This window comes from Pseudoalteromonas gelatinilytica (genome assembly GCF_001641615.1).
Taxonomy (GTDB): Bacteria; Pseudomonadota; Gammaproteobacteria; order Enterobacterales; family Alteromonadaceae; genus Pseudoalteromonas; species Pseudoalteromonas gelatinilytica.
Genome location: NZ_LRRU01000009.1, coordinates 1 through 57671 on the forward strand (window position 1 = coordinate 1; position 57671 = coordinate 57671).

General features: G+C 41.6%; 55 protein-coding genes (1 of these 55 running past the window's edge). 24 read left to right on the forward strand and 31 right to left on the reverse strand.

Annotated features, from left to right (window positions below; genetic code table 11):
• Positions 1-562: 562 nt before the first annotated feature.
• The 18 genes from NH153_RS04285 to mnmE form a co-directional block, all read right to left on the reverse strand.
• On the reverse strand, positions 563-2383 hold the full coding sequence (locus NH153_RS04285; RefSeq protein WP_063701370.1) for a choice-of-anchor I family protein: 1821 nt from the start codon (positions 2381-2383) through the stop codon (positions 563-565).
• 143 nt (positions 2384-2526) lie between these two features.
• Positions 2527-3885: a bifunctional UDP-N-acetylglucosamine diphosphorylase/glucosamine-1-phosphate N-acetyltransferase GlmU gene (gene glmU, locus NH153_RS04290; protein ID WP_063701373.1), complete on the reverse strand. Its 1359-nt coding sequence runs from the start codon at positions 3883-3885 to the stop codon at positions 2527-2529.
• Positions 3886-4154: 269 nt separating this feature from the next.
• Positions 4155-4577, reverse strand: coding sequence for a F0F1 ATP synthase subunit epsilon (locus NH153_RS04295; RefSeq protein ID WP_063701376.1), 423 nt, complete (start codon positions 4575-4577; stop codon positions 4155-4157).
• Positions 4578-4590: 13 nt separating this feature from the next.
• Positions 4591-5976 carry a F0F1 ATP synthase subunit beta gene (atpD, locus tag NH153_RS04300; RefSeq protein WP_063701380.1) on the reverse strand — a complete coding sequence of 462 codons (1386 nt, stop codon included), beginning with the start codon at positions 5974-5976 and terminating at the stop codon, positions 4591-4593.
• Between the two features lie 32 nt (positions 5977-6008).
• On the reverse strand, positions 6009-6869 hold the full coding sequence (gene atpG / locus NH153_RS04305) for a F0F1 ATP synthase subunit gamma (protein WP_063701383.1): 861 nt from the start codon (positions 6867-6869) through the stop codon (positions 6009-6011).
• Between the two features lie 59 nt (positions 6870-6928).
• Positions 6929-8470, reverse strand: a complete 1542-nt coding sequence (gene atpA, locus NH153_RS04310) for a F0F1 ATP synthase subunit alpha (protein WP_063701386.1) — start codon at positions 8468-8470, stop codon at positions 6929-6931.
• A gap of 14 nt (positions 8471-8484) precedes the next feature.
• Positions 8485-9018: a F0F1 ATP synthase subunit delta gene (gene atpH / locus NH153_RS04315; RefSeq protein ID WP_063701389.1), complete on the reverse strand. Its 534-nt coding sequence runs from the start codon at positions 9016-9018 to the stop codon at positions 8485-8487.
• Between the two features lie 15 nt (positions 9019-9033).
• A complete protein-coding gene (gene atpF, locus NH153_RS04320; RefSeq protein WP_063701392.1) occupies positions 9034-9504 on the reverse strand; it encodes a F0F1 ATP synthase subunit B in 471 nt (156 codons plus the stop codon).
• A 49-nt stretch (positions 9505-9553) separates the two neighbouring features.
• On the reverse strand, positions 9554-9787 hold the full coding sequence (atpE, locus tag NH153_RS04325) for a F0F1 ATP synthase subunit C (protein WP_063701395.1): 234 nt from the start codon (positions 9785-9787) through the stop codon (positions 9554-9556).
• Positions 9788-9857: 70 nt separating this feature from the next.
• Positions 9858-10700, reverse strand: a complete 843-nt coding sequence (gene atpB / locus NH153_RS04330; RefSeq protein ID WP_063701397.1) for a F0F1 ATP synthase subunit A — start codon at positions 10698-10700, stop codon at positions 9858-9860.
• A 15-nt stretch (positions 10701-10715) separates the two neighbouring features.
• Positions 10716-11096 (reverse strand): ATP synthase subunit I, encoded by a 381-nt coding sequence (locus NH153_RS04335; protein WP_063701399.1) that lies wholly within the window; start codon positions 11094-11096, stop codon positions 10716-10718.
• A gap of 158 nt (positions 11097-11254) precedes the next feature.
• The gene (locus NH153_RS04340) at positions 11255-12166 is read right to left on the reverse strand and encodes a ParB/RepB/Spo0J family partition protein (RefSeq protein ID WP_063701401.1); all 912 of its coding nucleotides are present in this window, start codon (positions 12164-12166) and stop codon (positions 11255-11257) included.
• A gap of 20 nt (positions 12167-12186) precedes the next feature.
• Complete coding sequence (locus NH153_RS04345; protein ID WP_063701404.1) at positions 12187-12972, reverse strand: ParA family protein; 786 nt, start codon at positions 12970-12972, stop codon at positions 12187-12189.
• A 13-nt stretch (positions 12973-12985) separates the two neighbouring features.
• Positions 12986-13606: a 16S rRNA (guanine(527)-N(7))-methyltransferase RsmG gene (rsmG, locus tag NH153_RS04350; RefSeq protein ID WP_063701407.1), complete on the reverse strand. Its 621-nt coding sequence runs from the start codon at positions 13604-13606 to the stop codon at positions 12986-12988.
• A gap of 15 nt (positions 13607-13621) precedes the next feature.
• The gene (gene mnmG, locus NH153_RS04355; protein WP_063701411.1) at positions 13622-15511 is read right to left on the reverse strand and encodes a tRNA uridine-5-carboxymethylaminomethyl(34) synthesis enzyme MnmG; all 1890 of its coding nucleotides are present in this window, start codon (positions 15509-15511) and stop codon (positions 13622-13624) included.
• 429 nt (positions 15512-15940) lie between these two features.
• On the reverse strand, positions 15941-16390 hold the full coding sequence (gene mioC / locus NH153_RS04360; RefSeq protein ID WP_063701415.1) for an FMN-binding protein MioC: 450 nt from the start codon (positions 16388-16390) through the stop codon (positions 15941-15943).
• A 586-nt stretch (positions 16391-16976) separates the two neighbouring features.
• Positions 16977-17717 (reverse strand): isocitrate lyase/PEP mutase family protein, encoded by a 741-nt coding sequence (locus NH153_RS04365; RefSeq protein WP_063701418.1) that lies wholly within the window; start codon positions 17715-17717, stop codon positions 16977-16979.
• Positions 17718-17864: 147 nt separating this feature from the next.
• Positions 17865-19229: a tRNA uridine-5-carboxymethylaminomethyl(34) synthesis GTPase MnmE gene (gene mnmE / locus NH153_RS04370; protein ID WP_063701421.1), complete on the reverse strand. Its 1365-nt coding sequence runs from the start codon at positions 19227-19229 to the stop codon at positions 17865-17867.
• A gap of 209 nt (positions 19230-19438) precedes the next feature.
• Between mnmE and NH153_RS04375 the strand changes: the two genes are divergently transcribed.
• Together NH153_RS04375 and NH153_RS04380 are read left to right on the forward strand one after the other, a co-directional pair.
• On the forward strand, positions 19439-21583 hold the full coding sequence (locus NH153_RS04375; RefSeq protein WP_063701424.1) for a TonB-dependent siderophore receptor: 2145 nt from the start codon (positions 19439-19441) through the stop codon (positions 21581-21583).
• A 9-nt stretch (positions 21584-21592) separates the two neighbouring features.
• Positions 21593-22798, forward strand: coding sequence for a PepSY-associated TM helix domain-containing protein (locus NH153_RS04380; RefSeq protein WP_063701427.1), 1206 nt, complete (start codon positions 21593-21595; stop codon positions 22796-22798).
• A gap of 56 nt (positions 22799-22854) precedes the next feature.
• On the opposite strand, the gene yidC is transcribed toward NH153_RS04380, so the two are convergent.
• The 4 genes from yidC to rpmH all read right to left on the reverse strand — a co-directional run bounded on the left by yidC (position 22855) and on the right by rpmH (position 25460).
• The gene (gene yidC, locus NH153_RS04385) at positions 22855-24486 is read right to left on the reverse strand and encodes a membrane protein insertase YidC (RefSeq protein WP_063701430.1); all 1632 of its coding nucleotides are present in this window, start codon (positions 24484-24486) and stop codon (positions 22855-22857) included.
• A gap of 8 nt (positions 24487-24494) precedes the next feature.
• Positions 24495-24767 carry a membrane protein insertion efficiency factor YidD gene (gene yidD / locus NH153_RS04390; RefSeq protein ID WP_054563758.1) on the reverse strand — a complete coding sequence of 91 codons (273 nt, stop codon included), beginning with the start codon at positions 24765-24767 and terminating at the stop codon, positions 24495-24497.
• 128 nt (positions 24768-24895) lie between these two features.
• Positions 24896-25318 (reverse strand): ribonuclease P protein component, encoded by a 423-nt coding sequence (gene rnpA / locus NH153_RS04395; protein ID WP_063701433.1) that lies wholly within the window; start codon positions 25316-25318, stop codon positions 24896-24898.
• Between the two features lie 7 nt (positions 25319-25325).
• On the reverse strand, positions 25326-25460 hold the full coding sequence (rpmH, locus tag NH153_RS04400) for a 50S ribosomal protein L34 (protein ID WP_008488847.1): 135 nt from the start codon (positions 25458-25460) through the stop codon (positions 25326-25328).
• A 506-nt stretch (positions 25461-25966) separates the two neighbouring features.
• On the opposite strand from rpmH, the gene dnaA reads away from it, so the two are divergent.
• The 7 genes from dnaA (at position 25967) to NH153_RS04435 (ending at position 35656) form a co-directional block, all read left to right on the forward strand.
• Entirely contained in the window at positions 25967-27367 is a 1401-nt protein-coding gene (gene dnaA, locus NH153_RS04405; RefSeq protein ID WP_063701435.1) for a chromosomal replication initiator protein DnaA, read from the forward strand.
• 13 nt (positions 27368-27380) lie between these two features.
• Entirely contained in the window at positions 27381-28484 is a 1104-nt protein-coding gene (dnaN, locus tag NH153_RS04410) for a DNA polymerase III subunit beta (RefSeq protein ID WP_063701437.1), read from the forward strand.
• A 6-nt stretch (positions 28485-28490) separates the two neighbouring features.
• On the forward strand, positions 28491-29585 hold the full coding sequence (gene recF / locus NH153_RS04415; RefSeq protein ID WP_063701439.1) for a DNA replication/repair protein RecF: 1095 nt from the start codon (positions 28491-28493) through the stop codon (positions 29583-29585).
• A 12-nt stretch (positions 29586-29597) separates the two neighbouring features.
• Positions 29598-32024 carry a DNA topoisomerase (ATP-hydrolyzing) subunit B gene (gene gyrB / locus NH153_RS04420; RefSeq protein WP_063701442.1) on the forward strand — a complete coding sequence of 809 codons (2427 nt, stop codon included), beginning with the start codon at positions 29598-29600 and terminating at the stop codon, positions 32022-32024.
• Between the two features lie 143 nt (positions 32025-32167).
• Positions 32168-33067 carry a glycine--tRNA ligase subunit alpha gene (gene glyQ / locus NH153_RS04425; protein WP_054554789.1) on the forward strand — a complete coding sequence of 300 codons (900 nt, stop codon included), beginning with the start codon at positions 32168-32170 and terminating at the stop codon, positions 33065-33067.
• Between the two features lie 8 nt (positions 33068-33075).
• Positions 33076-35145 carry a glycine--tRNA ligase subunit beta gene (gene glyS, locus NH153_RS04430; RefSeq protein ID WP_063701444.1) on the forward strand — a complete coding sequence of 690 codons (2070 nt, stop codon included), beginning with the start codon at positions 33076-33078 and terminating at the stop codon, positions 35143-35145.
• Between the two features lie 61 nt (positions 35146-35206).
• Positions 35207-35656, forward strand: coding sequence for an early set domain-containing protein (locus tag NH153_RS04435; RefSeq protein WP_063701446.1), 450 nt, complete (start codon positions 35207-35209; stop codon positions 35654-35656).
• Positions 35657-35839: 183 nt separating this feature from the next.
• Here NH153_RS04435 and tusA read toward each other — a convergent pair whose 3' ends face one another.
• From tusA to fadB, 3 genes are all read right to left on the reverse strand, one after another.
• Positions 35840-36079 carry a sulfurtransferase TusA gene (gene tusA, locus NH153_RS04440; protein ID WP_054554785.1) on the reverse strand — a complete coding sequence of 80 codons (240 nt, stop codon included), beginning with the start codon at positions 36077-36079 and terminating at the stop codon, positions 35840-35842.
• A gap of 153 nt (positions 36080-36232) precedes the next feature.
• Entirely contained in the window at positions 36233-37399 is a 1167-nt protein-coding gene (gene fadA / locus NH153_RS04445; protein ID WP_063701448.1) for an acetyl-CoA C-acyltransferase FadA, read from the reverse strand.
• 5 nt (positions 37400-37404) lie between these two features.
• The gene (gene fadB / locus NH153_RS04450) at positions 37405-39564 is read right to left on the reverse strand and encodes a fatty acid oxidation complex subunit alpha FadB (RefSeq protein WP_063701450.1); all 2160 of its coding nucleotides are present in this window, start codon (positions 39562-39564) and stop codon (positions 37405-37407) included.
• A gap of 195 nt (positions 39565-39759) precedes the next feature.
• On the opposite strand from fadB, the gene NH153_RS04455 reads away from it, so the two are divergent.
• The 9 genes from NH153_RS04455 to NH153_RS04495 all read left to right on the forward strand — a co-directional run bounded on the left by NH153_RS04455 (position 39760) and on the right by NH153_RS04495 (position 47598).
• Entirely contained in the window at positions 39760-41646 is a 1887-nt protein-coding gene (locus tag NH153_RS04455; protein ID WP_063701452.1) for a transglycosylase SLT domain-containing protein, read from the forward strand.
• A 92-nt stretch (positions 41647-41738) separates the two neighbouring features.
• The gene (gene pepQ, locus NH153_RS04460) at positions 41739-43061 is read left to right on the forward strand and encodes a Xaa-Pro dipeptidase (protein ID WP_063701454.1); all 1323 of its coding nucleotides are present in this window, start codon (positions 41739-41741) and stop codon (positions 43059-43061) included.
• 57 nt (positions 43062-43118) lie between these two features.
• Positions 43119-43736 carry a YigZ family protein gene (locus NH153_RS04465; RefSeq protein WP_063701456.1) on the forward strand — a complete coding sequence of 206 codons (618 nt, stop codon included), beginning with the start codon at positions 43119-43121 and terminating at the stop codon, positions 43734-43736.
• Between the two features lie 95 nt (positions 43737-43831).
• The gene (locus tag NH153_RS04470; protein ID WP_063701458.1) at positions 43832-45283 is read left to right on the forward strand and encodes a TrkH family potassium uptake protein; all 1452 of its coding nucleotides are present in this window, start codon (positions 43832-43834) and stop codon (positions 45281-45283) included.
• A 38-nt stretch (positions 45284-45321) separates the two neighbouring features.
• Positions 45322-45978 (forward strand): flagellar brake domain-containing protein, encoded by a 657-nt coding sequence (locus tag NH153_RS04475; RefSeq protein ID WP_063701460.1) that lies wholly within the window; start codon positions 45322-45324, stop codon positions 45976-45978.
• A gap of 468 nt (positions 45979-46446) precedes the next feature.
• On the forward strand, positions 46447-46656 hold the full coding sequence (locus NH153_RS04480; RefSeq protein WP_054563772.1) for an EF-hand domain-containing protein: 210 nt from the start codon (positions 46447-46449) through the stop codon (positions 46654-46656).
• A 67-nt stretch (positions 46657-46723) separates the two neighbouring features.
• Positions 46724-46936, forward strand: coding sequence for an EF-hand domain-containing protein (locus NH153_RS04485; protein ID WP_054554776.1), 213 nt, complete (start codon positions 46724-46726; stop codon positions 46934-46936).
• Positions 46937-47076: 140 nt separating this feature from the next.
• Entirely contained in the window at positions 47077-47292 is a 216-nt protein-coding gene (locus NH153_RS04490) for an EF-hand domain-containing protein (protein WP_055022185.1), read from the forward strand.
• Between the two features lie 87 nt (positions 47293-47379).
• Positions 47380-47598, forward strand: a complete 219-nt coding sequence (locus NH153_RS04495; RefSeq protein WP_063701462.1) for an EF-hand domain-containing protein — start codon at positions 47380-47382, stop codon at positions 47596-47598.
• A gap of 70 nt (positions 47599-47668) precedes the next feature.
• Here the strand turns inward: NH153_RS04495 and trkA are convergent, their stop codons facing one another.
• From trkA to def, 4 genes are read right to left on the reverse strand one after another with little or no spacing between them, the layout of a single operon-like run.
• Entirely contained in the window at positions 47669-49045 is a 1377-nt protein-coding gene (gene trkA / locus NH153_RS04500; protein ID WP_063701464.1) for a Trk system potassium transporter TrkA, read from the reverse strand.
• Positions 49046-49057: 12 nt separating this feature from the next.
• Entirely contained in the window at positions 49058-50344 is a 1287-nt protein-coding gene (gene rsmB / locus NH153_RS04505; RefSeq protein ID WP_063701466.1) for a 16S rRNA (cytosine(967)-C(5))-methyltransferase RsmB, read from the reverse strand.
• Positions 50337-51290, reverse strand: a complete 954-nt coding sequence (gene fmt / locus NH153_RS04510) for a methionyl-tRNA formyltransferase (RefSeq protein ID WP_063701468.1) — start codon at positions 51288-51290, stop codon at positions 50337-50339. Before fmt ends, rsmB begins: the two co-directional genes overlap by 8 nt.
• Before the next feature lie 23 nt (positions 51291-51313).
• A complete protein-coding gene (gene def, locus NH153_RS04515) occupies positions 51314-51820 on the reverse strand; it encodes a peptide deformylase (RefSeq protein WP_063701470.1) in 507 nt (168 codons plus the stop codon).
• Positions 51821-51938: 118 nt separating this feature from the next.
• Between def and NH153_RS04520 the strand changes: the two genes are divergently transcribed.
• The 6 genes from NH153_RS04520 (at position 51939) to hemF (ending at position 56846) form a co-directional block, all read left to right on the forward strand.
• Entirely contained in the window at positions 51939-53057 is a 1119-nt protein-coding gene (locus NH153_RS04520) for a LysM peptidoglycan-binding domain-containing protein (RefSeq protein ID WP_063701472.1), read from the forward strand.
• Between the two features lie 30 nt (positions 53058-53087).
• Positions 53088-54185 carry a DNA-processing protein DprA gene (gene dprA, locus NH153_RS04525; protein WP_063701473.1) on the forward strand — a complete coding sequence of 366 codons (1098 nt, stop codon included), beginning with the start codon at positions 53088-53090 and terminating at the stop codon, positions 54183-54185.
• Positions 54178-54651 (forward strand): DUF494 family protein, encoded by a 474-nt coding sequence (locus tag NH153_RS04530; protein WP_054563780.1) that lies wholly within the window; start codon positions 54178-54180, stop codon positions 54649-54651. Before dprA ends, NH153_RS04530 begins: the two co-directional genes overlap by 8 nt.
• A 71-nt stretch (positions 54652-54722) precedes the next feature.
• Entirely contained in the window at positions 54723-55292 is a 570-nt protein-coding gene (locus NH153_RS04535; RefSeq protein WP_063701474.1) for a DNA topoisomerase family protein, read from the forward strand.
• Between the two features lie 34 nt (positions 55293-55326).
• A complete protein-coding gene (gene tsaC, locus NH153_RS04540) occupies positions 55327-55893 on the forward strand; it encodes an L-threonylcarbamoyladenylate synthase type 1 TsaC (RefSeq protein ID WP_062564610.1) in 567 nt (188 codons plus the stop codon).
• 2 nt (positions 55894-55895) lie between these two features.
• Positions 55896-56846: an oxygen-dependent coproporphyrinogen oxidase gene (gene hemF, locus NH153_RS04545; protein WP_063701475.1), complete on the forward strand. Its 951-nt coding sequence runs from the start codon at positions 55896-55898 to the stop codon at positions 56844-56846.
• Here hemF and NH153_RS04550 read toward each other — a convergent pair.
• Positions 56843-57295, reverse strand: a complete 453-nt coding sequence (locus NH153_RS04550) for a hypothetical protein (protein WP_063701476.1) — start codon at positions 57293-57295, stop codon at positions 56843-56845. The two genes, hemF and NH153_RS04550, sit on opposite strands and share 4 nt — an antisense overlap.
• Positions 57296-57361: 66 nt before the next feature.
• On the reverse strand, positions 57362-57671 hold the 3' portion of the coding sequence (locus NH153_RS04555) for a methyl-accepting chemotaxis protein (RefSeq protein ID WP_063701478.1). It continues 1286 nt past the right edge of the window; 310 of the gene's 1596 nt are visible here — the last part of the coding sequence; its start codon lies off the right edge, out of view; its stop codon occupies positions 57362-57364.

Sequence of the window (57671 nt, forward strand, 5' to 3'; positions counted from 1 at the left end):
TGCTCAATGAATTCTGAATTTTGATATCTTTCGATATCGAATTGACTGTGCTGAAACAAGTAAACTTGTTTCCGTTGGTCACTCAGTTCAATTGAGACTCTAAATTTGTTTGCGTCACTTAGTAAACTAAGCTTCGCTGTTAGAACTCAATCTGTACGAGTGCCCACACAGATGATTGCTTTATATTGTTAAAGAACGTTGCGACGTTGTCGCTAGGGATGCGTATAATACATCCTTAAATTTTTGAGTCAACACTTAATTTTAAACTTTCTTTTTAGACCGTTTTAAACCGAAGTTTTACTTAACTCTCTGTCACTTTGTTCAGCGCTTTTCATTGCTGCCCGCCGTGTCAGTGGATGCGCATTATAGGGATGCGAAGAATTAACGCAAGCACTTTTTGAAGGTTTTTTTGATTATTTTCAAATTAGTACAATAACCATACAAATAAAGGGCTACAGAGGGATTTTAGCTTAAAAAGCAGTCATTTTTTGAGGATGAAATGGTGTAGAAAAAGCGACATACATTAAATTAGCTATGTCGCTTTTTAACTTTATGGGTGGGATTAGTTAGTAGAAATTTCCCAAACAGCGATTGAACCCGAAATTTCATTGCCAACAACTAGCAATGCTTCATTCGTTGCACTTTGCTCTGCAGGTATAAATGCCATACCTTCAGGAGCAAGATCACCGGTTATATCTGCATCGGCTTCTAAACCACGATTAAAAAAGTAGTCTTGGAATGTCACGTTGTATGGATTAGTGATATCAAACACCATGATGCCGCCCATACGCTCTAGACCAATAAATGCAAATGTACGCTCACCAATTGTACCCAGTGCTAATGCTTCTGGCTCTGCACCTTTGTCATCAGAGCGACTATCACCGGCATTTTCATCTTCGTTATTGTTAAATGCTGCTCCGTGGACTGAAGCGGTAATACGTGAGATTTGATCGCCTGAATCAAAAACCACCATGCCGTTACTATCCCAGATAGTAAAAGAGCGAGCGCCGTATGCATAGAGTGACTCGTATTCACCATCATTATCTTCATCACCTTTAACAGTGGTCACTTTTAAACGGCCAATATCATTATTGTCATTGTTAAGGTAATCAAAATTACTTGCTAGAGTTAAGTCTTTCGCTCTGGTCTCATCTATATATGATAAACAGCCGTCATCTTTATCGTAATCTAAACCACCTTTTGCTAAACAATCAGCTTCGTCGGTTGTGTTAAAGAAATATTCTCGTGCATCACCTTCATTGGCAGTAACAATGAAGTTTGCACCTTTCCAGGTAAAGCTTGAAATCGTATCAGGTTGATACATGCCATAGAGGCCTGGGTATGATTTAAAATTAACGCCACCGTCTTTATCTGATGCGTCAATCAATAAATTAGACCAATCTTTAAAACCTAACCCTTTAAGCTCTAGGCTATTGTCTTCAAGATTAACGATAGCAAGGGCGTTATTTTCTTGCAGTGTAACGTAGGCAAACTTATCGTCTTTAGAAACACTGATGTATTCAGGCTCTAAGTCCATAGCAACGGTTGTATTTATTAGCTTGCCGTTGATTGTACGGCCAGTCGGATTCGCAAACACAATTCCTAACTCTTCAAGTTCTGCTTGTTTATCGTTATAAGCAGTAAACGTTAAGCTAGTAGCAGTATCTGCAATTACACCATTTGTGATGTTAATGATGCTAATTGAACCCTCAGGGTCAACACTGTAATCACCATTAGGTTCGCCTTCATTTGCAACCAATACTTTATTGCCGTCATGGCTAAACGTCACCATGTCGGGTAGGGCACCAACAGATACATTCTTAATAAATTGAGGCTGATCGCCACTAATATCATAAAATGCAATTAAACCTGCATCACCGGTGTTATCTGCAGCCATTGCTACCGCAAGAAGTTCATTATTAGCATCAATAGCGATGCTGTTTGCGTCGCCAGCACTGTTTTCATTCAGTGCAAGGGTGATCTCTGGTACTAAGTTAGTGCCGTTTATAACCCCTTCGTTATCTTTTACTAAAGCTGTACGGTCAAAACTATCTGCTTTAATAATATTAACGACCGCAGAATCACCTGAACTATTGATAGCAAAAATTCTTTTTTTAGATGCTTGATAAGCGACAATCTCTGCAGCACCTTCAGGGCTTTCTGCGTTCAGCACTGCGCGGCCAATAAGATTAATACTTAATGCAGCGTTTGCATCTGTACCGTTTGCTCCGTCAGTACCATTGGTTCCATCAGAACCATTAGTCCCGTCTAGCCCTGCAGGACCTTGTTCACCTTGTAAGCCGTCTTTGCCGTCGTCACCGTCTAATGAACAACCAGTAAGAATGGTTAAAAGTGATAGCGCAATAATTGATCTTTTTAACATTATTATTTTTCCTTCGTATTGTATTAACGCAATTACAACACGCAGGCATTACAACTATATGGCACTTTTATGAGAACAAACTGCAGCCACAAAAAAAGCGAGTATAAACTCGCTTTTTATTTATAAATTAGTAGGGTAGCTCACTACTTTTTAGTTGGGCGCTTCCAACCGGTTAGGTTACGCTGTTTACCACGAGCGACTGCAAGCTGTTCGTCTTCAACTGTATTAGTAATAACCGAACCTGCGCCAACTGTTGCCATTGCACCAATATTCACTGGGGCTACCAGTGATGAGTTAGAACCGATAAAGGCATTATCACCGATAATGGTTTTTGATTTATTTACGCCATCATAGTTACAAGTAATAGTACCAGCGCCAATATTAACTTTTTCGCCAACTTCAGTGTCACCTAAATAAGTAAGATGATTCGCTTTAGATCCTTTACCTAAGCGAGTCTTTTTCATTTCGACGAAGTTGCCAATGTGTGAGTCTTCTTCCATTATCGCGCCAGGACGAAGGCGAGCATATGGGCCTAAAGTACATTTAGCAGCAACACTGGCTTCTTCAACTAATGAGTTCGCTTTAATAATAACGTTATCGCCGATAGTACAATCTTTAAGTACGCAGTTAGGGCCAATTTGAACATTATTGCCGATTGTTACTTTGCCTTCGAAGATAACATTAACGTCGATCAGTACATCTTCGCCAGTCGTTACTTCACCACGTACATCAATACGAGCAGGATCAGCAAGTGTTGCGCCGTTTAGCATTAGCTCTTCTGCTTGCCATGCTTGGTATGCACGTTCAAGCGCTGAAAGTTGTACGCGATTATTAGCACCTTCAACTTCCATTGGATGCTCAGGCTGAGCAGAAGTAATTTCAACTCCTTCACTATGTGCCATTGCAACTATATCTGTTAGGTAGTATTCGCCTTGTGCGTTGTTGTTAGATAAGTTACCTAACCAACGTTTTAGTAATTCACCATTCGCAGCCATGATGCCGGTATTAATTTCTTTAATTGCAAGTTGCTCAGCAGAGGCATCTTTTTGTTCAATGATACCGACAAGCTTGCCATTTTCACGAAGCATACGGCCATAACCTGATGGGTCATCTAAGGTAACCGTTAATACTGCTAGGCCTTTTTTAGGTGTCACAGCAAGTAACTTTTCTAAAGTGGCACGTTTCGTTAGTGGCACATCACCATAGAGAATTAATACGGTGTCATCATCGGCAATGTGCTCTTTAGCAACAGCAACTGCATGACCGGTACCGAGTTGTTCTTCTTGTAATACCCAGTTTACTTGGTTGTGCGATAGGGCTGTTTGTAACTGTTCACGGCCATGGCCATAAACCAGGTTTGTTTCACGAGCGCCGAGAGCGGTAGCATTATCAATAACGTGCTGCACCATAGGTTTACCAGCAACTTTGTGTAATACCTTAGGGAGTGCAGAGCGCATACGGGTGCCTTTACCCGCAGCAAGAATAACGGTAGTCAGAGACATTAAAACAATATCCTTCTTTCTTTGTTTTAGTTGAGCGAAATGAATTAAGCGATAAACATGCAAAGTTGCGCAAGTCACGTCATGTGCAAATACTCAAACCTAGTTAATAGGAAAGAACTTCAGATGAAAGCTCAGTTCAGTTTCAATACACACATTGTAGCGGGGAATAGTGCAGGATATAAGTACAATAATCAGAATAGGGTGTTATGCAGTGAATTTCGGGCACAAAAAAGCCCACGTTAAGTGGGCTTTTTGAAAACCGAGTAGGCTTACTTTTTACGTAATTGTTGGATTACGCGAAGTTGAGCGATTGCTTCAGCAAGCTGCACAGCAGCTTGTTGATAATCTAACTCAGCAACTGACGTGTTCGACATTTGCTCTTCAGCATCACGTTTAGCTTTTTCAGCTGCTTGTTCATCTAGATCTTCACCACGAACTGCAGTGTCTGCAAGAATCGTAATGCGATTAGGTTGAACTTCTAGCGTACCGCCAGCAACATACATCACGTCTTCGTGACCAAATTGCTTAACTAAACGTACCATACCAGGTTTTAGGGCAGTTAATAATGGAGCGTGACCATAGTTAACACCTAGGTCACCTTCAGTACCACTTACTTGAATAGATTCTACCAGACCAGAGAATAAACTCTCTTCTGCGCTTACTACGTCAAGATGTACAGTCATAGCCGCCATACTACCCTCCTAATTACATGCTTTTGGCTTTTTCTTGAGCTTCTTCAATAGAGCCAACCATGTAGAACGCTTGCTCTGGCATATCATCAAACTCACCGTTTAAGATACCTTTGAAGCCAGCAATTGTGTCTTTAAGTGACACGTATTTACCCGGTGAACCTGTGAATACTTCAGCAACGAAGAACGGCTGAGATAGGAAACGCTGGATTTTACGTGCACGAGATACAACTTGCTTATCTTCATCAGAAAGCTCGTCCATACCTAGGATTGCGATGATGTCTTTAAGTTCTTTATAACGTTGAAGAACTGTTTGAACGCCACGCGCTGTATCGTAGTGCTCTTGACCGATTACTAATGGATCAAGTTGACGTGAAGATGAATCAAGTGGGTCTACCGCTGGGTAGATACCAAGTGAAGCGATATCACGTGAAAGTACTACTGTTGCATCTAAGTGAGCAAACGTTGTTGCTGGAGATGGGTCAGTTAAGTCATCCGCAGGTACGTATACCGCTTGGATTGAAGTGATTGAACCAGTCTTAGTAGATGCGATACGCTCTTGAAGTACACCCATTTCTTCAGCAAGAGTTGGTTGGTAACCTACTGCTGAAGGCATACGACCTAGAAGTGCTGATACTTCTGTACCCGCTAGAGTATAACGGTAGATGTTATCAACGAAGAAAAGAACGTCACGACCTTCGTCACGGAACTTCTCAGCCATAGTAAGACCTGTTAACGCTACGCGTAAACGGTTACCCGGTGGCTCATTCATCTGACCGTATACTAGAGATACTTTGTCTAGTACGTTTGAGTCGTTCATCTCATGGTAGAAATCGTTACCCTCACGAGTACGCTCACCAACACCTGCGAATACTGAGTAACCGCTGTGCTCGATTGCGATGTTACGGATAAGTTCCATCATGTTTACGGTTTTACCTACACCGGCACCACCGAATAGACCAACTTTACCACCTTTAGCGAATGGACATACAAGGTCGATTACCTTGATACCAGTCTCTAAAAGTTCTACTGAATTTGATTGATCTTCGTAAGAAGGTGCTTCACGGTGAATAGACATACGCTCTTCTTCACCAATTGGACCAGCTTCATCAATAGGGTTACCTAATACGTCCATGATACGACCTAGTGTCTTCGTACCTACTGGAACGTGGATTGGCTGACCTGTACCTTCTACTGCTGTACCACGACGTAAACCGTCAGTAGTACCAAGTGCGATACCACGTACCACACCGCCACCTAGCTGTTGTTGAACTTCTAAAGTTAAACCTGCTAAGTCGCCATCTGTTACTTTTAGTGCGTCATATACGGCTGGCACGTTGTCTTGTGGAAACTCGATGTCCACAACGGCGCCGATAATTTGGACGACCTTACCTAAACTCATGTCTATTCCTCTCATTAAACTTTGCCGAAGCGTTAAACTGCTGCCGAACCGCCAACAATCTCACTGATTTCTTGTGTGATTGCAGCTTGACGAGCCTTGTTATAAACAAGCTGTAACTCATCCATAAGGTCGCCTGCGTTATCAGTTGCAGCTTTCATTGCAACCATACGGGCAGCCTGTTCAGAGGCAGCGTTCTCAACTACACCTTGGTATACTTGAGACTCAATAAAGCGTACTAACAGAGCTTCTAAAATCGCTTCTGGGTTTGGCTCATATAAGTAATCCCAAGAATGTTGAGATACTTCTTCTTCAGCTTTTGGCAAAGGGAGTAACTGATCGATTGTTGGTTCTTGCTTCATAGTATTAACGAATTTGTTAAATACTACGTATAAGCGGTCAATTTTGCCTTCAGAATATGCATCAAGCATAATTTTTACAGGACCGATAACGTCTTGTACTGAAGGTGTATCTCCTAAGCTCGCTTTTTTAGCGAGTAACTTACCGCCGAAACGTTGGAAAAAGCCAGCTGCTTTGCTACCTAAAGTAGCGAACTCAGCTTCAACGCCTTTTTCTTTCCACGCTTTCACGTCTAGGGCAACTTTTTTGAACTCGTTAGAGTTCAAGCCACCACAAAGACCACGGTCAGTAGAGACAACAATATAACCAACTCGTTTTACTTCACGTTCAACTAAGAACGGGTGAGTAAAATCAAGATTTGCTTGAGCAACACGACCGATTACTTCGCGTAAGTTTTCAGCGTATGGACGGCTTGAAGCCACACGTTCTTGCGCCTTTTTCATTTTAGACGCAGCAACCATTTCCATTGCGCTGGTGATCTTTTGAGTATTCTTGATACTCCCGATCTTGCTTTTAATCTCTTTTCCGCTGGCCATGACTCTCTCTCCGAATCAGGTGGGCTTTAGTTGCCTAAAGCTCACCATTCATAACTAAATTACCAAGTTTGCGTCGACTTGAACTTCTCTAGAAGTTCTTTAAGTTGAGCTTCAATCTCAGCGTTGTAGTTACCAGTTTCATTGATTTGAGCCATTAGCTCTGCGTATGTGCTGTTTGCATAAGAAATTAAGCCAGCTTCAAAGTCACCGATTTTCGCGATTTCGATGTCTTTTAGGTAGCCTTTTTCAGCAGCAAATAGCGACAGAGACATTTCAGCAACAGACATTGGTGCGTACTGTTTCTGCTTCATTAGCTCTGTTACGCGCTCACCATGCTCTAATTGAGCACGTGTTGCATCGTCAAGGTCAGACGCGAACTGCGAGAACGCAGCTAATTCACGGTACTGAGCTAACGCTAGACGGATACCACCACCTAGTTTCTTAACGATTTTAGTTTGCGCCGCACCACCAACACGAGATACCGAGATACCAGCGTTAACAGCTGGACGGATACCTGAGTTGAATAAGTCAGTTTCTAAGAAGATCTGACCGTCGGTGATAGAGATAACGTTTGTCGGTACGAACGCAGAAACGTCGCCGCCTTGAGTTTCAATGATTGGCAATGCCGTCAATGAACCAGTTTTACCTTTCACTTCACCATTAGTGAACTTCTCAACGTAATCAGCGTTTACACGTGATGCACGCTCTAGAAGACGTGAGTGAAGGTAGAATACGTCACCTGGGTATGCTTCACGACCTGGTGGACGCTTAAGTAGTAATGAGATTTGACGGTAAGCAACAGCTTGCTTAGATAAATCATCATATACGATTAGCGCGTCTTCACCACGGTCACGGAAGTATTCACCCATAGTACAACCAGCGAATGGTGCTAGGTACTGAAGTGCCGCAGATTCAGAAGCAGATGCAACAACAACGATTGTGTTTTCAAGTGCACCGTGCTCTTCTAATTTACGTACTACGTTAGCGATTGTAGATGCTTTTTGACCAACTGCAACGTACACACACTTAACGCCTGTACCTTTTTGGTTGATGATTGCATCGATTGCTAATGCAGTTTTACCAGTTTGGCGGTCACCGATAACAAGCTCACGCTGACCACGACCTACTGGGATCATCGCATCGATAGATTTATAACCAGTTTGAACTGGCTCATCTACTGATTGACGTTCGATAACGCCTGGTGCGATTTTTTCTACTGGCTCATAACCATCGTTAGCTAAAGCGCCTTTACCGTCGATAGGAGCACCTAGTGTGTTAACAACACGACCAAGTAGACCACGACCAACAGGAACCTCTAGGATACGACCAGTTGATTGTACTTTTACGCCTTCTTTAAGGTCTGCGTAAGGACCCATTACTACAGCACCTACTGAGTCACGCTCAAGGTTTAGTGCGATAGCGAAACGGTTGCCTGGAAGCTCAATCATCTCACCTTGCATACAGTCAGCAAGACCGTGGATGCGGATGATACCGTCAGTAACAGATACGATAGTACCTTCGTTACGAGCTTCACTTACAACTTCGAACTGCTCAATACGTTGTTTGATCAGATCTGAAATTTCAGTGGAATTAAGTTGCATGCTCTTCTTCCCAATTACGATTGTAGTGTAGTAGCTAGGCGGTTTAATTTACCGCGTACAGTGCCGTCGATTACAGTGTCACCAGCCTTGATTACAAGACCACCAACAATAGTTTCGTCAACACTACAATTCAGCTTAACTTTGCGTGCGAAACGTTTTTCTAATGCCGCTACCAGAGATGCTTGCTGCTCAGCAGTAAGCGTTGTTGCAGAAACTACATCTACGTCGATTAATTTGTCGTAGTCCGCTTTAAATTCAGCGAATAGTTCAGCAACAGCTGGTAGTGCCGTTAAACGTCCATTTTCAGCCATCACTTTTACTAAGTTCTGACCATTTTCGTTGAGTTGCTCTGCACAAACAGAAATAATAATTTCTGATTGCTTTTCAGCAGAGGCACTTCCTGAAAGAAACTGAGCGATTTGCTCGTTCTTTGCTACTTCACCAGCAAAAAACAACATTTCGTTCCAGCTTTCAACAGTACCTTTATCAACGGCAAATTCAAAAGCCGCTTTAGCGTATGGGCGAGCGATTGTAGTCAATTCAGACATGCTCATACCCTCCTATTAAAGCTCAGCGACGAGTTTTTCAACGATGTCACTATGTGCGGCTTCATTGATTTCGCGCTCTAAGATCTTCTCGGCACCGATAACCGCTAATGAAGCAACTTGCTTACGCAATTCTTCTTTAACACGGTTACGCTCAGCTTCGATTTCAGAATGACCTTGAGCAATAATTTTTTCACGCTCTTCGTGACCACGAGTAGTCTCTTCATCAACGATTTGCGTGGCACGCTTTTTAGCTTGCTCGATGATATCAGCAGCTTGTGATTTAGCTTCTTTAAGCTCTTCAGTTGCTTTTTTACGAGCAAGCTCAAGATCTTTTTCAGCTTTATCAGATGCAGCTAAACCATCTTCAATTTTTTTCTGGCGAGCTTCAATAGCACCGTTTAGTGGTGGCCACACGAACTTCATGCAGAACCATACAAAAACAATAAATGCTATTAATTCGCCGAGTAGAGTAAGGTTTAAACTCACAACCACTCCTCCTTAGTCAATTGTTGATCGCGTAAAAGTATTTTCAATATTAAAGTGCGAACAACATGTATAGACCGATACCTACACCGATCATCGCGATAGCATCGATAAGACCCGCTACGATGAACATTTTAACTTGAAGTTGTGGTGCAAGCTCAGGTTGACGAGCCGCTGACTCTAGGAATTTACCACCAAGGTTACCGAAACCGATCGCAGTACCTAAAGCACCAAAACCAATTAGTAAAGCAACAGCGATATATTTAAGGCCGATTACAAGTTCCATTATTGTCTCCAATATAATTTTAAATGATTAAAGTTAAAGTAAAAAAATCTTTATTGAACAAGCGCTACGATTAGTGATCAGTAGATGCCATGCTCAGGTATACAATTGTTAGCATCATAAAGATAAATGCTTGCAATACGATTACGAGAATGTGGAATACAGCCCATACGAAGTGCAGTGGTAATTGGAATAAACCAATTGCGCCGATCAGGATGAAGATAAGCTCACCTGCGTATAAGTTACCAAATAAACGTAGTGCCAATGAAATTGGCTTAGCAAACAAGGTTACTAATTCTAGTAACAAGTTCACTGGAATGAATAAAGCTTGAACTACTGGGTTCTTAGCGCTAAATGGTTGTAATGTAAGTTCTTTTACAAAACCCATTACGCCTTTCACACGAATCGAGTAGAAGATGATTAACGCAAACACACCTAAGCCTAACGCCATTGTTAAGTTAAGGTCAGTGGTTGGTACTACTTTCATGTAAGTGTGTGATTGACCGCTAGAGATTACATCCCAAGATTCACCATTGATCAGCGATGCTGCAATTGGTAAGAAGTCTACTGGAATTAAATCCATTAAGTTCATTAAGAAAACCCATACAAAAATCGTAAGGGCAAGCGGGGCAATTAGTTTGCTTCGACCGTGAAAGGTGTCTTTCACGTTTTGATCAACGAATTCAACGATCATTTCGACAAAGCATTGAAGTTTACCAGGAACACCAATCGTTGCTTTATTCGCAGCACGTTTGAAAATCCATAGGAAAACCAATCCTAAACCGATTGACCATGCAAGGGTATCGACATTAAGTACCATCCACCAATTGTTAGGGTCGTCGGTTAGACGCACCTGACCGTTGGTAAGGTGGTGCTTGATGTAACCCGTAAGAGTTAGCTCTTCACCTGCAGCCATGTTATATCCCAAAAGTTAATGTTTAAAAAAAACCGGTGCAAACAATCCAAAAAACATCACAAGTATAAAGCAGCTGAAAAAAGGTAGATGAACTACCGGAAAAAGCTTAAATACCAGTACAAACAAAACGATTGTAAGCAAAAATTTTAGTCCTTTGCCGCGTTTAAACGAAGCAAACACTTGTTTTACCTTACTCGCACCCATATAACGGAATGCATAGAGGGTAAAAACCAGATTAGGGAGTACTGCGACAACTCCGCCAGCAAGCGCTGACTGACCGGCGTTGGCTCCCCAACCTATAAAAACAATTACTGCAGCTATGAGCGCTACGATACCCTGAAGACAAATTAATCTGAATGCGGCAAGCCTATATGGCTTTGCTAACCTATTAGTCACGTTTTGTTAACCTTTAGAACTATCGTTGTCAGGGTATGAAAACTGGCGAAATTATACTGATTCCTACCAGTTTTGCAACTTGAGTTGAGCCTTTGTAGTGCAAAATCACCACAAATGTCTCTTTTTGGACATGTTATTAATTAATGACGGGAATAGTCTTAATTTATACGGCTTAAAATGCCATCTAACTCATCTAGACTTGTATACGAAATAACCAGCTTGCCTTTGCCTTTTTTATTGTAGTTAATTTCAACTTTTGCGCCCAAATTTTCAGCGAGCTTTTGCTCTAACTGTTTGACATCTGGGTCTTTTTCTTGCTGTTCTTTTTTAGGCGCTGGTTCTAAAATAGAACGCACTAACTTTTCGGTTTCACGAACGGTTAAAGCTTTAGCAACTGCGAAACGTGCAGCGTCTGACTGCGCTTCACCTTCAAGTGCTAATAAACAGCGTGCATGGCCCATTTCAATGTCGCCATGCTCTAACAAAATTTTAACATCTTCGTTAAGATTATTCAGACGTAGTAAATTAGTCACAGTGGTACGAGATTTACCTACGGCCTCGGCAACTTGTTGGTGAGTTAATTCAAATTCATTGAGTAAGCGATTCAGTGCAATCGCTTCTTCCATCGCATTTAGGTCTTCACGTTGAATATTTTCAATTAGCGCGATAGCAACTGCCGCTTCATCAGGCACATCTTTGATGATACACGGCACAGTGTCTAATTTGGCTAATTGAGCAGCACGCCAACGACGTTCACCCGCGATGATTTCATATTTGTCTGCACCAATTTGGCGCACAACAATCGGCTGAATGATACCTTGGGCACGAATTGAGCTCGCTAATTCTTCTAGCGCTTCTTCTGACATGTCTTTACGCGGTTGATATTTACCCGATTGTAAAAACTCAATCGCTAACTTTTGCAGCTCACCTTTACTTTGCTCGGCAACCACATCAGAGACTTGCTCAGTTGCTGCGGTTGCTTGTTGCTGATTATTTGCACTAGGGGCAGGTTTTGATGAACTTAATAAAGCGTCGAGTCCTCGGCCTAAACCGCGTTTTTTAGCAGACATGTTATTTTTTTACCTCGAAGTTAGGCTACTGCTGAAGATGTTTTCTCTTTTCTACGTAACATTTCACCGGCTAGGGCTAAGTATGCTTTAGCACCACTTGATGCACGGTCATAATACATGGCAGGGGCACCAAAACTCGGCGCTTCTGCTAAACGGACATTACGTGGGATAACGGTACGATAAACTTTATCGCCAAAATGTTGTTTAAGTTGTTCAGATACATCATTTGCTAGGCGATTGCGCGGATCATACATGGTGCGCAAAATCCCTTCAATTGTTAACGCTGGATTTACTAACTTAGAAAGTTGCGTAATGGTATCCATTAATGCGGTTAAACCTTCAAGGGCATAATACTCACATTGCATCGGAACTAAAATTGAATCAGCTGCAGCCATCGCATTCACAGTCAACATGTTCAGTGAAGGCGGGCAGTCGATAAAAATGAAGTCGTATTGGTCTTGAATTTTTTCTAGCGCATTACGTAAACGCACTTCGCGAGCAAACAATTCCATTAGCTTTACTTCAGCGGCAGTCACATCGCCATTAGCAGCAATTAAGTGATACTCACCTGAGGTCTCTTTATTGATCACCTCTTCGATAGGGGTTTCTTCAATCAATAAATCGTAAATAGTCGCAACATCACCGTATTTATCGACACCGCTACCCATGGTCGCGTTTCCTTGCGGATCAAGATCGATTAATAACACTTTACGCTTCGTCGCGGCCATCGATGCCGCGAGATTCACAGCGGTGGTTGTTTTACCAACACCACCTTTTTGGTTTGCTAATGCGATGACTTTTGCCACAGTGCTCTGATCCCTAGTCTTTAGATAGAATGATTAGATGTCTTTGCGCATCTAACTCAGGTACTTCCAAGCTGATTTTTTCGTCAAACTTAATACCTTTAGGTAATGAGTCTAGTTCTTCGCTCGGAAATACGCCTTTTAAAGCGATAAATTTACCTGAATGATCAATCAAGTGCGCACACCAGTCAACCATATCTTGTAAAGAGGCGAATGCACGACTTAATACACCATCTAATTTAACACTTGGTTGATATTCTTCAACTCTAGACTGCACTGGGGTTACATTTTCAAGGCCAAGTGCATGTTTTACTTGCATCAAAAAGCGCACACGTTTACCTAAACTATCTAACAAAATAAATTGCGTGTCAGGTAAAGCAATGGCTAATACGATACCCGGTAAACCAGGACCTGTACCAACATCAATGTAATGTTTGCCTTTAAGGTGAGGTGCAACAACTAAGCTATCCATAATATGCTTAATCATCATTTCTTCAGGTAAACGAACAGAGGTTAAATTATACGCTTTGTTCCACTTGTCTAATAATTCAACATATTGCACAAGCTGTTGTTGCTGTTTTTCTGTTAGCGCAATATCAGTTTGCGCTAACAGTGACGTTAATTGTTGTTGTAACACTGTATTCCTTACCAACTACGCTGTTTTGCGTAGTAAGCCTTGCTTTTTCAGATAGACTAATAATAGCGAAATAGCAGCAGGGGTGATACCTGAAATACGCGACGCTTGGCCAATTGTGTCTGGACGACTATCCGTAAGCTTAGCTACAACTTCATTTGATAAACCAGAAACAGTAGAATAATCAAAGTCTTTTGGTAAAACAGTTTGCTCATGACGCAGTTGTTTATTGATCTCGTCTTGTTGACGGGCAATATAACCTGCGTACTTAGTGTGGATCTCAACTTGCTCAAGTGCAGCTTGATTATCAAACTCTGAAGCTAAGCCATCAATTGCCATTAAGTCGTTATAACGAATTTCAGGACGACGGATCAGATCTTCAAGGCTAGCCTCACGCGTCAATGGAGTCTTAAGTAACGCATTTACTTGTTCTACAGCAACATGATCTTTATGGATCCACGTTTCTTTTAAGCGTTGCGTTTCTTTTTCGATGATTTCCATTTTTTCGTTAAATGCAGCCCAACGAGCATCATCAACTAAGCCTAGTTCACGGCCTTTAGCAGTTAAACGGATGTCGGCATTATCTTCACGAAGTAATAAACGGTATTCAGCACGGCTAGTAAACATACGGTACGGTTCTTTAGTACCTAATGTTGCTAGGTCGTCAATGAGTACACCTGTGTATGCTTCATCACGGCGTGGTGTCCAAGATTCTTTACCTTGTACTTGAAGTGCTGCGTTCATACCCGCAATTAGACCTTGCGCGCCCGCTTCTTCGTAACCAGTTGTACCATTGATTTGACCCGCAAAGAATAAACCGTCAATAAATTTGGTTTCTAATGATTGCTTTAAGTCGCGTGGATCAAAGAAGTCATATTCAATCGCATAACCAGGGCGACAAATATGTGCATTTTCAAAACCAGTGATTGATTGCACAATTTCAAGTTGCACATCAAACGGTAAACTTGTTGAGATACCATTTGGATATAATTCGTATGATGTTAAGCCTTCAGGCTCAACAAAGATTTGATGTTTGTCTTTATCAGCAAAACGTACAATCTTATCTTCAATTGAAGGACAGTAACGTGGACCAATCCCTTCGATAACACCTGAGTACATAGGTGAGCGATGCAGGTTATTGCGGATCACATCATGTGTTTTTTCATTTGTATAAGTGATGTAACACGGGATCTGTTGTGGGTGATCCGATTGTTTACCCATAAACGAGAATACAGGAGTAGGGGTATCACCTGGCTGTTCTTGCATCTTGCTAAAATCAACAGTACGCGCATCAATACGAGGTGGCGTGCCTGTTTTTAAGCGATCAACACGGAACGGTAATTCACGTAAACGCTGTGCAAGAGCAATTGAAGGTGGATCGCCAGCACGACCGCCTTTGTAATTCTCTAAACCAATATGGATCTGGCCACCTAAGAAAGTACCGACTGTAAGTACAACTGAAGGCGCGCTAAAACGAAGACCCATTTGGGTTACAACACCCATTACACGATCACCTTCAACAATCAGATCATCACATGATTGTTGGAAGATCTTTAAATTTTCTTGATGTTGTAATGTATGTTGGATAGCTGCTTTATACAAAGCACGGTCTGCTTGTGCACGTGTAGCACGTACAGCAGGGCCTTTAGATGAGTTTAAAGTACGAAATTGAATACCGCCTTTATCGATAGCCTGAGCCATAGCACCACCAAGTGCATCGATCTCTTTAACTAAATGGCCTTTACCAATACCGCCAATTGCCGGGTTACAAGACATTTGACCAAGGGTATCCATATTATGAGTTAGCAATAGGGTATTCATGCCCATGCGAGCAGATGCTAATGCAGCTTCAGTACCTGCATGTCCACCACCTACAACAATAACATCAAAACGTTCGTGAAAAATCATTTATGGGATCCTACTTAATCGACCAGCAAAACTTTGTAAAGGGAGCGTATTCTACCTAGAAATTTAGAGAAGATAAATGATTAAACAGTGCTCAAGATCTAAGTGGGTGATCTCTAATAATATAAAGGATCTTTTAAAGAGATCTTTTGTTGTTTTTACTATTAGTACTCAGCAGATCTGTTGATAATGTCTGCTTTGCTATTTAAAACATGATCTTAAAGCAGATCTAAAGGTGTTAATATGATCGGATCTTCCCGCGTACAAGCTTTGATCAAAAGGGCTATTTATTCACAGGGCAATATCGATTGGATCTTATCCAAGGGATAAACTAGCTTAAAATCGCAGTTAGATCAGTGTTTATCCACAATCCGATCTAAATTATCAGTAAATTGTGGGTAACTTTTATAACAACGATCAATGCTGATCGGTTTAAGTGAGTCCTACTGACTCGATCCAGCTTGGTAACCAGGCTAAAGCTGTGTCTTCTGGTAATGCTTCATCAAGAATATTGAGCTCTAAGCGTTCTGCTACGCGGCTTGCGCCTTTACTCGCTAATAACTCATCAAGATTACGGCCAGCATAGTTATAGGTGTCGTAACTGGTGTCACCTAGACCGATCACACTGTAGTTTAATCCTTTAAGATCAGCTTGTTGGTTAATAGATTCAACAAATGGCAGTAGGTTCTCAGGGTAGTCTCCCGCACCATATGTCGATGTACACATCAACCAAATAGTATCTTGCTGATCAATATCATCAAACACAGGATGTTCATGAAGCTGCACTTGGATCCCTTGTTGTTCAAGGGCTTCTGCTAGTTGCTCTGCTACGTATTCAGCAGATCCCATTTGGCTGCCAACAATGATATTTACTGATTGCATGTGTTTGATCATGTAATTAAATGAGTGGCCACATGATAACGAAGTTAGGGTGTGAGTAAAGCGTTGAATTACGATCTGAATAAGTTTTTAAGCTCAAAATACAGGCTTTAATTTAATAATAATTTTAAAGTACTGTTTTTAATGGTTTTTTAAATATCATAATAAATTAAACCCTTTGATCAAGCTGTTAATAAATTTGGGGAAAGTTCTGATCAAGCTAAATATTGGAAAGTGTATAACTTTGCTAAGTTATTGATCTTTAATTGTGTGTAAGCACTTTTATTTTTAGAACAAGGTAAAATTCGGGTTATGATCGTTTTGTGGATAGATCGCTTGTTGATAACGATCGGTTTGCAATTTGCGATCAATAAAACAGATCGAAAAAATGCTAAATAAGTGCCTATAAGAGCTGTTTTAAAGAAAATTAACGGTGAAAAATGGCTGTTGATGACAAATAAATTTAAATTTCTGCGTTTTTTTATGATCAAATCAGCCTTTAGATCTAAAAAAGCCCCAAATGTGGATAACATTTTTAGCTAAATTCGATCTTAAAAGCTGTTTTGATCTGATTTTTTAGCTCGCTAAGTTAATTTTCGATCTGAGTTAAACTGGTTTTTATCGTATTACCGACTAGATCATAGAGAGAATTACCCAGTGAGAAGCGTTTTGCGCCACCAGCAAAAGCCGCTTTTGCTGAGTTAAAATTATTCATTGCCATCACATTTAGTGGCATATCTATCGCGTTTGCTAAGCTGGTTATTTGCTCTATGTTAGTGAGACCGGGTACAAACAGACCATCTGCTCCTGCATCTTGATACGCTTTTGCGCGCTCTAATGTTGCTTGAAAAGGGGATTCACTTAGAAAGTAGGTATCGGTTCTGGCGTTTATAAATAAACGACCGAAGCCATTTTCGTTAAGTACTTTCTTTATCTCACTAATAATAGTGCATTGCTGTTCGATAGATCTTAGTGCGTTAGTGGCTTTGTCTGAGTCTTCTATGTTGATACCAACAACCCCTAATCTTGCTAATGCTAAAACGTTTTGGCTAATTTGCAGCGGATCGTTACTGTAGCCCGACTCTATATCGACAGAGAGTGGAATATGTAAGTGTTCGGTTAAGCTTTTAACCAGCGCTAATTGAGTTTTAAAAGAGATGTTCTCACCATCGGCTAAACCTAAACTGGCTGCAATGCCCCAGCTGGTTGTTGCTACGGCTTTAGCACCCGCAGTTTGAATGAATTGGGCAGAACTTAGATCCCACGCATTAGCGAGTACAAAACCTGTTGGCTGGTGGTGTAATTGGTGAAAGAGTTGATATTTGTCCATGATGTCCTCCGTTTAATGACATCGCTAGACTAATTGAAATTGAATTTTATACTGGCTGGTTTCGGCCCTGAACCGATAATTGAATGCTGGATTAAAAACAAAAAAAGAGTCTTGCGACTCTTTTTTTATAATATTGATGTCCGGAAATTATTTACCGATACAGAACGAAGTAAAGATTTTCCCTAGTAGGTCATCAGAGGTAAATTCACCCGTTATTTCATTTAAGAACTGTTGAGTTAGGCGTAATTCTTCAGCAAGGATCTCGCCAGCAATATGCATCTCTAATTGCTCTTTACCTGTGTTTAAATGATAAGCTGCATGGCCAAGTGCATCTAAGTGACGACGGCGTGCCATAAAGCCACCTTCAGTAGCACCTTGGAAACCAATACATGCCTTTAAGTGAGTACGAACTAACTCTATACCTTCTGCATTTTTAGCACTTAAACGGATCACCGGATATTGTTCATGTTCATCCATACCGACATTTTCACCGGAAATATCGGCTTTATTACGGATCACTGTCACGCCCATACCCTCTGGTAACTTAGCCATAAACTCAGGCCAAATATCATGAGGGTCGGTGGCTGCTGTGTCTGTGCCGTCTAACATAAATAGTACGCGATCGGCTTGGTTGATTTCTTCCCATGCGCGCTCAATACCAATTTGTTCTACTTTATCTGGGCTTTCACGCAGGCCTGCGGTATCAATAATATGTAGTGGCATGCCGTCAATGTGGATATGTTCACGTAATACGTCACGTGTTGTACCGGCTATTTCGGTAACGATAGCAGCATCACGGCCAGCTAATGCATTGAGTAGGCTTGATTTACCAGCGTTAGGGCGACCCGCAATAACAACACGCATACCTTCACGCATGATGCTACCTTGTTTAGCTTGCTGAGTGACATTATCGAGTTGATCAATAATGGCATCGAGATCTGCTGCTACTTTACCGTCTGATAAGAAGTCGATTTCTTCATCAGGAAAATCAATCGCGGCTTCAACATACATACGTAGATGAATGACTTTCTCCACCAGCGTTTCGATGTGCTTAGAGAATTCACCTTGCAATGATTGAAGGGCGCTTTTGGCTGCTTGTTCACTGGTTGCATTGATTAAATCGGCAATTGCCTCTGCTTGGGTTAAATCAAGCTTGTCATTCATAAATGCGCGCTCAGAGAACTCACCTGGTTTTGCTAAACGTACACCGTCAATTTGGCTAATTTCTTTTAATAGCATATCAAGTACGACAGGGCCGCCATGACCTTGTAGTTCTAGTACGTCTTCGCCGGTAAATGAATTTGGCCCTTGAAAGTAAATAGCAATACCTTGGTCAAGCTGTTCACCGCTCAAGCTCTTAAATGGTACATAGTCTGCGTAACGTGTCTTAGGACAACGGCCAATAATGTGCTCTGCCACTGTTTTAGCTAAGCTGCCAGAGACGCGAATAATACCAACCCCACCACGTCCTGGTGCGGTCGCTTGTGCTGCTATTGTGTCTTGATTAATCATGCGATGAAATATTGCCAATAAAAGAATGAATGCTGGCTCTATTGTAACCTATGGCTTAATTTCATGCGAATAGCTGTTTAGCGAATGAAGTAGTAGTTAGCTGATATTAGTAATACTTTATTTCGCTTTAATTAATAATAAACGACCATTGCAAATGATAATTATATTCATTAACATGTTGCGCATTATTAACCTTGTCCCTTTTTACTATGCGTCTTTCTGCTGTTTTTATTGCTCTTGCTGCGGGTTTTTCAGGTATTGCTCATTCGCAAACTGAAGTTTCTACTGATCAAAATGATTCTAAAGAGATCGAAAAAATTGAAGTTGTTGGCCGTGCGTTTTCTTTATATCGCCCAACAGAGTCAAGTTTTGCTACTCGTACTAATACACCGTTAGAAAAAATACCTCAGTCAATTCAAATTTTACCGCAGGAGCTGATTAACGATCAGGCTGCTCGCCAAATTACCGATCTTTATAGCAATATTGCTGGTGTTAATGCCTTTAGTTATTCAGGCGTGACATTCCGTGGTTTTCGCCAAGATGAGATTTTATACGATGGCGTAAAGGGCGACCCTTTCAATGGTTTTGCTGTGCCGCAATTATTTAATATCGAACAAGTTGCGGTATTAAAAGGGCCTGCTGGTGCTATATATGGCAGTGGTAATCCGGGCGGTATTATTAACTATGTGACTAAGAAGCCTAAATTCACCAGTGAGCACAGTATTGAAGTTGAAGTGGGTAATGATGACTTCTTCAGTGGCGCATTAGAAAGCACAGGGACTTTAAGTGAATCACTTGATAACCATGCTTATCGTGTTGGCATCTACCGTGATACTGAAAAACCATTTCGTGAAAATACTAGCAGCGATAATACCATTGTTGATCTTGGTTATACGTGGCTTATAAACAATGCAACAGAATTAACCACTCAGTATACCTATATAGAACAAGAATTAGGTGGGGCGCGTTTACGTGGTGTCCCGGCTGATGATAACGGAAACTTTTTAACTGATATAAGCTGGAACCATAACGAGGCAACAGACTTTCAAAATGTAGAAGCGCATGTTTATCAGGCGACTTTAAAACATGATTTTAATGATGTTTGGCGCACAGATGTCACAGCACGTTATTTTGATAACAAAGAAGTGCAAAACTACCATGAGCCAAGAGGTCTGGTAGATACTGACGGTGATGGAATTGTTGATTGGAGTCATCGCGAGTTTCGTGATCAAGTCCGTGAGAACGAAGGCTTTAGCTTAACAGCTAATGCAATTGCGGAGTTTGCATTTGCCAACATGCAGCATCAAGTGCTGTTTGGTAGTGATTGGTATGAACATGATTTTGAAAGTGTTTACCGTACAGCAACGCAACAAAGTAAAGGTGGCCCAGTACCAGGACTTGATCTTAACAATCCTGAATATGGTTTAACGTCTGCTGATGACTATGACCTTGATAGTATTACTCCAAGGCTTGGGAAAACAAATAGCACCCGCTTTGGTGCGTACTTACAAGACCAACTTGATATCACCGCTAATTGGAGTGTGACAGCTGGCTTAAGATATGACCGTTTTGAAGATAAAGATCTGTTAAATCAAACCGAGTTTTCTGATAGCGACCTCACTTACCGTATTGGTACCAGCTATAACATTAACAATATGTTCTTCCCTTATGCGTTACATGGCACTGGCTTTGTGCCGCAAAGTGCCAGTAATCAGGAATCAGCAAAGGGCGGTCCGTTCTCGCCTGAAACTAGTCGTATCAACGAGTTAGGTTTAAGAACCAAGCTATTAGCAGACACACTTGCTGTTAATATGGCGGCGTATGATATTGTTCGCGAAAACATCCTGCAGCCTAGCTTATTAGGTGATGTTGCCGGTGACGGCGTTGATGATTTAGTTGCTATTGGTGAAGTGCAAAGTAAAGGTTTTGAACTTGAAGTGGTTGGCGACATTACTGAGCGTTGGGTGGTTACTGCAAGCTATGCTTATAATGATACCCGTATTACTAAAGCAAACGACAGTATTACCAATCAAATACCTGATAGTGATAAATTTGCCAACGCACCGCAAAATACTTTAGGCATATGGACACGCTATGAGTTACCTCGCTTATCGTCATCTATTTCTGCTGGTTTAGATTATGTTGATGAACAGCTAAGTTTAGGTGGTCAACGCGTTAAACCTTATACGATTTACAACATGGCGTGGCAAACAACCATTAATAACTGGCAATGGCAGTTATCAGTTAAGAACGTGTTTGATAAAGAATACGCAAGCAGTGGCTTTATCGAGCGAACAGGGCACTTTCCTGGTGAACCACGTCGTGTCTATTTAAGTGCTAAATACAGCTTTTAATGGTGGCGTGTGAACGCTAAAAGTTGGTTTAATTTACATTCTTGGGCAGGACTCTTTTTAGGAGTCCTGCTTTTTGTTACCTGCGTATCGGGGACACTCGCTACGTTAAGTCATGAACTCGAATACTTATCAGACGCAAAATACCGTGCTTTAAGTTCTTCTACCTCTACTAACTACTCAGCTATCGAAAACACCCTTAATAAGTATTATCCGCAAGCTCAGATACTCTATATCCAACGCCATAAACAAGATTACCTTGCCACTGAGGCGGCCCTTAAAGTCGGTGATTCATTTCGTTTTGTTTATTTAGATGCCGCAACTGGCACCTTACTCGGTGAAGGAGAGTGGGCGCGAATATCGCGGTTTTTACGTAACTGGCATATGAACTTGTCGATGGGCTGGACGGGTAAATTAATCGTCACCAGTTTGAGTGTGTTACTCGTTATTTTATTGGTCTCGAGTTTTTATGTGTATCGGCGCTGGTGGCAAGGCTTTATGAAAAAGCCTGCTGCGCTTTGCCTTGATAAGCGCAGTAGTTGGGCTGATTGGCACAAACTGTTTGGGCTTTGGAGTTTATGGTTTATTGCGGTGATGGCCATTACTGGGATTTGGTATTTAGTCGAACATGGGCTGCAAACCGCTAAAGTGCCGCACACAGTTTCTTTACCACAAGCGGTAAGTGACTTTAAAAAACAACGTATTGAAAAGCATCTTTCGCCAATTAGTTTAACTGCAGCATATGAGGCGGCTAAGCAGGCGTTTCCGAGCCTTGATATTCGCTATATCCGCTATCCTAATAAAGCGGATCAGCCTATTGAAGTGCGTGGATATAACGATGATATTTTACTGCGCCTACGTGCTAACCGTGTTTATTTAAAACCGAGCTTGGGTGAGTCACTAGGTATACAAAAAGGAGAAGAATTACCGATTGTAGCCCGGATCTCAGATACCGCTGATCCATTGCACTTTGGTAACTTTGCAGGAGTCGGAACTAAACTTATTTGGGGATTGTTTGGTACGTTGATGAGCTTTGTTAGTGCTGCTGGCATCTATATGAATTGGCTTAGAGTTAAACGTAAAACAACGGCTGTAAAGTGGCTTGGAGTATCTGGGGGGATTGCAACCGGTTTGGTGGTTGCTTCGCTACTAATAACGAGTTTGAGTTTTACTGAGCGCAGTGTGCCGAATCGGGTTTATTCTCCGATTCTTGGTTAGCCATTTTCAGACATTAAAAAAGGCGCAGTTAGCGCCTTTTTTGTTGGGTTAAGAGTTTAGCCTCTTACCTTAATACCTTTTTTCTCCATACCGCGGTAGATGATCAGCATCTGTGCGATTGAGATAAGGTTCGATACTAACCAGTAAAGTACTAGGCCAGATGGGAACCACAAGAAGAAAATAGAGAATACAACTGGCATAAAGGTCATCATTTTTTGCTGCATAGGGTCAGTAACCGTCATAGGTTGCAGCTTTTGAGTGATGAACATACTTAAACCAAATAAAACAGGTAATACGTAGTATGGGTCCATTGCTGATAAGTCATTTAGCCATAAAATGAATTCAGCATGACGTAGCTCTGTTGATTCTAAGAATACGTAGAATAATGCTAAGAAGATTGGCATTTGTAGTAACAGCGGGAAACAGCCACCCATAGGGTTTACTTTTTCTTTGCGGTACATTTCCATCATCGCTTGACCGAATTTTTGACGGTCATCACCATACTTCTCTTTTAGCGCAGCCATTTTAGGCTGTAGTGCACGCATCTTCGCCATTGACGTGTATTGTGCTTTAGTAAGCGGGTACATTGCCGTTTTAACGATAACCGTGATTGCAATGATAGCTAGACCCCAGTTACCTAGGATGCTGTGTAACCACTTAAGTAGTACGAATAATGGTTGTGAGATAAACCATAACCAACCATAGTCTACTGTTAGGTCTAAGTCTGGGTGAATTGCTTCTAGTACATCAGACTCTTTCGGGCCCATGTAGTAAGTTGAGCTAAGTGTTGCTTGCGTACCAGCTTGTACGTTAACTGCTTCACCTTTAGTACCAATAATTGCCGCATTACCAGCAACTAACTTGCTGTAAAGGGTATTTTGTTGGTCTTGCTGAGGTACCCAGGCACTTACAAAGTAGTGCTGGATAAATGCAATGTAGCCACCAGCAGTGGTGATGTTAAGGTTTTTATCAGCCATGTCTGAGAAGCTGTACTTTTCGTATGGCTCTTCTTCAGTACCGTATGCTGCACCTAAGTAGTTTTGATCTACTAAGCTACCTTTGTCTTGTACAGTGCGTTTTACTTGCGTGTATAACTGAACTTGAATTGGGTCAGCTGTAACGTTGTTTACTGTGTACTCTAAACCTACAGCGTAGTCGCCTTTTTTGAATATATAGGTTTTAGTAAACGTCACACCTTTGCTGTCAGTAAACTCAAGTGGAACACGCAGCTCATCACCATTTAAAGTGAATGCTTTTTGTGTGGTTTTATAAACCGGACGGCCTTCAACTGTCGCATCTGGGCCATTTAAACCAATTAAGCCGCTTTGTGAGAAGTATTGTTTACCGTCAAACACACCAAGTAGCATGTAAGGAGTATCACTGCCTTTTGTCTCTTCGTACTGAAGTAAGTCTGCTTCAATAATGTCACCACCACGGGTGTCAATTTTAACAGTGAATACATCAGTTGTTACATCGATAACTGAGCGCTTTGCTGTAGTAGCAGCTGGCACTTCACCGTCAGATGATGCTGGAATAAAGTCATCAGATTCTGGTGTAGTTGCGCCTAGTGTTTGTGTTGTGGCACTTGGATCAGCTTTTGGTGCGTTGTAGTCGTTATTCCATTCTTGAAATAATAAAAACGACACAAGCATCAAGCCGATTAATAAAAACGTGCGTTGCGATTCCATAACAGCTCTTATTTCTCGTGTTGGTGGTTAATATGATTTTTTGCCGGTACGGGATCATCCCCACCAGCATGTAAAGGGTGGCATTTTAATATGCGTTTAACAGCTAACCAACTGCCTTTTACACTTCCATGCAAATTAATTGCTTGAATAGCATAACTAGAGCAGGTTGGGTTAAAACGACAATGCGGGCCTAATAGTGGGCTTATCCATTTTTGATAGCCGCGTATTAGCATGACTAAACAGCGCTTTGGAATAGCAACAAGTGGTTTAAGTAACCTCATGATGTGTCAGCCCCTGCGTTAATTTAGTCAATGGATACCATGAATTTAAATTCCTATCGTAGAATTTTAAATGCATGATTAAAAGGTGAGCTAAAGATACCTTAATTAAGCCTGTAATTCTATTGCTATCAGGCTTGTTTATTAGATTTAGCTGATTTATTCGGGCGTTTTTTGAAAGGTGGTGGTTTTGGTGCACCAGGCTTGCAGCGTTCGTTAATTTTTCGCCACAATTTATTAAGTTGTTTTGTTAGCTCGTCGTTTGACTGCTCATCAATACCACTTTTAACCATAAGCACAATATCAATGTTATCGAGTTTGTGTTGATTTAAACGAAAACTTTCGCGAGCAAGTCGTTTGATTCGATTACGTTGGCAGGCTTTTTTAACGCGTTTTTTTGCGACCGTAAGACCTAATCGAGGATTTGTTTGGTCATTGCGTTTAGCTAATAGGGTAAAAAAAGGAGTCGCAGCGCGTGCTGGTTCATTAAAGATTCGAGAGTAATGCGAGGGAGTTAACAGACGTAACTCCCTGCTGAAGCTAAAGTCTTCCACTTATATATTAAGCAGAAAGAACTTTACGGCCTTTAGCACGACGACGAGCTAATACTTTACGGCCATTTGCTGTTGCCATACGAGCACGGAAACCGTGTGTACGTTTGCGTTTTAAAACGCTAGGTTGAAAAGTTCTTTTCATAACAATTCCATCCGATCGGTTAAGGTTAAAACATCCTATGCAGGTCGCGATCCTGGCACAGGTGCCATTGCGAGCGCGAGATATTATAGATGAAGACAGCAAAAGTCAATCATTAAAACGCTGCAGAGGTAGTAATTATAAAGGATCCTTTTACGTGATCATATAGGATCATCATAAATAAGAAGTTTTCCACAGCCTCTGTATAAAAAGTGAATAAAAGCTTGGGAAAAGCCAATTCGATCGTAGAATTTGATCGCGATCTGCGTCTAAATTTGTTATGATCACTGTTCGAGCTTAAAAAATAATTTTCTTTAAAATCAATATTTTAATGTTTTATGTTGGCGAGATCATATTTTTCATAAAAATCAATCTTGTACTTGTGGATAAAGTACCTTCATAATAGTCGGTCTGGGCCAAGAAAGTTGGTCAAAGATTAGCAATAAATGTTTGATTTTCCATCATTAAAGATGAACGGGAATAAAAATTAAATCTCTGGGAGTTTAACTGTGTATCTGTCGGTTTGGCAAAGTTGTTTATATGTATTGCAAGATGAATTGCCTTCACAGCAATTCAGTATGTGGGTAAGACCACTTCAAGCAGAAAGTACCGAAGATACGTTGACTATATATGCACCTAATCGTTTCGTTTTAGATTGGGTGAGAGAAAAGTATTTAAACCGTATTAATGAACTACTCGTTGAAATTTGTGGTGATGAAGCACCAGAGTTACGTTTTGATGTAGGTAGTAAACCCATTTTAAATGCTCAAGCGGCATCAGCTCCGGCTGCATCGGAAACAAGTGCACCAGTGAGTGCGCAACATACTACCGAAAAGCAACAGCCAAAACCTGAAAAAGCAGCGGTAGAGCCTGCTCCAAAATCAGGTTATAAATCAAACATTAAAGAAAATTATACCTTTGATAGCTTTGTTGAAGGTAAATCAAACCAATTAGCAAAAGCCGCAGCGACTCAAGTTGCAGATAACCCAGGTTCGGCATTTAACCCTGTATTTATATATGGTGGTACGGGCTTAGGTAAAACTCACTTATTACACGCTGTTGGTAACGGTATTATGGCTAATAAGCCAGACGCGAAAATTGTCTACATGCACTCAGAGCGATTTGTGCAAGACATGGTTAAAGCACTGCAAAATAATGCCATCGAAGAGTTTAAACGTTATTACCGAAGTGTTGATGCATTGATGATCGATGACATTCAATTTTTCGCTAATAAAGAGCGCTCACAAGAAGAGTTCTTTCATACCTTCAACGCTTTACTTGAAGGAAATCAACAGATTATCTTAACTTCAGACCGCTATCCTAAAGAGATAGAAGGGGTTGAAGATCGCCTTAAATCACGTTTTGGCTGGGGCTTAACCATTGCTATTGAGCCGCCAGAACTTGAAACACGTGTTGCCATTTTGATGAAAAAAGCCCAACAAAGTAAAATCAATTTACCTCACGAAGTGGCCTTTTTTATCGCGAAAAAATTGCGCTCAAATGTACGTGAATTAGAAGGGGCGTTAAACCGTGTTATTGCTAATGCAAACTTTACTGGTCGTCCAATTTCGATCGATTTTGTAAAAGAAGCCCTACGTGATTTACTTGCACTGCAAGATAAACTGGTAACGATAGATAATATTCAACGCACTGTTGCTGAGTATTACCGTATTCGTGTGTCAGATTTACTCTCTAAACGTCGTAGTCGTTCAGTAGCAAGACCACGCCAAGTGGCCATGGCATTATCAAAAGAACTTACAAATCACAGTTTACCTGAGATTGGCGACGCCTTTGGCGGTCGCGATCACACAACAGTATTACACGCTTGTCGTAAAGTTAAATCACTCCGTGATGAAAGCCACGAAGTGAAAGAAGATTATCAAAACTTAATAAGAACCTTGTCATCTTAAGGCCGACTTTATTATGCAAATAACAATATCAAGAGAGCAATTTTTAAAACCTTTAGTTCAAGTGTCTGGTGCGATCGAGCGTAAGCACACCTTACCGATTTTATCGAACGTTCTGTTAGTTGTTGAAAACGGGCAACTTTCGATGACAGGTACTGATCTTGAAATTGAATTAGTAGCGAGTGTGTTTGTTGGTGAAGATACCACTGATACAAAACTAACTTTACCAGCTAAAAAGTTACTCGATATTTGTAAAAGTTTACCTGATGGCTCAGACCTTACATTAAGTAGCCAAGATCATCAGTTACTACTTACCAGTGGTAAAAGCCGTTTCTCTTTGACGACACTTGCGGCTGAGGATTTTCCTAATCTAGAGCAATGGGATGGTGAAGTAGAGTTTCAACTAACACGACTAGAGTTACGTAAGCTTTTAGAAAGCACACATTTCTCTATGGCTAATCAAGACGTACGTTATTACTTAAACGGTATGTCATTTGAAGTTGATAACGCAGACATTAAAACAGTGGCTACAGATGGTCACCGTTTGGCAATTGCACAAAAGCAATTACCACAATCTTTAAATACACAACGTCAGTTAATTATTCCACGTAAAGGTGTGCAAGAAATTATGCGCCTTATGGTGGCTGATGATGAATTAGTTACCATTCAATTTGGTGCTAACCATATTCGTATTATTGATACTGAATTTACGTTTACCAGTAAGCTGGTGGATGGTCGTTTCCCTGACTATCGTCGAGTATTACCGCGTGGTGGTGATAAAATTATTACTGCTAACCGCGAATGGTTGCGCAGTGCTTTTCAGCGTGTGTCTATTTTATCGAATGAAAAATTCCGTGGTGTACGATTAAACCTATCTGAAGGTTTACTAAAAATTACTGCTAACAACCCTGAGCAAGAGCAAGCCGAAGAGGTTGTTGAGGTAATGTATCAGGGCGGCGAACTTGAAATTGGCTTTAACGTTTCTTACGTGCTTGATGTACTAAATACATTAAAAACAGAAGATGTTGTTTTCACACTTGCTGATTCAAATAGCAGTGCGCTAATTGAAGGTGCGGGTGACGAAGAAGCTATGTACGTTGTTATGCCGATGCGCCTATAAGCTTGTATGAGTTTAAGTCATTTAAGCCTCAATAATTTTCGGAATATTGAGGCGCTGACACTTGAGCCGGTTAATGGCATAAACATTATCTATGGCGAAAATGGCAGCGGTAAAACTAGTCTCCTTGAGGCGATTTATTTCCTTTCTCACGGTAAATCATTTCGTACCGCCAAACATAAAAATATCATCAAGCATCAACAAGACAAGTTTGTGATACATGGTCGCAAAGCACTACACGATTTGTCTATTCCGATTGGAATTAGTAAGAACCAAGCGGGTGAAACATCTTTAAAGATTCAGGGAAAAACGAGCCGTAAAATTTCTGAATTAGCCCAGCTAGTACCTGTGCAGGTGATTACGCCAGAAAGCTATTCATTGTTTTTTGGTGGCCCAAAAGAGCGTAGAAAATTTCTCGATTTAGGATTGTTCCACGTGGAACATGACTTTTTTTATTTATGGCAGTCTTTTAATAAAGTACTTAAACAACGTAATGCCTTATTAAGAAGTAAACCAAGAGATTATTTCGAACAGATCAAGTTTTGGGACAAAGAATTTGTTAGACTAGCTGAGCAAATAAATAATTTAAGAATCGCGTATATAAGTAGGTTTAAGCAGCAGTTTTTTGATAAAATGTGTGCAGAATTAACGCTTGTAAGCGATTTAGAAATTAACTTTCATGCGGGCTGGAAAGAGAGTGAAACGCTCTCAGAGGCGCTTGAGCAAAGCTTTGAACGTGATGCCAAACAAGGTTTCACAAGTAAAGGTCCGCATAAAGCTGATTTTAGTTTTAGTGTTTCTGGTAACAGTGTAGAAAATACATTTTCTCGCGGTCAATTGAAGCTCTTGCTTTATGCGTTAAAAGTAACGCAAAATAGCTTAATTGAGTCAGAAACAGATAAGCAATCTATATTGCTAATAGATGACTTACCTTCGGAGTTAGGTGAAGATACAAAAGAAAAAGTGGGTCAGCTTTTGACTCATTGCGATTCGCAGCTTTTTATCTCATCAATTTTATCTGAAAGTATTTCTGCTGTGGTGGAACCCATGCAACGAGAACTAAAAATGTTCCACGTGAAACATGGCAACCTAATAACAAGATAAGTGGGATTAACCATGTCTGAGAATTACGATTCGTCGAGTATTAAAGTACTTAAAGGATTAGACGCAGTAAGAAAGCGTCCAGGAATGTATATAGGGGACACCGATGACGGTACAGGCCTACACCACATGGTGTTTGAGGTTGTTGATAACTCTATCGATGAAGCCTTAGCTGGTCATTGTGATGATATTTTTGTAACGATTCACTTAGACGGTTCTGTCTCTGTAAGAGATAACGGTCGTGGTATCCCTACATCTATTCATGAAGAAGAAGGTGTATCAGCGGCTGAAGTTATCATGACGGTACTTCACGCTGGTGGTAAGTTCGATGATAACTCATATAAAGTATCAGGTGGCTTACACGGTGTAGGTGTTTCAGTAGTAAACGCTCTATCTGAAAAACTACAGTTAACAATTCGTCGTGAAGGTAAACTGCATCAGCAAACATATACAATGGGTGTGCCAGATGCACCATTGGCAGTGATTGGTGAAGCAAGTGATACGGGTACTGAATTACGTTTTTGGCCAAGTGGTGAAACATTCACTGACTTAAACTTTCATTACGACATTCTAGCAAAACGTTTACGTGAACTTTCGTTCTTAAACTCAGGTGTAAGCATTATTCTTACAGATGAGCGCGAAGAAACGAAAACAGACCACTTTAAATATGAAGGTGGTATTCAGGCATTCGTTGAATACTTAAACCGTAATAAAACACCAGTACATAAAAGTGTTTTCCACTTTACCCATGAGCGTGAAGAAGACGGTATCAGTGTTGAAGTATCAATGCAGTGGAACGATGGTTTCCAAGAAAGCATTTACTGTTTCACAAACAACATTCCACAACGTGATGGTGGTACGCACTTAGCTGGTTTTAGAGCTGCATTAACGCGTACGCTAAATAACTACATGGAAAAAGAAGGCTTTAATAAAAAAGCGAAAACAACCAGTAATGCAACGGGTGATGACGCTCGTGAAGGCTTAACGGCTGTTGTCAGTGTTAAAGTTCCTGATCCTAAGTTCTCATCACAAACGAAAGATAAACTAGTATCAAGTGAAGTTAAGTCTGCTGTAGAACAAGCAATGGCAGAAAAACTAACAGAGTTCTTATTAGAGAACCCGGTTGATGCAAAAACAGTTGTTGGCAAAATTATTGATGCAGCACGTGCTCGTGAAGCTGCACGTAAAGCGCGTGAAATGACTCGCCGTAAAGGTGCAATGGATTTAGCCGGTTTACCGGGTAAACTGGCTGACTGCCAAGAAAAAGATCCAGCACTTTCTGAACTATACATAGTGGAGGGTGACTCTGCAGGTGGTTCAGCTAAGCAGGGTCGTAACCGTAAAAACCAAGCAATTTTGCCACTTAAAGGTAAGATTCTTAACGTAGAAAAAGCACGTTTTGATAAGATGCTTTCTTCTCAAGAAGTAGCAACTCTTATCACCGCGCTAGGTTGTGGTATTGGTCGTGATGAATATGACCCAGAAAAACTACGTTACCATCGCATCATTATCATGACCGATGCGGACGTGGATGGTTCTCACATTCGTACTTTATTGCTGACTTTCTTCTACCGTCAAATGCCAGAGATTGTAGAAAAAGGCTTTATTTATATTGCACAGCCACCACTATATAAAGTGAAAAAAGGTAAGCAAGAGCGCTACATCAAAGATGACCCAGCGCTAGTTGATTACTTAACATCATTAGCATTAAACAATGCTGCACTTTATACAAGTGAAGGTGCATCTGCACTTGAAGGTGAAGCGTTAGAAACGATTGTTCACGATTATCAAAGCACTGTTAAAGTAATTGAGCGTTTAAAACGTAAATACCCGAACACGGTAATGGAACGCTTAATCTATCAAAGCGAATTAACTGAAGCTGATTTATCAAATGAAGCAAAAGTTAAAGAGTGGACTAACACCTTAGTTGATGACTTAATTGCGCGTGACGAAGATGCAACTATCTTCCACGCAAGCACAGAGCATGATACTGAGCGCAACTTGTATTATCCAGTTGTGAATATCCGTCAGCACGGTGTTGATAAGGCTCATGTATTAAACCATGACTTCATCACATCACGTGACTATAAACGTATTGCTGCAACGGGTGCGAACATCGCTAACCTAATTGAAGCGGGTGCATACATTCAACGCGGTGAGAAAACTCAGCCTGTTGATAACTTTGTGGATGCGTTAGAGTGGTTAATTACTGAATCTAAGCGTGGACTATACATTCAACGCTATAAAGGATTAGGTGAGATGAACCCAGATCAGCTTTGGGAAACCACCATGGACCCAGATGCACGTCGTATGTTGAAAGTGACAATTGAAGATGCTGTTGCAGCTGACCAATTGTTCGCGACATTAATGGGTGACCAAGTTGAACCTCGTCGTGACTTCATTGAAACGAATGCACTACGCGTAGTTAACTTAGACGTATAAAGTTAAAATTGATATTTAAAAAAGGAGCCAACGGGCTCCTTTTTTTATTACTGAAAAAGCACAAACTGCTTAAAACCTTACTGCACACAAGGTATACTGAGAGCAATTTTCAGACTAAACGCACCAGATACTATAAGCCAAATATGCAAAAATATGACGTTAAAACCTTCCAAGGTTTGATCCTGGCTTTACAGGACTATTGGGCACAGCAAGGCTGTGTGATTGCTCAACCACTCGATATGGAAGTGGGAGCAGGGACATTTCATCCTTTAACATTCTTAAAGTCGATTGGCCCAGAGCCAATGTCGAGCGCGTATGTTCAACCATGCCGTCGTCCAACTGATGGTCGCTATGGTGAAAACCCAAACCGCTTACAACATTACTACCAATTCCAAGTAGTATTAAAACCATCACCAGAGAACATCCAGGAGCTCTATTTAGGCTCTTTAGCTGCTGTTGGTATCGATACGCTCACTGATGAAGTTCGCTTCGTAGAAGACAACTGGGAGTCGCCAACATTAGGTGCTTGGGGTCTAGGTTGGGAAATCTGGTTAAACGGCATGGAAGTGACTCAGTTCACTTACTTCCAACAAGTAGGTGGTCTAGAGTGCTCACCAGTAACAGGTGAGATCACATATGGTCTTGAGCGTTTAGCAATGTACATTCAGGGCGTAGATAGTATCTATGACCTAGTATGGGCAGACGGTCCTATGGGTCGTGTAACCTACGGCGATGTATTCCATCAAAACGAAGTTGAGCAATCTGCTTATAACTTCGAACAAGCAGATGTTGAGTTCTTATTTGCACAGTTTGATCACTGTGAAAAAGAAAGCGAAAAACTAATCGAAGCAGGCTTACCATTACCAGCCTATGAGCAAGTGATGAAAGCATCACATGCATTTAACTTATTAGATGCACGTCACGCTATCTCAGTAACTGAACGTCAACGTTATATCTTACGTGTTCGTGCTTTATCTAAAGCGTGTGCACAAAGTTACTATGATGCCCGTGAAGCACTTGGTTTCCCGCTTTGTAAGGATTAAGAATTAGCATGTCAGCAGAAAATTTATTAGTAGAAATTGGCACAGAAGAGTTGCCACCGAAAGCACTTCGTAAACTTGCTGAGTCATTTGCTGAGAACTTAACAGCAGAACTTGCAAGCTTAGAACTAGCACATCAAGGTGTTAACTGGTACGCGTCTCCACGCCGTTTAGGTTTACGTGTGACTGCGCTTGAAGCAAAGCAAAGTGACAAGGTAGTAGAAAAGCGCGGTCCTGCTGTAGCAGCTGCATTTGATGCCGATGGTAATCCAACTAAAGCAGCAATGGGTTGGGCACGTGGTTGTGGTATCGATGTAAGCGATGCAGAAACGATTGAAACAGATAAAGGTGCTTGGTTATTACATAAAGCACAAGTAGAAGGTCAATCAACAACTGCACTTATGAGCGATGCGGTAAACAAGGCACTTGCTAAATTACCTATCCCAAAACCAATGCGTTGGGGTGCGAGTAAAACACAATTTATTCGCCCTGTGCACACAGCGACTATTTTATTTGGTAGCACGCTGATCGAAGGCGAAATCCTTGGTAAGCAAGTTGGCAACCAATTACAAGGTCACCGTTTCCATCATCCAGAAAAAGTAACAATCAACCATGCTGATGATGTGTTTGAGGTGCTCAAATCAGCTTATGTTATTGCTGACTTTGCAGCGCGTAAAGCACAAATTCGCGAACAGATTGAAGCTGCTGCTAGCGCTGTAAATGCAAAAGTAGCGATGGATGAAGACTTACTAGAAGAAGTAACATCTCTAGTTGAATGGCCTGTTACACTAACTGCTACTTTTGAAGAAGCATTCTTAGCTGTTCCTTCAGAAGCACTTATTTATACCATGAAGGACGACCAAAAGTACTTCCCGCTATTAGACCAAGATGGCAACTTACTTAACAAGTTCCTATTTGTTTCTAATATCGAAAGTAAAGATCCAAGCGTGGTCATTGCCGGTAACGAAAAAGTTGTTCGTCCTCGTTTAGCTGATGCGCAGTTCTTCTACGAAACCGATAAGAAGAAAACGCTAGAGAGCCGTTTAGAGTCGCTAGATACCGTTTTATTCCAAAAGCAACTTGGTACGCTGAAAGATAAATCTGAGCGTATTAGTGAACTTGCAGGTTACATTGCTGAGCAATTAGGTGCGGATGCCGAGTTGGCTAAGCGAGCTGGCTTGTTAAGCAAAACAGATTTAATGACCGAAATGGTCATGGAGTTTACCGACGTACAAGGTGTAATGGGTATGCATTACGCTCGTCACGACGGTGAAGCTGAAGAAGTAGCACTTGCGCAAAACGAACAATATATGCCACGCTTTGCGGGCGATAACTTACCAACAAATGTGATCAGCTGTGCTGTAGCAATTGCTGATAAGTTTGATACGCTGGTGGGTATTTTTGGTATTGGTCAAGCGCCAAAAGGTGACAAAGACCCATTTGCACTTCGCCGTGCAGCAATTGGTGCATTACGCATCATGGTTGAAAAATCATTACCGCTAGATATCTTAGATCTTGTTGCTAAGTCACAAACTTTATTCGGTGAAAAGCTAACTAACTTAAACGTATCAACAGATGTGTTTGAGTTTATGCTAGGTCGTTTCCGCGCATGGTACCAAGATGAAGGTATCGAAGTTGATGTGATCCAAGCTGTGTTAGCACGTCGTCCAACTAAACCAGTTGATTTCGACCGTCGTGTTAAAGCGGTAAGTCACTTCCGTACATTAGACGCAGCAGAAGCGCTTGCAGCAGCAAATAAACGTGTAAGCAATATCTTGGCTAAAAATGACATCACAACACAAGGTGATGTGAATGAGAGCCTATTAAGCGATGAAGCAGAAAAAGTATTAGCGTCACACGTTGCTAAGTTCGCAACTGAGCTTGCACCTTTATATGCAAATGGCGATTACCAAGAAGCATTATCACAACTTGCGGGTATCCGTGAGAGTGTTGATAACTTCTTTGATAACGTCATGGTAATGGCAGATGATGAAGCGGTTAAACAAAACCGTTTAGCATTATTAAGCCAGCTAAGCCGTCTGTTTTTAGATATTGCTGATATTTCTGTACTTCAGAAGTAAGCAGTAGCCAATTGATAAAAGCCAGCTCTGTGCTGGCTTTTTTGTAGCATAAGGAACAGTAATGAAACGTGTAATTACTTTAGCATTAGCAGGCTTATTAACTGCCTGTTCTAGCCAAATGCAAATGCCAAGCATTGACGATATTCTGCCAAGCAAAGACCTCGACCGTACTATGTATTTACGTGGTGACTTTACTTTGTGGGATGCCGAACCTCAGTATCAATTAGAGCAAGTTGCACCGGGTATATTCCAAACCGAGGTTAAGTTTTCAACGCCTGGTAAGGTTTATGAATTCAAAGTAGCAGATGCTGATTTTAGCGAAGGCTATAACTGTGGTTACAGTGATATGGACCCAGCAGGGCAATCATTAGTTCTAGGCCAAGCCGCCAATGCCGACTGTAATACCATCTACAATTATTTCAGCTTTAAACCCGCTGCAAAAGGTGTGTATGTAGTGAGCTTTGATTACCGCAATAGTAATCAACCAAAAGTGACAGTAACGAAGAAATAGCTTTAAGCTGTCAGCTTTAAGTCGATCGAGTGAGCGTTTAATATTGAAAAATGCTCACTTTTAATTTTAATTGATTAACTCGAAACTCGAAACTCGAAACTCGAAACTCGAAACTCGAAACTCGAAACTCGAAACTCGAAACTCGAAACTCGAAACTCGAAACTCGAAACTCGAAACTCGTTGTTATAACCCTTTCTTCACCAAGTATCGATACGGTGCTTGTTCTACATCTTTAGCCACAAGTGTGTGATCCATAAAGGTACAAAAGCTTGGGATATCACGGGTGGTTGATGGGTCGTCGGCGATAATAAGTAAAGTTTCGCCATCTTTCATTTTACGTACTGCGCCACGCACCATCATCACAGGTTCTGGACAACGAAGGCCAAGTGCATCTAATTGGTGATCGGGATTATCAAAACTCATGGCTGACCTTTTGGATGAAAGAGACGATTAATAAGCGGCTATTTTAACTTTCTATTGCCGCCAGTTTCAATAAGCGAAAGCAAAGCAAATAAAAAAGGCGCACTGAGCAAATCAGTGCGCCTTTTTATCACCAAGATGTTTGGTGTGAGCTCGTTATTCTACGCGCTCAAATACAGTTGCAATACCTTGGCCTAAACCAATACACATAGTTGCTAGACCGTATTTAGCGTTCTTGTCTTCCATTAGGTGAACAAGCGTTGTGCTAATACGTGAACCAGAACAACCAAGTGGGTGACCAAGTGCAATTGCACCACCATTTAGGTTAACTTTTTCATCTACCACGTCCATCAGACCTAGGTCTTTTAACACAGGTAGAGATTGTGCTGCGAATGCTTCGTTAAGCTCTGCAACATCGATATCGTCAATAGTGATACCTGCTTGTTGAAGTGCTTTTTGCGATGCAGGAACAGGGCCGTAACCCATGATTGATGGATCGCAACCTGCAACAGCCATTGATTTAATACGCGCACGAATTGGTAAACCAAGTTCTTTTGCTTTTTCTTCGCTCATTACAAGCATTGCTGACGCGCCGTCAGAAAGTGCAGAAGAAGTACCTGCCGTTACGCTACCTGATGCTGGATTGAATACAGGGCGTAGTTGCGATAAACCTTCTACAGTTGTTTCTGGACGGATTACTTCATCGTCTTCAACTAAGATTAAAGAACCATCTGCATCATGACCTTCCATTGGCAGGATTTCACGACGGAAACGACCTTCAACAGTTGCCGCGTGTGCACGTTGATGTGAACGGTAAGCAAACTCGTCTTGTTGCTGGCGGCTAATGCCGTGCAGCGTTGCAAGGTACTCTGCAGTTAAACCCATTACGCCGGCAGCTTGTGCTACAGACGTTGATAAACCAGGGTGAAAATCATTACCGTGAGTCATAGGTACGTGACCCATGTGCTCAACACCACCAATGATATAGGTATCACCAGCGCCAGTCATAATAGCGCGTGCTGCATCGTGTAATGCCTGCATTGATGAGCCACATAAACGGTTAACCGTTACTGCTGGCACTGAATGCGGAATACCGGCGAGTAGTGCTGCGTTACGAGCAATGTTAAAACCTTGCTCTAAAGTCTGTTGTACACAGCCCCAGTAAATATCATCAATTGATGCTGGATCAACGGCTGGGTTACGGTCTAACAAACCTTTCATTAAGTGAGCACTTAAATCTTCCGCACGCTTGTTTTTGAATACGCCGTTCTTAGAACGACCCATTGGTGTGCGGATACAATCTACGATTACTGGATTATTCATGTTTCTTATCCTTCCACCTTATAGAATACACGGCCTTCTTCGGCCCACTTGCGAGTTTCATCAGATACTTGGTAAATCGCACCTAAGTGAGCGTACTTGTCTGCTGTTGCAACAAAGTTCGCTAAACCAGTTTGATCTAAGTAACGGAATGCACCGCCTCTAAATGGAGGGAAACCAATGCCGTAAATTAGCGCCATGTCAGCTTCTTGTGGAGACGCCACGATACCTTCTTGTAAACAAAGTAGTACTTCGTTGATCATAGGGATCATACAACGGTCAATGATTTCTTGTTTATCAAAATCTTTAGGTGCATCAGTGATGGCACTTAGTAACTCAGTTGCTGTAGCATCTTGTGCCTTTTTAAGGCGACCACGGCGGTCTGGTGCATATTGGTAGAAACCAGAACCATTTTTCTGACCAAAACGTTTTTCGTTTGCGAATACAGTAACAGGGTCTTTATCTTGACGAGCCATACGCTCAGGGAAACCATCGGCCATTACACCAGTACAGTGGTAAGCCGTATCGATACCTACAACATCAAGAAGGTAGGCAGGGCCCATAGGCCAACCAAATACATTTTCCATTACTTTATCAACTTTCGCGAAGTCAGCACCTTCAACAACAAGTTTGCTGAAGCCTGCAAAGTAAGGGAATAATACGCGGTTTACAAAGAAACCAGGGCAGTCGTTTACAACGATTGGTGATTTACCAAGTTTTAAAGCGTAATCAACAACCGCATTAATTGTTGCTTCTGATGTTTTTTCACCGCGAATGATTTCTACTAATGGCATTTTTGGCACTGGATTAAAAAAGTGCATACCACAGAAGTTTTCTGGTTTTTCAAGTGCAGATGCTAACTCGTCAATACGAATTGTTGAGGTATTTGAAGTTAGGATAGTGCCCGCTGGTAAGTCTTTTTCAAGACCTGCAAGAACGGCTTGCTTCACTTTAGGGTTTTCAACCACGGCTTCAACAACAATATCAGCACTTTGTAAGTCTGCATCGTTAAGCGTCGGTTTGATCTTGCCTAATGTAGCAACCATCTTTTCCATCGCCATATGGCCACGTTGTACTTTTTTACCAAGTAGCTTAGAAGCTTCGCCCATACCTAAATCAAGTGCATCTTGGTTGATGTCTTTCATGATAATAGGTGTGCCTTTATAAGCAGACTGATAAGCAATACCGCCGCCCATAATACCTGCACCTAATACAGCGGCTTGTTTAATTTCAAGTTCACTGTGCTTAGCTTGCTTCTTCGCTTTACCTTTAATGTATTGGTCAGCTAAGAAAATACCTGTTTGTGCTGCTGCTTCGCTTGTTGCTGCTAATTTAGCAAAGTTAGCGTTTTCAATCGCCATTGCTTCAGCGCGTTCACAATTTGCAGCTGCTTTAATTGTTCTTACTGCCATAACGGGTGCTGGGTAATGACCTTTTGTCTGACCCATTACCATACCTTCCGCCATCGCAAAGCTCATGCCTTGCTCAACACGGTTCATTTTCAGTGGCTGTAATTTTACTTGTCGTTTTGCTTGCCAATCTAGCTTGCCAGCAATTGCTTGTTCAAGTGTTGATATGCTTGACTCTAAAAGTTTGTCAGCACTAACTACCGCGTCAAATGCACCTACTTTTAAGGCATCCGCAGCACGGTTTTCTTTGCCAGTGGTGATCCACGTCATCGCATTATCAGCGCCAATCAGGCGCGGAAGGCGAACAGTGCCACCAAAACCAGGCATAATGCCTAATTTAACTTCAGGTAGGCCAATTTTAGCATCAGTACTACCAACGCGATAATCGGTAGCAAGTGCCCACTCACATCCACCACCAAGCGCCATGCCGTTTACAGCACTTAACGTTGGGAAAGGTAAATCTTCAATAGCGTCAAAAACGTCAGTTGCATTTTTGATCCATGCAACAAGTTCTTCTTGAGGTTTAGTGAATGTAGGTAAAAATTCGAAAATGTCGGCGCCGATAATGAAATGATCTTTATCGCTGGTGAACACCATGCCTTTGATATCTGAGTTTGTTGCCAATTCTTTTAATGCTAAAGCGCAATCTTGCAAGGTTTGCTGCGAAAGTTTGTTTACTGAACCGTCGGCACAGAACTTAAACTCGGCGATGTTGTCCTTGATGAAAGCAACTTCAAATGAATCGCTTTTATATAACATTATTATTCTCCCTAGTTAATTAACTAAGACTGGTACGATGAGTTTGCATTTCAATCAGTGTGCTTGCTTTAAAATGAAAATGCAACGAAAAATTTACTGCGCTTTATCGCGATTGGTTAAAATATAGCTGGTTTGGTGCTAAGGTGTAGGAGAAGTTTTTTGTTATTAATTCTTTAATTTTTGTTAAAGGTCATCATGAAAAAACAACTCTTTGGTTGGACAGCTGCCGCATTAATTTTTCCTTTTTTTGCAGCTGAAGCCAACGATAAACATGACGCTTTTTTAAAAGCAGAAAAAAAGGCGCGTTACGGTGATTATCAAGACATGAAAAATGCAATTAACGGGCTCGATCACCCGTTAAAGCCTTATGTCGAAAAGGCGTTTTGGCAACGTAATCCAAGCTTAAATCACCAAACAGAGATCGAAAACTTTCTCAATATTTATCAAAATACACCGCTTGAGTGGCCGGTGCGTAAAGCCTGGCTTGAATACTTGAAAAAGTACAACAAGAAAGCGGCTTATATTCGTAACTATCGCGAAACGAGCAACAACGAATTGACCTGTCCTTATTTAAGTTTTCAATTAGATTTAGGGGCACCTGAAAAAGCCATCATGAACCAAGTTAGTGATTTGTGGGTGGTAGGAAAATCACAACCTAAAGAGTGCGATAAGTTGTTTTCACTCTGGAAGAAGAAGGGTTACCAAACGCAAGATCGTATTTGGCAACGTATTAGCTTAGCGGCAGAGGGCGGCACATCAAGCTTAATTCCTTATTTAAAAACGTTATTGCCTCAAAGCGAGCAATATTTAGCTGACTTATATTTAACAGTTCGCAAAGACCCAAGTGCAGCAGCCGGGCTTTATCGTTATAAGAAAAAGTCGGCTAAAGAGGGGCAAATTGCCCTTTATGGTGTGAAGCGTTTAGTGTGGCGAGATAATGACCTTGCATTACGTGCATGGGAAAAGCTCGAAACCATGTTTAATTACACAGACGAGCAAAAAGCAGATGTTTATTATAGTTTTGCGTTGTCGCTTGCATCTAATGGTCATCAACAAGCGCGTTTTTGGCTGAATAAAGTGCCTAAAGACCGTCAAACGAGCAAGCTAATGCAGTGGCAGTTAGCAAATATGCTTGAAAGACAAGATTGGTCAGGCATTGTGGCGTTTTTTACTGGTAAAGAAAATCTCAGCCTTGGTCAGCAATATTGGTTAGCGTATAGCTTAAACCAGCGCGGTGAAGTAGAGCGCGCGCGTGCTATTTGGCAAACAGTGGCAAAAGAGCGTGATTATTATGGCTTTTTAGCTTCAGCACGATTAGGTATTCCGGTTAGTTTAAACAATAAAGATATCAGCATTAGCAATCAATTAAAGTTAGAAGTAGCCAATGCTCCAGGCTTTAAACGTGCTCGTGCTTTATATGAACTTGAGCGTTTTACCTCAGCGCGCCGTGAATGGAATTACCTAACAGACACCTCAACTAAAGAGGAAAAGCTCGCAGCCTCAATTTTAGCGGCTGATCTTGATTGGTACGACAGCACTATCTACACCTTAGCGCAGATAAAAGAGTGGGATTATGTCGACTTACGCTTCCCATTTGCGTTTAAAGATGTGTTTGCCACGTATAGTAGTCGCAGCCATATTGATGTTGCATGGAGCATCGCTATTTCGCGTAGAGAAAGTTCTTTTGCACCTGATGCTCGCTCTCATGCTAATGCGCATGGTTTAATGCAGCTACTACCAAGCACAGCCAAATATATGAATAAGAGTACGGTAACACGTAAGCAGCTGTATCAGCCACGTACTAATATTCGACTTGGTACCGAGTATCTACAGTATTTGAAAAAGAAAAATCATGGCAATGAGATCCTGGCTACAGCCTCATATAATGCAGGTTATCATCGTATTAAACGCTGGTTACCTGAACAGCCAATGCCTGCCGAGCTGTGGATCGAATTAATTCCTTTCACAGAAACACGTAACTACGTTAAAAACGTGTTTGCTTACAGACAGGTATACCATACTCGACTCGGTCGCGACGGCAATGTTCTAGCGCCAATTCTTGATATGTCGATGGGTGGTTAAGCTTCATTGTATGCACTATCCCCTCAGTTGGGGGATGGTACAGGACTATGATAGACTGCTAACAAGTTAAATTTACTAAAGATGGGTTTACTATGGATAAATTAGCGGTGTTATACGCCGAACATATTGCAACCTTGCAACAACGTACTCGCACAATTACAGAGCGCGAAGGTTTAGAAGGGTTAGTAATTCACTCAGGTCAGGCTAAGCGTCAGTTTTTAGATGACATGTATTATCCGTTTAAAGTGAATCCGCAATTTAAAGCGTGGTTACCAGTGATCGACAACCCTCATTGTTGGATTGTGGTTGATGGTGTATCTAAACCTAAGCTTATTTTTTATCGTCCAGTGGATTTTTGGCATAAAGTGCCTGATGAGCCGCGTGATTTTTGGGCTGAGTATTTTGATATTGAATTATTAGTACAGCCAGATCAGGTCGAAAAATTACTTCCTTATGACAAAGCAAATTACGCCTACATTGGTGAGTATTTAGAAGTAGCGCAAGCGCTGGGCTTTAGCATTATGAACCCAGAACCTGTTATGAACTACTTGCATTTTCACCGTGCTTATAAAACACAGTATGAGCTTGAATGTTTACGCCAAGCAAACCGTATTGCGGTAGAGGGCCATAAAGCAGCACGTGACACATTTTTTGCTGGTGGCTCAGAGTTTGATATTCAACAAGCTTATCTTATGGCTACCCGTCAAAGCGAAAACGAGATGCCTTACGGCAATATCGTTGCGCTCAATGAAAACTGTGCAATTTTACACTACACTCATTTTGAGCCAAAAGCGCCGCAAACACATCGCTCTTTCTTGATTGATGCTGGTGCAAACTTTAACGGCTATGCTGCTGATATTACACGTACTTATGACTTCAAAAAGTCGGGCGAATTTAGCGATCTAATTAAGGTCATGACTGAGCATCAAATTGCTTTAGGAAAAGCATTAAAGCCTGGCTTGTTATATGGTGAATTACATTTAGATTGCCACCAACGTGTAGCGCAAGTGCTTAGCGACTTTAATATTGTGAAATTACCAGCCGCTGAAATTGTTGAACGTGGTATTAGTTCAACCTTCTTCCCGCATGGTCTTGGCCATCACTTAGGTTTACAAGTTCATGATATGGGTGGTTTTATGGCTGATGATAAAGGTACTCATCAGGCGCCACCTGAAGGCCATCCGTTCCTTCGCTGTACGCGTTTAATCGAAAAGAACCAAGTATTTACTATTGAACCTGGTTTATACTTCATCGACTCGTTATTAGGCGACCTTGCGCAAACAGACAACAAACAGTTCATTAACTGGGAAAAGGTTGAAGCGCTTAAGCCATTTGGCGGTATCCGTATTGAAGATAACATCATCGTTCATGAAGATAGCCTAGAAAACATGACCCGTGATCTACACTTAGATTAATGGTGAAGGTTAGTGAATATCGGGGCCAATAGGCCCCATTTTTTTAGATAAGCAATTATGTCTGAATACCAATACCCGGCTGAACCGGTTTTTTACCAAGAAGAAATTAAAAAAAGCACGTTTATTGTGCATATTGCCCACACGCCAGATCTAACCTCGGCGAAAGCCTTTATCAAAGAAATCCAAGAGAAATACAGTGATGCTCGTCATAATTGCTGGGCTCATGTTGCAGGAAACCCTGGTGGTAGTCATGTGTATGGTTTTTCTGATGATGGTGAACCCAATGGCACAGCAGGTAAACCCATGCTTAATGTATTAACAGGCTCTGGTATTGGTGAAATAACAGCGGTGGTAACTCGTTATTTTGGCGGTATTAAACTCGGCACTGGTGGGCTTGTGCGGGCTTACGGCGGTAGTTTAAATAATGCCATGCGTGAGCTTAAAACCATTACCAAGGTACCGAGTGTTGAACTGGTAGGTCAAAGTGATTACAGCGCACAGGGTGCAATTGAACAATTATTAAAAAGCCAGTATCAAGTGCTTAATATCGATAAACAGTTTGCAGAGAATATTGCCTGGAAAATTGAGATCGATAGTCGACAAGCCGAGCAAGCTATTCATGATGTTCATGAATTGACTCACGGTGCAGTGAGCCTAAAAGTCAGAAAAGTTTGAAATGTAAAAATAATACATTCCGTTTACTTACAATTAAGCCTGTAAGACAATAAACTGTATTAGCTAAACAATTAATAAGAAAGCGATACGCCTAGATGCAATTTCGTACCATAATAAAAATTCTCGGCCAGCTGGTGGCGTTATTTAGTATCACTATGGTGCCTCCGGCGCTGGTGTCTTTGATCTACAAAGACGGTGGTGGTGTGCCATTCGTTCTCGCTTTTATCTTTAGTGTTGTGATTGGTTTAGCGGCTTATTATCCAAACCGTCATGAGCATGGTGACCTTAAAGCCCGAGAAGGCTTCTTGATTGTGGTCTTGTTCTGGCTGGTACTAGGCACCTTCGCTGCGGTGCCTTTAGTGTTCTTACAAGAGCCTAATCTTTCCTTAGCTGACTCCGTATTTGAGGCCTTTTCAGGGCTTACAACGACAGGGGCTACCGTACTTACGGGCATAGAATATCTACCTAAATCAGTGCTTTTTTATCGCCAGCAATTGCAATGGTTAGGCGGTATGGGGATCATCGTACTCGCGGTCGCGGTACTGCCCATGCTAGGGGTCGGTGGTATGCAGCTATACCGTGCAGAAACGCCTGGTCCGGTTAAAGACTCGAAAATGACGCCGCGTATTGCCGATACCGCAAAGCACCTTTGGTATATCTATGTATCACTTACGATAGCTTGTACGCTTGCGTACTGGGCTGCAGGGATGGATTGGTTTGATGCAATCTGTCATTCATTCTCAACAATTGCGATTGGTGGCTTTTCTACTTACGACGCATCAATGGGGCAGTTTGATAGCCCATTAATTAACTTTATCTGTGTCGTGTTCTTATTAATTGCTGCTATTAACTTTTCGCTTCACTATGCTGCGGTATCGTCGCGCAGTCTTCGTGTTTATTTACGCGACCCTGAATTTAAAGTGTTTTTATTGATTCAATTAGCATTGGTCATTGTTTGTTTTACTGTACTGTCTTCAAATAATATATATGCCGATGGTGATGAGACTCTCGACCAAGCTATGTTCCAAGCGGTATCAATGAGTACCACTGCGGGCTTTGCGACTGACAACTTCTCAGCATGGCCACTGTTCCTACCTATTTTACTTATTTTTTCAAGCTTTATTGGCGGCTGTGCCGGCTCTACCGGTGGTGGTATGAAGGTTGTACGGGTGTTCTTACTTTACTTGCAAGGTATTCGTGAGCTTAATCGTCTTGTGCACCCGAGGGCTATTTACTCAATTAAATTAGGCCGAAAAGCACTCCCAGATAAAGTTGTAGAAGCCGTTTGGGGCTTCTTCTCGGCGTATGCTTTGGTGTTTGTCATTATCATGTTGGCGCTGATGGGCACCGGTATGGATAACATCAGTGCATTCTCGGCAACGGCAGCATGTTTAAATAATTTAGGTCCAGGTTTAGGTGAAGTCGCTGCTCATTACGGGGCGATTTCTGATACGGCAAAATGGCTACTTACTATTGCGATGGTATTTGGTCGTTTAGAAATATTCACCTTATTAGTGTTGTTTACGCCAACCTTCTGGCGAGGCTAACCATAGCAAGGTGATTATCTAGAAGTGGAGGCATTACTGTGCCAAAAACTCAAAAACAACGTAATCTTGAGAAGCTCACCTGTATCCCTGCAGGTAGCTTGGTGGATGTTGAAATTACCACACCAACCGACAGTAAACGCGTAAAAACAGAATTCATAGGATTGATGAATGATCAGTACATCATAATCAATTATCCATCCACAAAGCGTTTAGCGAATGGCAGTGATTTCATCAAAGATGGGGTGATGGTTGTTATACGGGCTGTACTTGAAGCGGGCGGTGGGCAAGTGATTGCTTTTCGTCAGCAAATAAACGCCTTGGCATCGCATCCGCATCGCTTAATATTTCTCGACTTTCCTCAGCAAGTACAGCTGTTTAGTTTGCGTAGTGAAGCGCGTATTCCTACGTTATTCCCGGCAAATTTAGTGATTGCAGAGCAAAAACTGGCTGGGCTAATTAAAGATATTTCACTCACAGGGGTTCAGTTTGATATTAATAGCAATGAGGATTTAAGCGCTTTGAAAGGGCAAAGTGGCCAAATCACACTGAGCAAACGAGAGTTTAATGGCACAGTATGCAGCGTACGCAAAAGAGCGGGTGGTTTTATGCTCGGTGTGCAGCTTGATACCAGTGAAGATGAAATGAAAGCGTTTATGAAAGAGCACCTAATTGACCTTTCAGTATTGGATAGCTAATGCCAATTCGCCATTTTGCAACAAAATGGCTATTTTCCTCGATTTAAACCTATAGATATCAAAATTAATTTATAAGAAAACCAAAATAACCAATTAAATCAATATCTTATTTGTTAAATTAATTTCGATTTTTTTCTTTAAGTTTTGTTGTTCAGATAGAGTTTATTTTCAAATTCCTAATTTCTCTGTTTTTTAATCCAAATAAATCACTATTGTCTCCATTTTATACTTCATAAGTCATTGATTTTAAAAGAAGCGTAAAACCAACCATTGAGCTTGTTGCAAAACAGCAACAAATAAATCGGGCTATTTTCCTGAAAATATCGATTCTTCAACTCAACTATGTGATTTTGTTGTTATTTTTAACTTTGGCATCGAAGTTGAAATAGTCTTAGCGAACACAGAGAAAAACTGATTCAGGAACATATCCTTTATCACAGTTGAGACAACATTGAAGGAATAGTGATTATGAAAACGTTACACAAAACTTTAGCACTTGTAGCTCTTGCAACTTCATCTGCAGCGTTTGCCGCTGACTTTGACACATTGGATGTTAATGGCGATGGCGCAATCAGCAAAAGCGAAGCATCAGTAAGCGAAACGTTAATGAGCCAATTCAAAGAGCTTGATACAGACGGCAACGGTGAGCTGTCTAAACAAGAGTACTCAAAAGCTTAATTTCATTGTAAGGACACACTGAAAAGGACTTCTAACTCAAGACAACACACTTTGAAGGAATGACATTATGAACACAGTAAATAAAACACTAGCACTTATGGCCCTAGTATCTTCATCAGCAGCATTTGCGATGAGTGATTTCGATACCTTAGATGTTGATGGCAATGGTGTTATCAGCCAAAGCGAAGCATCGGTAGATGCAGAGCTTATGAGCAAATTCAGTGAATTAGACACTGACGGTAACGGTGAGTTATCGAAACAAGAATTTTCAAAAGCTTAATGTGATTAAGCAAAACCAGTTTATTTAGCTGATTAGTTCTGAGCTGCCAAAGACAGCCTAAATGGATAAGGGAATCCATGACAAAGGACAACATTGGAAGTGTGATCAGCTAACACTCTTAAAATTGAAGGAATATGATTATGAAAACAGTAAATAAAACATTAGCTTTAATCGCACTTGCATCTTCTTCAGCAGCTTTTGCCGCAACTGATTTTGACACCTTAGACGTAGACGGTAACGGCGTGGTTAGCAAAAGTGAAGCAGCCGTTGACGCAAAAATTATGTCGCAGTTTAAAACATTAGACGTGAATGGTGACGGCGTCCTTACTGAAGCAGAGTTTTCTGAAGCCGAATAACTGAGTTAGTACGTAGTTATACCAATTTCCACTAAACAGGGATCTCAGAAACGGATTTCACTCTTTTCAAATTTTGAGGTAGTTATTATGAAACAGTTAAGCACAACAATTGCAATTTTAGCACTAGCAACATCATCAGCATCCTTTGCACAAGGCGTAAGCTTTGCAACGTTCGATACCGACGGTGATGGTGTGATCAGTAAAGAAGAAGCGTCTGCAAATATGCAGCTTGAAAAGTTATTTCCAGAGCTAGATAGCGATGGTAATGGCGAACTTTCAAAAGAAGAATTCGCTCAAATTCAATAGAATCTTTTAGAAAAGTTAGGTACTTTCACTTCAAGAGTCGTAAAGCAGCTGTCATGGCTGCTTTTTTCGTTTACAAGAAGATAGCACTTACTTGGAATAGTTTTTCTACAACCGTAATATGCTTTTTATCAATCAAGAACATGATGACATGGTCACCCGACTGAATAATGGTATCGTCATGGGCAATCAGTACATCATCGTTACGCACAATTGCACCAATGGTTGTTCCAGCTGGTAGCTTAATATCAGCAATAGCTCGGCCAACAACTTTAGAAGTATGCTCATCACCGTGAGCGACAGCCTCAATGGCTTCTGCTGCGCCCTTACGTAATGAATAAACGTTAACAATGTCACCACGACGTACGTGTGTTAGCAGCGCCGAGATAGTGGCTTGCTGAGGTGAAATAGCAATATCAATTTCACCGCCTTGTACTAGGTCAACATAAGCGCCACGCTGAATAAGCACCATGGTTTTTTGTGCGCCCATACGCTTTGCCAGCATCGCAGACATAATGTTTGCTTCATCGTCGTTAGTCACTGCGATGAATACATCCACTTGTTCAATATGTTCTTCAGATAACAGCTCTTGATCTGAGGCATCGCCACAAAACACAACCGTGTTATCAAGCATTTCAGAGAGCTGTGCTGCGCGCTCTTTATTGCGCTCAAGCAGCTTAACGCTGTGGTTTTTCTCAAGTGAACGCGCAAGGCCTGCACCGATATTACCACCACCCGCAATCATGATCTTTTTGTATGAACGTTCGAGCTTTTGCAGCTCATTCATGACTGCTCGAATATGCTTTGTTGCAGCGATAAAGAACACTTCATCGTCCGCTTCGATAACGGTTGTGCCAAGCGGTTTAATCGCTTTACCTTGACGATAAATAGCCGCTACCCGGGTTTCGACATTCGGGATGTGCTCTTTCAAGGCTGAAAGCGCATAACCCACCAGCAAACCACCGTAATAGGCTTTCACCGCAACCAGCGATAACATACCATCGGCAAATTGTAATACCTGTAAAGCACCCGGATAGTCGATTAAGCGACGAATATACTTAGTTACCAGCGCTTCTGGAGCTATGTAGTGGTCAACAGGTAAGTCATCGTTATGAAATAACTTTTCACGGTACTTTAAGTATTGTTCTGAGCGAATACGGGCAATTTTAGTTGGCGTGTTAAAAATACTATAAGCTACTTGGCAAGCAACCATGTTCACTTCATCTGAACTGGTTACGGCAATAATCATATCGGCGTCTTCTGCGCCTGCGCGACGCAATACATCTGGATGCGCACTGTGGCCAGTAACACCTTGTAAGTCGTACTTATCTTGTAGCTCTCGCAAACGGTTACCGTCGATATCGACAACGGTGATCTCATTTTGCTCACCTACGAGGTTTTCTGCCAGTGTGCCACCAACTTGTCCGGCACCGAGTATGATTATTTTCATAGCTTGTTCTTATTAGTGTTTTTTAACTAGCTTTGCATAATAGAAACCGTCACTTTCACCAGGTAGTAATTGCAGACCAGGTAACGTAGGGGTGTCGTTTTCATGCAAAGGTATGTGTTCAGCACTTGGATTATTGGCAAGAAACTTGGCAACTTGTTGCTGGTTCTCTTGCGGTAATACAGAGCAGGTCGCATAAACTAACGTACCACCTGGCTTAAGTAGAGGCCAGATGCTATTTAGGATATCGCCTTGTAAATTAGCCAGATCTTCAATATCAGATGCACGACGTAACCATTTAATGTCAGGGTGACGACGGATCACGCCAGTAGCTGAACAAGGCACATCAAGCAAGATACGGTCGAATTGCTGCTCATCCCACCAGATATGAGGTTGTGAAGCATCGGCACATTGTAAATCGGCAGCTAAACCAATACGCACTAAGTTTTGTTTAACACGTTCTAGGCGCTCGCTGTCGCTATCAAGTGCTAATACGTCGGCATCGGCAAGCTCTAGGATATGGCACGTTTTACCACCTGGCGCTGCACACGCATCTAAAATGACATCATCATTTTGAGGATCTAAAAAGCGTGCTGCTAATTGTGCCGCTGCATCTTGAACTGAGCAGGCACCGGTATCAAATTCTGGTAATGCGTATACATCACACGGTTTAGCTAGTTTAATACCATCAGGAAAATCAGCATTAAGGGTATGCTCAATATCATTTGCTTTAAGCATTTCGCTGTATTCTTGGGTGCTGTATTGCGCTTGGTTTACACGTAACCACATAGGTGCTTGTAGCTGATTCGCTTCAAGAATTTCTTGCCAGTTACCAGGATAAGCTGCAGTAATTTGTTTGATAAACCAACCTGGGTGGTTAAATTTGCAAACAGGAATTTGCTTTGCTTTTTCTTCAAGCTCAGCTTGTTCACGTTGGAAACTGCGTAAAATCGCGTTGATCAGGCCTTTTAAACCCAGTGCACGCATTTGCTGAAGCGCATTAACTGTTTCGCTGATTGCTGCATGAGGCGGTACACGCATATGCTGAAGTTGGTAAATACCCACATACAATAAAAACTGGAAAATACGGCGTTTGCCTTTTAGTGGTTGATCTAAAAGTTGCTGGCAATAATTTTCTAGGCTAGGTAAATAGCGCAGCACACCGTAGCAAATTTGTTGTAGTAAGGCTTTATCTTTCGGCGATAATCCTTGGCTTGCAAAAGGCAGCTCTTGATTCAACGACGCGCCTTTATCGACCACGTTGTAAAGGGTTTCAGCAGCAAGTGCTCTTACATTACTCATTGCTTTGACCTAATACTGAGCCAGGTTCAACCCAATCACTGCGACCATTTAAAAAGTCACTCACTGCCATTGGTTTTTTACCTTGTGGTTGAAGAAGGGTGATTTTAAGTGCATCTTGCCCACAGCCAACGGTAATACCTTGCTTATCAGCAGCAATGATTTTACCGGCTTGTGCAGTTTGCGATACAACCTCTGCTTGCCAAATTTTTACCGTTTGTCCTGCCATTTCAGTAAAGCAAACAGGCCATGGATTAAAAGCGCGGATATTACGCTCAATTTGCGCAGCATCCATTGACCAATCAATGTTTGCTTCGTCTTTTGATAGCTTTTTAGCGTAATTTGCCAGTGCATCATCTTGCTTTTCTGGGGTGATTTCACCTGCAGCAAGACGATTGATAGTATTGATCAGTGCATCAGGACCCAATGCAGCTAGCTTATCGTATAAAGAGCTACTGGTTTCTGTGCTATCAATCGGGCAACGGCTGATATGCAGCATATCGCCGGTATCTAAACCTTCATCCATTTGCATTATTGTTACACCGGTCTCATTGTCACCAGCCCAAATAGCACGTTGGATCGGTGCAGCACCACGCCAGCGCGGTAAAATTGAGCCATGCACGTTTAAGCAGCCTAAGCGCGGTGCATCTAAAATTGCTTTTGGTAACAGTAAGCCGTACGCCACCACAATCATAATATCGGCGTTCAAGCTGGTAAGCTCTGCAAGTGCGTCATCTGATTTTAGTGATTGCGGTTGATAAACTGGTAAGTCATGAGCAAGTGCAAGTTCTTTAACTTCACTGGCTTTTAGCTTTTTACCGCGGCCCGCTGGGCGGTCTGGTTGGCTATATACACCAACAACGTCGTGCTCTGAGTCAATCAGTGCTTGTAAATGGCGCGCAGCGAAGTCCGGCGTACCAGCAAAAATAATGCGTAATGGTTGTGTCACAGATATTCCTATTGATTAACTAATTATTTAGCAGCCAGCTTTGCTTCTTTCTCAAGCTTTTTACGGATACGTTGGCGCTTTAAAGGCGATAGATAATCAATAAATAGGGTGCCTTTAAGGTGATCAAGCTCATGCTGAATACAAATTGCTAATAGCTCGTCAGCGTCTAGGCTGAATTCTTCACCATTTTCATTAAGCGCTTTAACCGTGACAGTTTCTGCGCGGTCAACTTTTGCGTATGAGTAAGGAACAGATAAACAGCCTTCTTCACTCACCGTTGAGCCATCTTTTTTGGTGATTTCTGGGTTGATTAATACTAACGGTTGGTCGCGCTCTTCAGATACGTCGATCACCACAATTCGCTGGTGGATATCTACTTGCGTCGCTGCTAAGCCGATACCGTTTTCGTCATACATAGTTTCAAGCATGTCTTTGACGATTTGACGAACGTCATCGTTTACTTCTGGTACTTCTTTCGCGATTGTACGTAAACGCTCATCCGGAAATCTTAAAACTTCTAACCTAGCCATAGTTACCTTTTACACTTGTGATTCATTTAGGGTATTGTATGCTCTTATTTTAGCCATTCGTGTTCACCTTTAACAGGTTTTGGTCGATAATAATCTAAAAACAACTCAAGGAAGCCAAATGAGATACCCACTAGTTGCGGCTTTGTTAGCCATTAGCAGTGCTTTTCCGGTAGCTGCTGATGTTTTAACAATAAAAAAAGATGCACCAAAACAATACGTTGTCAAAAAAGGCGACACGCTTTGGGATATCTCGGGCGTATATCTTGACGAACCTTGGCAATGGCCTGATTTGTGGCAGATGAACCCACAAATTGCGAATCCGCATTTAATATACCCGGGTGATGCGCTCACTTTAATTTACGATAAAGACGGAAATCCTCGTTTAGTTAAAAATGCGCGTTATAAAAAACTCTCTCCTGAAGGGCGAATTACACCAAAAGGTAAGCAGGCTGTGCCGACGTTGCCTTTGGAATTGTTACGTCCATATTTGAGTTATGAACAAGCGATTAGCGCCGATATTATTGCAGAAAAGCCGTATATTCTCGGTGCCAGTGTTAATACCAAAATGAATACTATGGGTCATACGCTTTACGTTAAAGGTGATTTAACACTTAACGAGGCTTATGGCGTGTACCGTAAAGGAAACGACCTTGTCGATCCAAATACCAATGAAGTACTGGCGAATAAAGCTGAATTAGTAGCGATTGTTCGTTCATTTAGAAGCGGTGATGTGGCAAATGGCGTGCCTGCCTCAGTGAAAGTTGAGCTGGTAAAACAAGAAATTAAGCCGCATGACTTTTTAATGCCTGCGATGGAAGGGCAAATGTTGCCAGCCTATTTCACTATGAAACGCCCTGAAACGGCTTTAGATGGCACTATTATCGCGTCAGCTAATGAAATGCGTGAATTTAGTACCATGGATATTGTTGTACTAAACTTAGGTTCAGACCAAGTGAAACCGGGTTTTGTACTCGATATTCAGCGTCAATCACCTGAAGTGTATGACGGCCGAAATGGTCCTCGTTATCGCGAAGATTCTAACAGTCTTGAGAAGTTTATGACTGATGCAAATGATGTGTTAGGAATTGAAAGCGATGAAGACAGTAATGTATGGCACATGCCAAAGGAAAAAGTCGGTGAGTTAATGGTGTTTAAGGTATATGACAACGTTAGCTATGCATTGATTGTGAAGAATCAGCACCCGATCCGAGTTGGAGATTATGCAGTTATAAACTAACTCACAATTTGGGCGCTCTAAGGAGGGAGCATGACACAAGTTTCAGGCAAGCTATCCCATTGGCTTGCCTTTTATTTATGTAAAGGGCTTGGGATAAAGAGCCTTATTGCATTAAGTCAAAAACAGCCACTGGACGAGCTATTTAAGCTATCTAGTATAGAGCTTCAGCAGCTGGGCTTATCACAAAGCCAAGCCGACAACTTAGTTAATACCGACTGGCAATTAGTCGCCCACTACCAAAAGCAGATAGCAAGACTTAAAATCAAAGTTATTAGTTATTTTGATAGCAACTATCCGCCCTTACTTAAGCAAATAGCCAGCGCACCTATTTTATTGTTTTGTTTAGGTAACACAGAGCTATTACTGTCACCACAAATAGCAATTGTCGGTAGTCGTAATGCCACTCCTACAGGTCTTGAAATAGCCGCTGAATTTGCTCATCAATTATCTGTTGTAGGCATGACAGTCACATCGGGTATGGCTATGGGAATTGATGGCGCAGCCCATAAAGGCGCATTAGCCGGATCAGGCAAGACCATTGCCGTACTAGGTACGGGTATCGATATTGCTTATCCCAAACGCCATAGTTTGCTCATTAAACAAGTTGCAGAGCGGGGCTTATTGGTTTCAGAGTTCTTGCCTGGCACCGCTGCTAATGCCGCTAATTTTCCGCGCCGAAACCGTATTATCTCTGGATTATCATTAGGTGTGTTGATTGTCGAAGCGCAAATTAAAAGCGGTTCTTTGGTTACCGTACGCTATGCACTTGAGCAAAATAAAGACGTGTTTGCTGTGCCGGGTTCGATAAAAAGCTCACTTTCAGAGGCAAGTCATTTTTTAATTAAGCAAGGCGCTAAATTGACAGAAAATATTAGTGATATTCTTGATGAAGTGAGCTTTTTCTGTGAAAACAGTCTATATAGTATAGAACAGCCTATAGCAGATGAACCCGACTGCCCAGTGTTCAAAAGTATAGGGTATGAGGTAACAAGTGTTGACCAAATTACACAGCGCAGCCAATTACCTGTAGACGAAGTACAAGCTCGGTTACTCGACCTAGAGCTCGCAGATAAAATCGAACGAGTACTAGATGGTTATATAAGACTTGGAGGACATAAACATGTTTGACATCCTCATGTATCTTTTTGAAAACTATATCCATAGTGAAGCTGAAATCTTTACTGAAGAGAACGAACTTACCGATGAGTTAGTTCGTGCTGGCTTCAATAAACCTGAAATCTACAAAGCCCTTGATTGGCTAGAGCAACTTGCTGACTTACAACAAAGCGATATCTACCCGTACCTTAATGCCCAACCACAACATGCCATGCGTATTTACACTGATAGTGAATGCCAAATGTTAAGTGTAGAGTGTCGCGGCTTTTTAATGTTTATCGAGCAAATTGGTGTGATTAACACTGTAACCCGCGAAATGGTGATAGATAGACTTTGCGCTCTTGATAAACCATTTATTTCTTTGGAAGATCTAAAGTGGGTGGTGCTTATGGTGTTATTTAATGTACCCGGGTCAGAGCAAGCTTACGCACAAATGGAAGACTTAATATTTGACGAGCCAGCCGATGTATTACATTAATTCGACTTTGCTTGTATCTTTGTTGAGTTTGGGTATATTAGGCGAAAATTAGCCAACCCCACAGGAATCTTATGAGTAAAATCGACCATTCTCTTTTTTCTGCAGATAAACATGCACTCGAAAAAGAGTATGAGGTTTGCCCTAAATGCGGTTCTGAATTGGTTATGCGCAACTCAAAGTCAGGGCCGTTTTTAGGCTGTGCCAGTTACCCTAAGTGTGATTACATCCGCCCATTAGCTCATCATGATAGCCAACAAATAAAGGTGCTCGAAGACAGTGCCTGCCCAGAGTGTGGCAAGCCATTGGTAATTAAAAATGGCCGCTACGGCATGTTTATTGGGTGTACTGGCTATCCCGAGTGCCACTATATTGCACATGATGAAGAACCTGACGATGCCCCCCAATTACCTGCTTGCCCGAAATGCAAAAAAGGCCAGCTGGTTGCGCGTAGTAATAAGTTTGGCAAAACCTTTTATTCTTGTGATGGCTATCCGCGCTGTAAATATACGCTTAATCATAAACCTGTGGCGACCGAGTGTCCTGCCTGTCAGTGGCCAATTATGACCGAAAAGAAAACTGCCTCAGGTGTTGTGTTACAATGCCCGCAGAAGTCGTGTATGCATAAGTTAGTCGAATCTTAATGCACTTGTAATTTGTTTATTTAGGAGAGTTTCTTTGTCTGATCCTGTTGCACAACCAGCCAATGCAATTGACGCTTTGCAGCAAGGCGGTGTGATTGTTTACCCAACCGAAGCTGTTTTTGGTCTTGGTTGCGATCCTGATAACCAAGCTGCGGTTGAAAAGCTTTTAGCCATCAAACAACGCCCTGTAGAAAAAGGCTTAATTTTAATTGCTGACAATTATGGCCAGTTATTAAAGTATGTAGATGATGCCAAAATCCCCATGGATAAACGTGCTGATATCTTCTCACAATGGCCAGGTGCTATCACTTGGGTGATGCCAGCAGCAAAAGAAACGCCAAAGTGGTTAACGGGTCAGTTTGATACTATTGCTGTGCGTGTAACTGATCACCCAACAGTAAAAGCCCTGTGTCAGCAATTTGGTAAACCGTTGGTTTCAACAAGTGCAAACTTAACCGGTCAAGAAACGGTAATGACTATCGCTCAAGCAAAAAGCGAATTTGCTGATACGGTAGATTTTTATGTTGATGAGCCGCTGGGTGGCAACAGTCAACCAAGTGTGATCAAAGACGCTGCGACCGGCAAAGTATTTAGAGGATAAACATGCAAAGCGAGCTACTCGAACAAGTTAAAGCCTATTTAATGGCCTTACAAGATACAATTTGTCAGGGCCTTGAAAGTGCCGATGGCAAAGCAAAATTTGTTGAAGATAATTGGCAACGTGCAGAAGGCGGTGGTGGACGTACGCGTGTTATCCAAGGTGGTAATGTCATCGAACAGGGTGGGGTAAATTACTCGCATGTATTTGGCGCTTCAATGCCAGCATCTGCAACAGCGCACCGCCCTGAGCTCGCAGGTCGTAGTTTTCATGCATGTGGTGTGTCATTAGTGATCCATCCGAATAATCCACATATTCCAACGAGTCACGCCAATGTGCGTTTCTTCATTGCCGAAAAAGAAGGTGAAGAGCCAATTTGGTGGTTTGGCGGTGGTTTTGATTTAACACCTTACTACCCTGTTTTTGAAGATGTACAACATTGGCATCAAGTGGCAAGCGATCTGTGTCAGCCATTTGGTGTAGCGGTATACGACAAATATAAAAACTGGTGTGATGAATACTTTTATTTAAAACACCGTGGTGAAACGCGTGGTGTTGGTGGCTTATTCTTTGATGATTTAAATGAGCTCGGCTTTGAACAAAGCTTTGCCTTTATGCAGGCGGTAGGAAATGGCTATTTAGATGCTTACCTTCCTATTATTGAGCGCCGTAAAGACACGCCGACAACCGAACAGCAACGCGATTTCCAACTGTATCGTCGTGGTCGTTATGTTGAGTTTAATCTTGTTTGGGACCGTGGCACATTATTTGGCTTACAAACCGGCGGACGTACTGAGTCAATTTTAATGTCGATGCCACCATTAGCACGTTGGGAGTATAACTATGTACCTGCTGCAGATAGCCCAGAAGCTAAGCTGTATCAGTACTATTTACGTCCGCAAGATTGGTTAAACAGCAAAGAATCAGATTTAGTTGCACGCCAGTGGCAGCTTTAATCAAGTATTGAAACCACTCTAATCAACATTGTGTTGTCACCCTCAACGAGGGTGGCGACACTGTCACTGTTAGGCAGCTCTGCCAAGACACTAAATAGCACTTCTGCTTTTAATATCTCTAACTTATCAGATGGTGTATCAATGGGGGCACTAACCTGAGTTAAGCATTGACTAATATCACAGGCATAGAAATCAAGTTTCACCTCAAAATATTCAGGGTGCTGAATAAGCTTATCAAAACCATCAACAATGCTTTGTTCATGTTTATCGCTCTGCGAGGTTTTATCTTGACTGATAAGAGATTGAGCAATCTGTTGAATATCATCCTGATAAATATATTGATCAATCGTGCTTAGTTGATCAGCAGTATCATTCACGCTGTACTGATAGGTAAATAGTAACGCCGCAATAATTCCAATGCAGACTAAAAGAGTTGTTATAAATTTCATTTAAACATCCTTATTTACTATGAAATGCATATAACAACTCTAGCAGTTGCACGAAAAGCGCGCAATTTAGCTTAATTTAAAGCGTCTTACTTGCTCATCCAGTGAACGAGCTAACGACAACAGCTCTTCACTGACTTTTTGGTTTTCATGGGCATCAACCAATGAGTGCTCGGCATTGTCACTAATTGCTATAACGCTTTGATTAATTTCTTCAGCCGCGAGGTTTTGCTGTTCGGTGGCATCAGCGATTTGCACGTTAAGTTGGTTTATTTCGCTCATTTGTGAAGAAATATCACGCAGAGCTTTAGCAACTTGCTTAACTTGAACTGCTCTTTCGTCTGCTTCTTCACAAGAGTTATTCATCGTATTAACGGTT

Coding starts and splice junctions, on each gene's coding strand:
- NH153_RS04285 (WP_063701370.1), bottom strand. CDS start 2,383: ATGTTAAAAAGATCAATTATTGCGCTATCACTTTTAACCATTCTTACT.
- glmU (WP_063701373.1), bottom strand. CDS start 3,885: ATGTCTCTGACTACCGTTATTCTTGCTGCGGGTAAAGGCACCCGTATG.
- NH153_RS04295 (WP_063701376.1), bottom strand. CDS start 4,577: ATGGCGGCTATGACTGTACATCTTGACGTAGTAAGCGCAGAAGAGAGT.
- atpD (WP_063701380.1), bottom strand. CDS start 5,976: ATGAGTTTAGGTAAGGTCGTCCAAATTATCGGCGCCGTTGTGGACATC.
- atpG (WP_063701383.1), bottom strand. CDS start 6,869: ATGGCCAGCGGAAAAGAGATTAAAAGCAAGATCGGGAGTATCAAGAAT.
- atpA (WP_063701386.1), bottom strand. CDS start 8,470: ATGCAACTTAATTCCACTGAAATTTCAGATCTGATCAAACAACGTATT.
- atpH (WP_063701389.1), bottom strand. CDS start 9,018: ATGTCTGAATTGACTACAATCGCTCGCCCATACGCTAAAGCGGCTTTT.
- atpE (WP_063701395.1), bottom strand. CDS start 9,787: ATGGAACTTGTAATCGGCCTTAAATATATCGCTGTTGCTTTACTAATT.
- atpB (WP_063701397.1), bottom strand. CDS start 10,700: ATGGCTGCAGGTGAAGAGCTAACTCTTACGGGTTACATCAAGCACCAC.
- NH153_RS04340 (WP_063701401.1), bottom strand. CDS start 12,166: ATGTCTGCTAAAAAACGCGGTTTAGGCCGAGGACTCGACGCTTTATTA.
- mnmG (WP_063701411.1), bottom strand. CDS start 15,511: ATGATTTTTCACGAACGTTTTGATGTTATTGTTGTAGGTGGTGGACAT.
- mioC (WP_063701415.1), bottom strand. CDS start 16,390: ATGCAATCAGTAAATATCATTGTTGGCAGCCAAATGGGATCTGCTGAA.
- NH153_RS04365 (WP_063701418.1), bottom strand. CDS start 17,717: ATGGACAAATATCAACTCTTTCACCAATTACACCACCAGCCAACAGGT.
- mnmE (WP_063701421.1), bottom strand. CDS start 19,229: ATGATTAATCAAGACACAATAGCAGCACAAGCGACCGCACCAGGACGT.
- NH153_RS04375 (WP_063701424.1), top strand. CDS start 19,439: ATGCGTCTTTCTGCTGTTTTTATTGCTCTTGCTGCGGGTTTTTCAGGT.
- yidC (WP_063701430.1), bottom strand. CDS start 24,486: ATGGAATCGCAACGCACGTTTTTATTAATCGGCTTGATGCTTGTGTCG.
- yidD (WP_054563758.1), bottom strand. CDS start 24,767: ATGAGGTTACTTAAACCACTTGTTGCTATTCCAAAGCGCTGTTTAGTC.
- rpmH (WP_008488847.1), bottom strand. CDS start 25,460: ATGAAAAGAACTTTTCAACCTAGCGTTTTAAAACGCAAACGTACACAC.
- dnaN (WP_063701437.1), top strand. CDS start 27,381: ATGCAAATAACAATATCAAGAGAGCAATTTTTAAAACCTTTAGTTCAA.
- recF (WP_063701439.1), top strand. CDS start 28,491: ATGAGTTTAAGTCATTTAAGCCTCAATAATTTTCGGAATATTGAGGCG.
- gyrB (WP_063701442.1), top strand. CDS start 29,598: ATGTCTGAGAATTACGATTCGTCGAGTATTAAAGTACTTAAAGGATTA.
- glyQ (WP_054554789.1), top strand. CDS start 32,168: ATGCAAAAATATGACGTTAAAACCTTCCAAGGTTTGATCCTGGCTTTA.
- glyS (WP_063701444.1), top strand. CDS start 33,076: ATGTCAGCAGAAAATTTATTAGTAGAAATTGGCACAGAAGAGTTGCCA.
- NH153_RS04435 (WP_063701446.1), top strand. CDS start 35,207: ATGAAACGTGTAATTACTTTAGCATTAGCAGGCTTATTAACTGCCTGT.
- tusA (WP_054554785.1), bottom strand. CDS start 36,079: ATGAGTTTTGATAATCCCGATCACCAATTAGATGCACTTGGCCTTCGT.
- fadA (WP_063701448.1), bottom strand. CDS start 37,399: ATGAATAATCCAGTAATCGTAGATTGTATCCGCACACCAATGGGTCGT.
- fadB (WP_063701450.1), bottom strand. CDS start 39,564: ATGTTATATAAAAGCGATTCATTTGAAGTTGCTTTCATCAAGGACAAC.
- NH153_RS04455 (WP_063701452.1), top strand. CDS start 39,760: ATGAAAAAACAACTCTTTGGTTGGACAGCTGCCGCATTAATTTTTCCT.
- pepQ (WP_063701454.1), top strand. CDS start 41,739: ATGGATAAATTAGCGGTGTTATACGCCGAACATATTGCAACCTTGCAA.
- NH153_RS04465 (WP_063701456.1), top strand. CDS start 43,119: ATGTCTGAATACCAATACCCGGCTGAACCGGTTTTTTACCAAGAAGAA.
- NH153_RS04470 (WP_063701458.1), top strand. CDS start 43,832: ATGCAATTTCGTACCATAATAAAAATTCTCGGCCAGCTGGTGGCGTTA.
- NH153_RS04480 (WP_054563772.1), top strand. CDS start 46,447: ATGAAAACGTTACACAAAACTTTAGCACTTGTAGCTCTTGCAACTTCA.
- NH153_RS04485 (WP_054554776.1), top strand. CDS start 46,724: ATGAACACAGTAAATAAAACACTAGCACTTATGGCCCTAGTATCTTCA.
- NH153_RS04490 (WP_055022185.1), top strand. CDS start 47,077: ATGAAAACAGTAAATAAAACATTAGCTTTAATCGCACTTGCATCTTCT.
- NH153_RS04495 (WP_063701462.1), top strand. CDS start 47,380: ATGAAACAGTTAAGCACAACAATTGCAATTTTAGCACTAGCAACATCA.
- trkA (WP_063701464.1), bottom strand. CDS start 49,045: ATGAAAATAATCATACTCGGTGCCGGACAAGTTGGTGGCACACTGGCA.
- rsmB (WP_063701466.1), bottom strand. CDS start 50,344: ATGAGTAATGTAAGAGCACTTGCTGCTGAAACCCTTTACAACGTGGTC.
- def (WP_063701470.1), bottom strand. CDS start 51,820: ATGGCTAGGTTAGAAGTTTTAAGATTTCCGGATGAGCGTTTACGTACA.
- NH153_RS04520 (WP_063701472.1), top strand. CDS start 51,939: ATGAGATACCCACTAGTTGCGGCTTTGTTAGCCATTAGCAGTGCTTTT.
- dprA (WP_063701473.1), top strand. CDS start 53,088: ATGACACAAGTTTCAGGCAAGCTATCCCATTGGCTTGCCTTTTATTTA.
- NH153_RS04530 (WP_054563780.1), top strand. CDS start 54,178: ATGTTTGACATCCTCATGTATCTTTTTGAAAACTATATCCATAGTGAA.
- NH153_RS04535 (WP_063701474.1), top strand. CDS start 54,723: ATGAGTAAAATCGACCATTCTCTTTTTTCTGCAGATAAACATGCACTC.
- hemF (WP_063701475.1), top strand. CDS start 55,896: ATGCAAAGCGAGCTACTCGAACAAGTTAAAGCCTATTTAATGGCCTTA.
- NH153_RS04550 (WP_063701476.1), bottom strand. CDS start 57,295: ATGAAATTTATAACAACTCTTTTAGTCTGCATTGGAATTATTGCGGCG.